Origin of the sequence: Ensifer sp. Root31, from assembly GCF_001424825.1 — a bacterium.
GTDB lineage: Bacteria > Pseudomonadota > Alphaproteobacteria > Rhizobiales > Rhizobiaceae > Ensifer > Ensifer canadensis.
In genome coordinates this window covers 277,445-333,899 of record NZ_LMCO01000034.1, presented here as the reverse complement: position 1 = coordinate 333,899, position 56,455 = coordinate 277,445, and the positions used below count along the sequence as shown (strand labels likewise).

Below are 56,455 nucleotides of genomic sequence, written 5' to 3'. Positions count from 1 at the left end.
GGCGTCCGGCATCGTCTGCCACACGCTGCTGAATGCGGTCGCGATCTGCTCAGTGCCCTCGACCCGGGTGCCGTGCGCTTCGCTGCCGGCCACAGTGTTGAAGACGCAGTCTTCGGCGAAGAAGGACATGACTCCGTCGATGTCGTGCCGGTTGAAGGCGTCGAAGAGGTCGGATAGGTCGGTCGCGGTCATGGCTTGTGTTTCCTAAGCGTTTCAGGCGATGTTTTCGGGCATGGCTTCGCCGCGGCCGGGTGAACCGGCCGGATCGGCTTTGTTTGTGCGGTATGGGGTCCTGTTAGGACGGGGCGGCCATTAGCTCGGTGGCCGCGCCCCTGTTGAACGGTGCATCGTCACACCTTGCCCTTCCAGGGGATGAGCGCCTTCTCGAGACGCCGGATCAGGAGATCAAACGCAAAGGCGAAGACGCCGATGACGATGATGCCCATGATCACGGTGTCGCTGGCCAGGAACTCGGCGGCGTTGAGCACCATGAAACCGAGGCCCCGGTGGGCTGCGACCATTTCGGCCGCAACCAGCGTCGTCCAGCCGACGCCGATGCCGATGCGCATCCCGGTGAAGATCTCCGGCAGCGCCGCCTTGAGAATGACGTGGCTGATGACCTGGCGGCGGCTAGCGCCCATGGCATAGGCCGCATGGATCTGCTCGATCGAGACGGACCGCACACCGGCCCGGGCGGCGATCGCCATCGGCGCGAAGATCGCGAGGAAGATCAGGAACACCTTCGGAAATTCGCCGATGCCGAGCCAGATGATGATCAGTGGCAGGTAGGCGAGCGGCGGCAAGGGGCGGTAGAACTCGATGATCGGATCAAAGAGCCCGCGCATCACCCGGTTCACGCCCATGAGGATGCCGATCGGAACCGCGGTGACAAGGGCGAGCGCGAAGGCCCCGAGCACGCGACCGAGACTTGCCAGCGTATGCTGGGCGAGGGTCGAATTGGAGACGCCCTCTGTCAGCGCGATCACGAACTTGTCCCAGACCGCAAGCGGCGATGGCAAAAACAGCGGCCGTACCCATTGCATCTCGGTGACCAGCAGCCAGAGCGCCACCAGGGTCAGCGCTGTCAGCAGGCTGATATGTCCGCTCATGCCCTCGCCGGGGGCGCCGTAGATCCGGCCCGGCTTGACCGGCTTGGCTTTCGTCACGCGCTCAAGCATGGAGGAGCTCCGGGTTTCCGGACTGGCGTTCGTCGCCGTAGATGATGCTGAGGATCTGTTCACGCATGTCGATGAAGTCGCGACTGGATTTGATTGCACGGGCATTGCCTTCTTCCAGAAACCGTTTGTTGAAATCGAGCTCGTAGGTGTGGGTGATCCGTCCTGGTCGCGGCGACATGACGATCAGGCGCGACCCCAGGAACAACGCCTCCTCGACGCTGTGCGTGATGAAAAAGAACATCTTGTTGGTCAGCTGCCAGACTTTGAGCAGCAGTTCCTGGATGGTCTCGCGGGTCAGCGCATCGAGCGCCGCCATCGGCTCGTCCATCAAGAGCATCGACGGGTCGCAGCTCAGCGCCCTGGCTATGCCCACACGCTGCTGCATGCCGCCGGACAGGTGGTAGATCATGTGCCGGTGAAAATCCTGCAGGCCGACAAGAGCGAGGTTCTTGGAGGCGACCTCGTGGCGTTTCGCCTTGTCGACACCGCGCAGTTTCAGCCCGAATTCGGTGTTGTCGATGACATCGAGCCAGGGCAGCAACGCATGCTTCTGGAACACGACCCCACGGTCGGCACCGGGACCGGAGACGCGGCGGCTTCCAAGTGTGATTTCACCACCGCTCGGGGCCATGAAGCCCGCCATCAGATTGAGCAGCGTGGTCTTGCCGCAGCCCGAGGCACCGAGCGCGACGACGAAATCGCCGCTCTTGATTTCGAGGTTGACGCCCTTGAGCGCAATGACCGCCTCGTCCGAATAGAGACCAGGATAGGTCAGGCTCACATTGCTGACATTCAGAGTTTCCATTGTGCAGGCCTTTCGAGAAATGGCTGTTGAGTGGCGTTGGCGGCGCTCCTGACCGACCTTGCGATCAGGAGCGGGCGTCGGCTACTTCGAAGCTTCTTTCGCGTAGGCGCTGTTGACGTAGGGCGTGTAATCGTCGAGCGCCTTGTCGATTTGCTTCTGGTCGGCAAGGAATTTCGCGCTTTCCGACAGCGCGCGCACAGCACCGCCGCCGAGCCAGGTTTCGGACGCCTGCTCCTGCGCTGTCGGGAACGAGAGCAAGTTCAGCGCTTCGACGGTGCCGGCGCCATCGCCGCCGATGAGCTTGACGATGTTCTGGACCGGTGCGGAGTCTGCCGTCCAGCTTGCGCCGTTTGCCTTGTAGTCGGCGTAGGCTTCGGCCAGCACCTTGGTGAAGGCGGCCATGAACTTCGGATTTTCAGCTGCCCATTTCTTGTCGACCACCAGACCGTCGAAGGTCGGGACGCTCGCCGCGCCGATCGCTTCGGAGTCGGAAATCACCTTGCCGGTCTTCAGCAGTTCCGACAGGGCCGGAGGCCAGACATAGGCGGCATCGATATCGCCGCGCTGCCAGGCGGCCACGATCTGCGGTGGCTTCATGTTGAGGATGTTGACTTCGCGCGGATCGACCTTCCACACCTGCTCAAGCCCAACGAGAAGATGGAAGTGGGACGTCGAGACGAAGGGGACAGCGACGGAGCGGCCGACCAGATCTTCCGGCTTTTCGATACCCGAGCCTTCGCGGGCGACCAGCGCTTCAGACTTGCCGATGTTATCGAGGATCCAGAACAGCTCGAGATCAACGCCGCGCGTTGCCGCCGCGGTGGTGCCGGTGGAGCCGATGACGCCGATCGGCACGTTGCCCGATGCAAGCGCCGTCGAGATATCGCCGCCGGAGCTGAACTGCCGCCAGTCGACGAGATAGCCAGCCTCTTTCGCGGCGGCGTCGAAGCGACCGTCGGCGATGGCGGCGATGAACGGGCCGACGATCTGCTGGTAGCCGATGATCACATCGGTCTCGGCGCGGGCAAGACTGGAGGTCAGGAGGCCGGCCGCAATCGTGGCCGCCCCCGCCATGGTTTTCAAGGCGTTGGAATAGAACATTTGTTTCCCTCTGGTTCCGACCCCGTTTTCGGGGTCTGTCGACTGTTATGCCGATCTCATTTTCGACCATAAGGGATAAAGCAGCTTTCCGGTTTGCTTTATAGCCAGATTGAAAGTTAGATAAGTCCAGATTGACCGATAGGGGATCGGACGTGGCACGCATTTCTGTTCCGGAAACAATCTTCTTCATCGACCGGGCGAGCCGTACGAGCCTGCAGGCGCAGATCCGCGAGACGGTCGTCTCCGCCGTGCTGTCAGGGCGGCTGCCGCCCGGTGCCCTGCTGCCGTCGACGCGCAAGCTTGCGAGCTATCTCAACATTTCGCGCCTCACCGTCACGCTTGCCTATCAGGAGTTGGCGACCCAGGGCTATCTCGATGCGGCCGACCGCAGCAGCTACCGCGTTGCCGACAAGCCGCCGTTCAACGTGCTTGATGCGGACGTGGCGTCGCCGGGGGCGGATGCGGTGGATTGGTCGTCTAAGCTGCGCTCGACCTTTCGCGTTGCCAAGCAGATGCGTAAGCCGCTCGACTGGCGGCGGTATCCCTATCCTTTCCTCTATGGCCAGATGGACCCGTCGCTGTTCGATCTCACCGCCTGGCGCGACTGTGCCCGGCGCGCGCTGGCGCGCGAAGATTTCGAACTGATGGCAGGCGATTTCGCCGCGTCTGACGATGTGCAACTGGTCAACTACATCTGTTCGCGCACGCTGCCGGGGCGCGGCATCCGGGCCAATCCCGACGAGATCCTGGTGACGGTGGGAGCGCAGAATGCGCTCTGGATCGTCATTCAGCTGTTGCTGCGGCGCGGGTCCCATGCCGTGTGCGAAAACCCCTGCCACCCGGATATGAGCGCCTCGCTGCAACTGAGCGGCGCAAAGGTGACGGTGCTTGACGTCGATGACGGCGGGCTGCCGCCGGCCAACTTGCCTGAGCACGTCGACGCCGTGTTCGTGACGCCGAGCCATCATTCACCGACGGGTGCGACCATGCCGATGGATCGCCGCGTCGCACTGCTCGAAGCCGCCTCAAGCAGGGACTTCGTCATCATCGAGGACGATTACGAGTTCGAGATGAGCTTTCTCGCGCCACCGTCGCCGGCGCTGAAGGCCTTCGACAGGAGCGGGCGGGTCTTTTACATCGGCAGTTTCTCGAAGTCGCTTTTCCCCGGCCTGCGGCTTGGCTATCTCGTGGCACCGGCTCCCGTCATCCGGGAGGCGCGGGCGCTCCGTGCCCTGATGCTGCGCCATCCGCCCGGCCACCTCCAGCGCACCGCTGCCTATTTTCTGGCGCTCGGTCACTATGACGCCGTGCTTCACAGGATGCGGGAAGAGTACCACCTGCGCCATCGGGTAATGGCAGACGCGCTCAACGCCAACGGGCTTAAGATCGCCGGTTCGGCAGCGTTCGGCGGAACCTCCTTCTGGATCGAAGGCCCTGACGGTCTCGATGCGGACAGGCTGATGGCCGATCTGCGGGAAGACGGGGTTCTGATCGAAACCGGATCGCCGTTCTTTCCGAACGACGAGGAAAGCTGCCGCTTTTTCCGCATGGGATACTCGTCGATCGGCAGAGATCGCATAGCCGAAGGCGTGAAGCTGACGGCAAGCAGAATGGCGCAGTCTTGAAACCGGTCCTCACTTCTCGCCGTTGCGGCCACCCGGCGAACGGTTGCTATCCGTTCGACAGCAGGGCCAGGATTTCTGTGCGATTGAGTTTTTTCCCGGTGGCGACGTCGAAAATCCGGAGCGCGATCTTGTTGGCGGGCGGGTCCGATTGCGTGCAGTTGTTCTGCGTGCACCACTCCGCCAGCGCCTCACGCATCTCTACGACATCGGTTACAGGCGGATTGCGTGTGTCTGTCATGGCTGAACCTCAATTTCGGCCCAAGCTTAGGTTCTGTGCGGTAGCGCCACAACTCTGAGAAATCAGGGGGATTCGGCGGTTTTGCCCCCAGAAAGCGCTGGGCGTCATGCTTGGCGCGCAACGCTTTCAGCTGGGGCAACATCCCCCGTCTGGCGGATATGCGCTTCGATCAGGCGTTTGAGGCCGGCGACATCGCGGGTTTCGAGCGCATCGACCATCATATGATGCTCGCGTGCGGACCGCTCGACGCGGGCTCTTGTGCGCCACTGCGAGACCGGTGCCGAAGAGGTGCGTTGGCGGATTTCGGAAACGAGGTCCACAAGCTCGTGATTGCCTGACAGAAGCAGCAGTTCGCGGTGGAAGGCGAGGTTGGCCTCGTAATGCTCCAGCACCGTGCCGACCATGGTCATCTGGTCGAAATGGCTGGCGAGTTGGCGCAGCCTGGCGATGCTTTCGGGCGTGGCCCGTTCCACCATCAGATCGGCCACCGCTGTTTCGAGGATGACGCGGATATCGCTGACTTCCTGCGCACGCCGGCCGTCCGGCTGATAAACGTGATAGCCGCGATTGGGCACGTGCTCGACCAGCCGCTTCTGCGACAGGCGGTCGAGGGCCCGACGAACCTCCGGCCGGGTGCAATCGTATCGCTTTTCGAGATCGATTTGCTTGAGCCAGGTGCCGGCTGGCAGCACGCCGGTCAGAATATCCTCGAGAACGAGATCGGTGACGTCCCGCTCCTTGGCCGCAGTCTCGGTCACATCTTGCATTTCGGTCATGGACATTCCTGTTTGCTCAATTGTGAGCGGGCCGCGCGGGCTCGCCTTGTTCGCATAAGCGATCGTCTGTTTTTGCGTCTGCGATCGATACCGAAAATATCCATCGCCGCCCATTGCGCAATTTATTTTTGTATCCTAAATTGGCGCCAATTTTGGTAACTATCGCATATGGGACGCTGAATGCCAATGAAGAATACCGAACTCGTATGGTCGATCGTCGAGGAAAAGAGCCCGGAATTCTTCGAGCTTAGTGACCGCGTATGGGACAGTCCCGAAACCAACTACGAGGAGCTTCAGTCCGCGAGCGAGCATGCCCGCCTGCTTGAGGCGGAGGGGTTTCGCATCGAGCGCAATGTCGCCGGCCTGCCGACGGCGCTGATCGGCGAAGCGGGCGAAGGTGGTCCGGTGATCGCCATTCTCGGCGAGTTCGATGCGCTCCCTGGCTTGAGCCAGGTTGCCGGCCTTGCCGAAGAGCGACCAGTCGTGCCGGGCGGCAACGGCCACGGCTGCGGCCACAATCTGCTCGGCTCCGGCTCCATGCTCGCCGCTGCCGCGGTCAAGGATTACCTCAAGGCCAACGGCCTCAAAGGGCGCGTGCGCTATTACGGCTGCCCCGCCGAAGAGGGCGGTTCATCGAAGGGCTTCATGGTGCGGGCCGGCGCTTTCGACGATGTCGATATCGCCATCTCCTGGCATCCGGCCGCCTTTTCCGGCGTCAACAACCCGATCTCGCTTGCCTGCAACGAGATCAACTTCCACTTCTCCGGTCGCGCTTCCCACGCCTCGGCGACGCCGCATCTCGGCCGCAGCGCGCTCGATGCCGTCGAGCTGATGAATGTCGGCGTCAACTACATGCGCGAGCACATGCCGTCGAGCGCCCGCGTCCACTACGCCATCACCGATGCCGGTGGCGACGCGCCCAATGTCGTGCAGGCCCGTGCAACGGTGCGCTATCTCATCCGCGCCCGCACCTTGCCGGATCTGCTCGGCCTGATCGAGCGCGTCAAGAAGATCGCGCAAGGGGCAGCACTGATGACCGAGACGACCGTGCGCCACGAGGTGATCAGCGGCGATGCCAATCTCGTCGGCAATGCCCCGCTGGAAGCACGGCTCCACACCTGCCTCGAACATTTGGGTCCCGCCGCCTTCGATGCTGCCGACCTCGAAACGGCGCGAAAGTTTCAGGCGACCTATTCCCCCGACGATATCGCCGCGTCCTATGCACGCTTCGGCCTGGCGCCGCGCAAGGGGCAGCCGCTCTGCGACATGATCTACCCGCTCTATGGCGGCGACGGCAGCATCGTCGGCTCGACCGATGTCGGAACCGTAAGCTGGGTCGTCCCGACGGTTCAGATGCGCGGTGCGACCTATGCGATCGGCACGCCCGGCCATTCCTGGCAGTTGGTCGCGCAAGGAAAATTGCCGGCCGCGCACAAGGGCATGGCGCATGCGGCGAAAGCCATGGCGAGCCTTGCCATCGATCTGATGGCGGACCCAGAACTGGTGGCGGCCGCCAAGGCGGACCATCGCAGCCGTCTCGACGACACGCCTTTCGTCAATCCGATCCCCGATGACGTCAACCCGCCTCTTCCCTCGCGCGCGGCCGGGTCTGCGGAACTGGGAGTTCAAACCTTGTGACCCAGCCCGGTATCCTCGAACTCATCAGTTTCGGCCCCGGTGGCTGGGGGAACATCCTCCTTGCCGGTGCCATGATGACGATCCTGATCGCGCTGTCGGGCTATGCGACCGGTGCCGTCATCGGCGTACTCGGAGCCTGGGCCAAGGTGAGGGGCGGACCAGGGACGCGCCTCGCTGCCGACGTCTACACGACGGTGCTGCGCGGCATTCCCGATCTCTTGGTGATCTATCTGCTTTATTTCGGCGGCTCCGCTGCAATCTCCGCCGTCGGACATCTCTTCGGCGCTGAAGGCTTCATCGGCTTTCCCGGCTTCCTTGCCGGCATGCTTGCGGTCGGGATCACCTCGGGCGCGCAGCATACGGAGGTCTTTCGTGGTGCCTTCAGGGCGGTTCACCCCGGAGAGATAGAGGCGGCGATCGCCTGCGGCATGCCACGATGGCTCCGGTTCCGCCGCATCGTCGCGCCGCTGACCCTCAGGCATGCGCTGCCGGGCCTCGGCAACGTCTGGCAGGTGGTGCTCAAGGAGAGTGCGCTGGTCTCGATCACCGGCGTCGCCGAACTCTTGCGCCAGGCGCAGATTGCTGCCGGCTCCACCGGGCTGCCCTTTGATTTCTACCTGATTGCCGGCGGCATCTATCTCATGATCTCGACGGTATCGAGCACCGTCCTGCATCGGGCCGAGCGTCATTTCAGCCGCGGCGTGAGGAGAAGCTGATGGACTGGACCTTCCTTCAGGAAACCTTTGTCAGCCTCGTTTCGGCTGTTCCCATGACGCTGTTGCTGGCGGCAAACTCGATTGCCCTCGGCGCGATCCTGGCAGTCGGCATCGCTGTCGCCCGATTTTCGGCTACCGCCCCCTTGCGCTGGCTGGCGCAGGCCTATGTCTTCGTCTTTCGCGGCACGCCGCTGCTCGTGCAGATCTTCATCATCTACTACGGTCTCAGCCAGTTTCCGGCCATCCGACACAGCCTGCTTTGGCCCGTGCTCAGGGAGCCATACTGGTGTGCGGTCCTGGCGCTGGCGCTCAACACCGCTGCCTATGCCAGCGAGATTGTCCGCGGCGGCCTGCTTTCCGTGCCCTTTGGACAGGTGGAAGCGGCAAGGGCATGCGGCATGTCGCGCTTCATGATCTTCCGGCGCATCACGTTGCCGCTCGGCGTCAGGCAGGCGCTGCCCGGCTACGGCAACGAGATGATTTCGATGGTCAAGGCGACCTCACTCGCATCGATCATCACCCTGATGGAAGTGACCGGCGTTGCGGCGCGCATCATCTCGGAGAGCTACCGCGCGATCGAAGTGTTCGTCGTCGCCGGCGCCATCTATCTCACCATCAACTTCCTGCTCACCCGCCTGGTGCAGCTCGTCGAGTTCCGGCTGAGCCCGCATCTCAGGCAGCCGGTTGCGGTGCTGCCCGCCATCATCGAAGGAGAAGCGCATTGAGTTCGCCCGCGTCGTCCATTGCGCCCGTCGCCATCAGCGTTCGGGACATCCACAAGAGCTTCGGTCCGATCGAGGTCTTGAAAGGCATCTCGCTCGACGCGCGCGAAGGCGAGGTCGTCTCCATCCTCGGCTCGTCCGGTTCGGGAAAATCGACACTGCTTCGCTGCATCAATATGCTCGAAACGCCGGATCGTGGCGAGGTCACGGTCGCGGGCGAAACGATCGAGATGCTTGCTGCCGGCAACGGCAAGAGCCGTCCGAGGGATCGTGCCCAGGTGGATCGCATCCGCTCACGGCTCGGCATGGTGTTCCAGAGCTTTAATCTCTGGTCGCACAAGACGGTGCTGGAGAACGTCATCGAGGCGCCGATCCATGTGCAGAAGCGCCCTCGCGCCGAGTGCCTCGAAGAGGCTGAAGCCCTTCTCGCCAAGGTCGGGATCGCGGCCAAGCGCAATCATTATCCGGCGCACCTGTCCGGCGGCCAGCAGCAGCGCGCGGCAATCGCCCGCGCGCTGGCGATGCGTCCGGCCGTGATGCTGTTCGACGAGCCGACATCGGCGCTCGACCCGGAACTCGTCGGCGAGGTGCTGCGCGTCATGCGTGCGCTCGCCGAAGAGGGACGCACGATGCTGGTCGTGACCCATGAAATGGGGTTCGCCCGCGATGTCTCCAGCCGGGTCATTTTTCTTCACCAGGGTCAGATCGAGGAAGACGGTCGACCGGACGAGGTATTTGGCAACGCCAAATCCGAACGCTTCCGTCGGTTCATCAAGGCGTGAACCGGCGGCTCTAACCACTCAAAAAAGGGGAACTACCAATGAACCACACCAAATCGACAATGAAGGCCCTGTGCATCGCGACGATGATGTTCGCCGCCAATGGCGCGCATGCGGAAAACAAGACCTGGACACATGTGACGATCGCCACCGAAGGCGGCTTCAAGCCTTACAATTTCACCAAGCCCGACGGCACGCTTGACGGCTACGAGATCGAGCTCAGCAAATACCTCTGCACCCATATGAAGGTCGAGTGCGAGATCAGCGTCCAGAACTTTGACGGCATGATCCCGGCGCTGAATGCCGGCAAGTTCGATGCGATCATTTCCGGGATGTCGGCAACAGCCAAGCGCGAGCAGGTTATCGATTTCAGCGACTCCTACGGTTCGACCGGCCAGGCCTTCGCCACGCTGAAATCCGGTCCGCTCGCATCACTGCCTGAAAAGGGCGTGGTGTTTTCGCTCGCTTCGAACGAGGCAGGTGCTACCGCCGAGATCGAGAAGTTGAAGCCGCTGCTCGAAGGCAAGACGATTGGCGTCCAGATCGCCTCGACCGGTGCCGCCTTCGTTGACAAATATCTGAAGGGCGTCGTCGAGGTGCGCGAATACAAGACGACCGAAGAGCACGATCTCGATCTCGCGGCTGGCCGCGTCGACCTGGTAATGGCCTCGATGGCTTACCTGACGACGGCTTCCGAAAAGCCGGGCAATGAGGACATGACCACCACCGGTCCCCGGTTCCAGGGCGGCTTTCTCGGTCGCGGCAGTTCCGTCGGCCTGCGCAAGACGGATCCGGAGCTGAAGACACTGTTCAACGAGGCGATTGCTGCCGCTAAGGCGGACGGCACGATCAAGACGCTTTCGGAAAAGTGGTTCGGTTTCGACGTCACGCCGCGATAAACCACACGACGATTTCGCCTTTCACCGGACGCCGCCGCACATGATCGCGGCGGCGTCCGGATAGCGTGCGTGAGGGAAGCTTCGCTCCTCTGGCTTAGCTCGTCACATACATGGCCTGGCCCTGTGCCAGGTACTGAAACAGCTCGTAGCTCATCCAGATGTAACCGCCGCTGCCGTTCCATTGGCAGCCCCAATCCGGTCCGAAGCTGTTCTGGATGAGGATCGCCTGCTGCGCATCGTCGTAGCCGATGATCAGCATGCAGTGGCCGACAAGCTTGCCGTTGGCGCCCCGCACCTTGTCGAGCGGCCCCGTCAATGGCCCAGGACCGCTATAGCTCATGAAGCCGGAATTGAGGGCCGTGCCGTAGCACAGAGCACCACCATCAGCGATGATGGCCTTGATCGCGTCGAGATCCGATGTTTCGACGATGGCCCAACCGGGGATCTGGAAGCTGGTATCGGCGGTGGCGTCGGGGTCGTAGCTGGACCAAAGTTCGGGGCAGTTGGGGTAGTAGGGGGCCGTCGCCCAATTGGGCGTGCCGCCCTGCTGCAGGATGTTGAGGTAGGACGCCAGATTCGAGCCGCTGCACGTCTTCTGACCATCGTTGATCATGACCTCGATATAGATGTTGGCGGGGCTTGCCTGTTGCGACGCGCCCGACGGCGTCTGGCCGGATGCGGCGGCCGCCGTGTAGGTCGCAAGACCATAGGTAGACGCCCAGGCTGCACAGCTGCCGGGACTGCCGACATGCTGAGCCGTGCCCTGCGCCTGCGGTGGTGGCAGATATTGGGCGTTAACGGTTGCTGAAGCCGGTGGCGCGCCTGTCGTCTTGGGCCGAATGGTGCGCCCGACCTCGACGATGGTTGGATCATAACCGAAATCCAGGAATGCCTGGTGGAGAGACATGAGACCTCCTTTTGGCCGGACCCTTCTGCCGGGCCAGGCACGTGTGTTGACGAAGGGATTTTTGTCGGCCGTCTGGCCATGCTTTGCACGATGATGTCTTGACTGCGATGCTCGGCATTGCGGCGTGGTGACCCGGCCTGAGAGCAAGGACCTCTCGGTCGAAACTTCCGGTAGATCATCAAATCGGACTTTGAAAACGAAAGCTGAGGCCGGCTCCGGATAAATTGCCCTTGCTCCGGTCGGCATGGCCGCCTGCGACCCTGTGGCTGCACGCAGTGGTAGAATACAGCCATGGCCACCGAGAGCAGTACCCTCAGTTTGAAGGGGTACCGGCGAGCATTTGCTCGTATGGTGTAAACATCGTGTTGGCCGTTCGATATTGGATCGAATCCCAAGGGAGAGGAGCCCCCCTGGTCGCAGATACTTTAACCGCGATAGTCGTCGCGCTGGACGATCTCGAAGAGAGGCTTTCGCCGTAACCCGGGTTGTAAAGCTGCAAATATTCGCCGTGATCGTTGCCGCTAGGCAGTGCTTGGTACCCCCATCATCATTCGCGGAATATGCCCTTGTAGTAGGCTCCGTTCCTCGGAGGAGGGTGGTTTACGACAACGGTGGGACGCTTGCCTCTTGCTGGAGTAGTGGCGGTTTTCGCCGGTACATCGGCATTGCGCGTTGAGCGTTCTTTGGGTGTATTTGCGGCTGCGGCGGGGTCCGTTGCGCCAATGCCGATCGTAAATCCCACGAATGCAATGACTGACAGTCCGCTGAGCAATCTGTGCATTTTTCCAACCTCATGTTGCCAGAGCCTCTCCGGTTCAAACGGAGCCGCAGAAACGCTCTATCTCCTTATTTCCAAGCATTTCCTGCCGGAAAACGGCTTCGCACTTTTGCTGGAAATGCGCTCCGCCACGGTGAACGATCGCATGGGCCCGCGTCTGTCGTGTGACGCTTGCCGCGTACTCTACCGCTCGCAGTAGCCGGTGCAGGATCAGCACGACCCGCCAATCCGGATCCTCACTCGGAAGTGGTACGCTTTGCAACCCAGCATGTCACAGCGTTCGACCGCATTCTATTCTGGGTCGGCTGAACTCGAGGTGATCAAGTGTTAAGCTCGCTGCCCCGAGGGGACGGAGGCGAGTGCGATGCTGCGCGCAGATCAAGGCGATCAGGGGCCCTTCTGGACACGGCCCATTCCGGTGGGGCAGGCGGAACTCTGCCCGTCCGTTCTCGATGAGATCGATTCCAACGGTGGCAGAACCGGGTTCCGCGGTTACGTCCTGCAGATCTTCGATGCGCCGGGCGCGCGACCTTCGGGCATTCTCGAAATCGCGCTCAATCGAAAGCAGCGCCGCGCCTGCGGCGTCTACGAATGCGAGGCATCCGACACTGCCTCTTGGACGGAGCACGCCGTTCTAACGACCGATCCAGTCTGGTTTGCGGCTTCGACGCCTCAGGAGGCTGCAAACGTGTTGTTCCAAACCCTGGTCGACCGCGCACCTGATCTGTAGGCGTAGGAGAGCCCTCCGCAGGCATCGCGGTTGCCTCAAGGAAAGTCATTCCGATCACGATACCTGCCGGCTTCTTGTCGGCGGTTCCGTTACCGGCCTGCCGGGGAGAGCCAAATCGGCAGCCGTGCTTGAACGCGCCCGGTCAGCGCAGCCGTCACGCAATCGGCAAGGTTTCCGAGGCGCACCGCACGGCCGGAGAGGCCGGGGCCGTAATGGGCATATTTGCCGGAATTGGTCATCAGCGCGCGGGTTCGCGTCGGGAACACCGGTTCAGAGATCGAGCACCAACAGAGGTCGGGCAGGACCTGCACACCGCTTGCCTCCAGGGCGGCAAGTGTCCCTTCCGCCCGCGCAGCGGCAATCACCTGATGGCCGGCCGTAACGATCACCGCTACATCCCCGTGACGTTTGCGACCGGCAAGCGCTGCCGCCAGAGCCCGACATTCGCTCAGCGAGGCGTGGGGGCTGCCGATGGCGACCAGGTCCACATCCTCCGGTCCGTCGTTCAACAGGGTCCAGGCGGCCGCCATCTCGGCGCGGGTGATTGCAACAGTGCCAGCTTCGCTTGACGCAGCACCTTCCGCCTCCGGCGTGACACCTTCAATGTGCAACATCGGCGCTGCCGATGTGGTGCCGAAGGCAGCGCACAGCGCCTTCAGGTCGTCGGACGAAGGCTTTGCAGCCGCGAGGCCACGCAGAAGCGGGATGCAATCGGGTGCAGCCCGCCCAGCGAGATAGCCGATGAGCGGCCAGAAAGCGTCGTCCACCCCTTCAGGCAACTCCACGTCGATGACGCGGCTGGCCTTGCGGTGTTCGTCGAGATAGACGCCGGAGAGCGGCGCGCGGCCGGTCAGCGCGATGCAGAGGTCGAGGAAATCCGGATGCTTCGCGGTGCGGGCGCCGAGCACCGTATTGGCGTAGATGACGGCGTTGGATTCCGCCCAGGCGATTGCCTCTCCGGCCTCAGGCGCGCTGTCGAGCAGATAGGGGGAACAGGTGAAGGTCGGACGGCAGCCCATGCGGACATAGGCGTCGGCCAGCCGCGCGGCCGGATCGCCGAACGAGGCCGGCACCCCCTGCGCCTGCCAGTTGGCGCGGTCGACAGAAATGGCGTTCATTGTCGTCGGCAGCCGGACCCGCGCGCCCATATCCGCCATTTTTTCGGCGAAGGTGAGATTGGCAGGGCTGGCATAGATGCAGCCGTCGATATGCCCTTGCGTCACGCTGACGAGGCGTGTTGCGCCCTGCTGCGCCGCCATGGCGCAGATGATGCGCATCGCGACCTCAACCGCAACCCCGTCGCGGCCATCCAGCATGGCGAGGTCCGCTTCATCAAGATCGAGCGCCGCGGTCGCAAGCGGTGCGATTTCGATCGTCAGGCCGTCGGCCTCGATCGCCGTATCGGTGATGCGCGCGGTTTTTGCCTCCGCCAGCGCTGCGAAGGCATCGGACGAAAGGCGCAGGACGGGCAGCGGCTTGCCGAACATCTCGGCTGCAATCAGCGCGCCGAGGGTTAGCACGTCCTCGGCTTCGGAAAAGACAAGCGCGGCCGGCGCACGACCGGTCAGCGCAAGATCGAGCAGCACGCCCGAGCCGGTGCAGGAGCCCCGGCTCGACGGCATCATCAGGATACTGCCCGTGAGACAGGTCCCGTGCAGTGGGTGGTGAACATCGATCACCGCTCCGGTCGCCGGATCGACACCACCCCAGAAGCTCAGCGCTTCCGGTGCGGCAACGATCGGCCCCTCGGCCGTGCCGCCAAGGATACTGCGAGCGGAGAACGGATTGTTCATTTTACGACGAAGCCGTGGGCGAAGGGATCGCGATCATCGATGAAGATCGTGTTGATACCGGTCATGCGCGCCCATCCGGCGATCGAGGGGATGATGGCATCGCGGTCGGCGACCTTGGTCGCGGCCTCCACCCGACCCTTGAACAGCGAGCCGATGATCGATTCATGCACGAATTCGTCGCCGACCTTCAGCTTGCCCTTGGCGGCAAGCTGCGCCATGCGCGCCGAGGTGCCGGTGCCGCAGGGCGAGCGGTCGATGGCCTTCTCGCCGTAGAACACGGCGTTGCGGGCATGCGCCTCGGCTTGCGTCGGCTTGCCCGTCCACTGGATGTGGCTGAGCCCCTTGATCTCCGGGTGCTCGGGATGCACGAACTCGTACTTCGCGTTCAAGGCGGCGCGCAGTTTCGGGCTCCAGCCGATCAGCTCGCCGGCCGTGTGGTCGGCCATATCGCGAAAATTCTTCTGCGGCTCGACGATGGCGTAGAAGTTGCCGCCATAGGCGACGTCGACGACGATCTCTCCGAGGCCCTCGACTTCGGCCGTCAGTCCCTCGGCATAGAGGAAGCCGGGGACGTTGGTCAGGCGCACTTCCTCGACGAAGCGGCCCTCCTGGCGATAGCTGATGTCGACCTTGCCGGCAGGCGCGTCGATCGACAGCTTGCCGGGCTCGCGCGGCGTGATCAGTCCGTTCTCGATCGCCATGGTGATCGTGCCGATGGTGCCGTGGCCGCACATCGGCAGGCAGCCGGAGGTCTCGATGAACAGCACGGCGACATCGCAATCGGGCCGTGTCGGCGGATAGAGGATCGAGCCGGACATCATGTCATGTCCGCGCGGCTCGAACATCAGGCCGGTGCGGATCCAGTCGAATTCTCTGAGGAAATGGGCGCGCTTTTCCAGCATGTTGGCGCCCTCAAGACGAGGACCGCCGCCGGAAACGAGGCGGACGGGATTGCCGCAGGTGTGCCCGTCGATACAGGAGAAGGTGTAGGTGGCCATGGTCGAAACCTCTGTCAGAACCGTTGAGGCGAGAAGGGGGCGATGTCAATCGTCGGAGCCTGGCCGGTCAAAAGATCCGCGACGAGCCGGGCGGTGCCCGCCGATTGGGTCAGGCCGAGATGGCCGTGACCGAAAGCGTAGACGACCCGCGATGTCGCGCGGGCGCGGCCGATGGCCGGAAGGCTGTCGGGCAGCGACGGGCGGAAGCCCATCCACTGCACGCCACCTTCGGGCTTGAGCCCCGGCAGGAAGGTTCGTGCCTTCTGCAGCATGGCTTCGGACCGGCGGTAGTTCGGCGGCAGTTGCAACCCGCCGAGCTCGACTGCGCCGCCGACACGGACACCGGTCGAGAGCCGGGTGACGACGAAGCCATGGCCGCCGAAGGTGACCTGCGTGCGCAGGTCGAAGGCGTCTGCCGGCAGCGTGGTGTTGTAGCCGCGCTCGGTTTCGAGCGGGATGCTCTCGCCGAGAGATTTGGCAATCCGGTGGGAGAACGCACCGGCCGCGAGCACGACCTGTGCCGCCCGCCGCGTCGCGCCACTTGTGGTCCGAATTTCGACGCCGCCATCGATTGGCGCCAGGGCCGTAACGTCGGCGCGCTCGATCGCCCCGCCCTTGGCGCGGAAGTGTTCTGCCAGCGCCAGCGTATAGAGCTTCGGGTCGGCAATGGAAAACCAGCCCGGCGTAAAGGTGCCATGGGTGAAGCGGGGCGCCAGACCCGGCTGGATCTCAGCCATCTCGGCTGCGCCCATATGGCGGAATTCGATGCCATGGTCCGCACGCGCCCGCCATCCGGGCAGCGAAGCCTTGAGTTCGGCTTCGCTTTCATAGACCTGAAGATTGCCATCCTTGCGCAGCATCGGCAGGGTGCCGGTTGCGGCAAGGAACGGCTCCAACTCGACCTTGGAGAGGTCCATCATCGCCGTCTGGGCGGCCGTCGAATGCGCCACCCGCTTTGGCGAGCAGGCGCGCCAGAAACGGAACATCCACGGCGCGATCTGCGCGGCGTAGGCCGGCGGGATGCTCAGCGGCCCGAGCGGGTCGAGCAGCCATTTCGGCGCCTTCTTGAGGATGCCGGGCGAGGCGAGCGGCAGGATGTCGGTGAAGGCGAAGGCCCCGGCGTTTCCCGCCGAGGCTCCAGCTGCCGGGCCTTCCCGGTCGAGCACGGTGACCGAAAGCCCCCGTGCCTGGGCCGCTATCGCGGCGGAAAGGCCGACAACGCCGGCGCCGATGACGATGACGTCAGGCTGAGCTGCATCCTTCATGATCGGCTCAATGCGTCGCTGCCAGGAACTTCTGCAGTTCCGGATCCTTCGGCGCGCCGAACAGCTCCTCCGGCGGGGCGATCTCGGCCATCACGCCCTTGTGGAAGAAGGCCACCCGATCGGACACTTCGCGGGCGAATTTCATCTCGTGGGTGACGCAGATCATCGTCATGCCTTCGGAGGCGAGCATGCGCAGCGTGTCGAGCACTTCGCCGACGAGCTGCGGGTCGAGCGCCGAGGTCACTTCGTCGAACAGCATGTAGGCCGGGGACATGGCAAGGGCGCGGGCAATCGCCATGCGCTGCTGCTGGCCGCCCGACATGCGGTTGGGATAGACCGAAAGCTTGTCGCCAAGGCCGACATGAGTGAGCTGTTTTACGGCCATGGCCTCGGCCTCGGCTTTCGACTGACCCAGCACCTTGCGCGGTGCGAGCATAACGTTTTCGAGCACGGTCAGATGCGGGAAGGCGTTGAACTGCTGGAAGACGATGCCGAGCTTACGGCGCAGCTTGTTGAGGTTCGTCGCTTTTGCATGCACATCGGTGCCGTCGACCACGATTCGTCCGCCGTCTATGGTCTCGAGCCCGTTGATGCAGGTTAGCAGCGTTGACTTACCCGAACCGGAGCCGCCGATGATGGTCAGGACTTCGCCCTTCTTCACGGTGAGGTCGATACCCTTCAGAACTTCCAACGGGCCGAAGGATTTGCGAACGTTTTCAATCTCAATCATTGGGGGACCACCGTTTTTCGAGATACCCACCAAGCCGGGCGATGGGGAAGCTGATGAGGAAATAGATTGCACCACAGATCAGGAGAATGAACAGCGGTTCCTGCAGGCGGGTGACGAGAATCTGCGAGGCGCGCAGAAGCTCGATCAGACCGAGCCAGAGCACGAGTGCCGAGTCCTTCATGACGCCGAGCGTGAGGCCGATCCAGGACGGAAGCGAAACGCGGGTGGCAAGCGGCGCCACGATGTAGCGCATGTCCTGCCACCAGGTCATGCCCAGCGAGCGTGCCGCGCGGCGTGTGGTCGGCGGCACCGACGAGATGCCGCCGCGCACGATCTCGGTGCAATAGGCGGCCGTGTAGAGCGACAGCACCACGCAAGAGGTCGTGAACGGCCCCCAGCCCATTTTGGCGATGGACTGGAAGGCATTGGCCAACACGAGCTGGATCAGGAGCGGAACGGAGCGAAACACGTCGAGCACGAAGGTCAGCGGCGCCGACCAGTAGGGGCCGGCTTGAACACGGATCACCCCGAAGAGGATGCCGAGCAGCGTACCGGCGGTAACCGAAACGGCGGTGACGGCGAGCGTCATCGCCGCACCCTGTGCAAGGAAGGCGAGATCACTCCAGGTGAGGGCGGTATTGAACATCTCTCACCTCTCTCAGTAACGGAACATGCGCGAGGCGATTGCTCGGGCAGCGAGGGTCACGGCCTTGGCGATCACGTAGTAGATCACGGCTGCCAGGGCGAAGAATTCGAAGGTGCGGAAGGACCGGGCGTTCAGTTCCTGGGTGATGCCGGCGAGGTCGGTGTTCATGCCGACGGTGACGCCGAGTGAGGTCATCAGGATTGCCCAGACCATCTGGTTGGTGGTCGGCAGGAAGGCGACGCGCAGCATCTGCGGCAGGATGATGTAGCGGAAGGCCTGCAGCGCCGTCATGCCGAGCGAACGGCCGGCACGGGTCTGCGTATCCGGGATCGCTTTCAGGGCGCCGCGGAAGTTTTCAGCCAGATAGCCCGCATTGTTGAAGGCAATGCCGACGAGCAGCGCCGTGTAGGGGCTCAGATGGATGCCGAAATTGCCGAGGCCGAAATGGGCCATGTAGATCTGGAACAGCGCGGGGGTGTTGCGCGCGATCTCGATCCAGGCGGTGGCAAAGCCACTGAGGATGCGATTGCCGGACAGGCGGAACCCGGTCAGGGCGAGCGCGCAAATGACGCCGATGAGCATCGACAGCAGCGCGATCTGCAGCGTGACCAGCGCGCCGTCAAGCATTTGCGGCAATGCTTTCAGCGCCTGGTTCCAGTGGAAGGAGTAATTGAACATCGCCGTCTCACCTTTTCGAAAATGAGTGGTACCAACCTGCGCTGATATTGGCCGATTGCGCCGGAGCGATTTTAGCTTCCGGCAAGCAGACAACCGCAACCGGACCAGACGGTCCGGTGAGGATTGTCGACGCGGTCCGGGGGCCAAAAGCGCCCGGCCCTTCGGGTGGGCCGTGTGTCGGCCACCGGCAGTGTCGCAATCCTCGACCGATGCCAAGGCATCGCTCTAAGGTCCGCTCCTTGCCGGATGACCGCACACGGTCCCACGCAATCGGTCAATATCAGCGCAGGTTGGTACAACGGCGCGAGACGTTTGCCTCGCGCCGCCAGAGAAACGGACAGATTAGCGGTAGACGCCGTTCACCGCCAGCGAAGGCAGTTCGCCGCCGACCCACTTCTCGTAGAGTTCGGCATAGCGGCCGGTGCGGACCTGCTGGTTGATGAAGAGGTTGAGGTAGTTGATGAGGCCGTATTCTTCGCGGTTGGTGAAGAGAGCCACGTAGTCGATGTCGAACGGCGCCTTGCCGACAACCGAGATACCGGCGAACTTGCCGGTCTTCACGTTGGCCTGCGCCACGGTCGAGGTCGACACCGTTGCGTCGATCTGGCCCTGGCTAAGCGCGAGGAAGACGTCGGCCTGCGTCTGGTAAGGACGGAATTCGCCCGCACCCCATTCCTTGACCTGCTTTTCCAGCGCGATCGCTTCGAAGGTGCCGGCGGTGGCGCCGACGACCTTGCCCTTCATGTCCTCGAAGGACTTGATGCCGGTCTTGTCGTTGGCGGTAACGGCCATTTCGAAGGCGAAGTAGGGAACGGTCATGCCGACGGTCTTGGCACGCTCGAGCGTATCGGAGGTCGAGGCGACGCCGACGTCAACGCGGCCGGACATCAGCGCGGGAATGCGCTCGGGGAAGGGAGTTTCGACGATCTCGGCCGTGACGCCCAGCGCCTTGGCAAGGTCGTTGCAGTAGTCGACGTCGAAGCCGACCGGATTGTTGTTCTCGTCGCGAGAACCCATCGGCGGGAAGTCGAGAACCACTGCGCAACGCAGCGTACCCGAGCCGATGATGTCATCCAGCTTGTCGGCGTGGGCCGGGCTGGTCAGAGCAGTGGCGGCAACGAGGCCGAAGGCTAGGACCGAGGTCTTCATTTTTCTCTCTCCCTGAATTGGTGCGCCGTTTGACGGCGAGCGCAATATTCCGCGTTGGAGAGCGTAAATCAACTTAAAAATACAAACAGTATACAAAAAGTATATGATCGTGACGTCATTGGCCCGCAGGGATCCCATTTGTTTCGCAAAATGGGGTCCCTGCGCAGCGATCGGTCGCGGATCAGTTCAGGAAATCTTCCGGCAGCAGGGCTTCCGGCAGGTTCTGGTAGGAGACCGGACGCAGGAAGCGGCGGATCGACATGGTGCCGACGCTGGTCGCGCCAAAGTTCGTCGAGGCCGGATACGGCCCGCCATGCACCATGGAATCGACGACCTCGACACCGGTCGGGAAACCGTTGACGAGCAGGCGGCCCGCCTTGCGCTCAAGGATGGGGCGCAGGCGACGGGCCGGCTCGATGTCGCCGGCATCCATGTGCACGGTGACCGTCAGCTGTCCCTGGAGACCGCGCGCGAGCTGTTCCATCTCGGCTTCCGAATTTACCCGGACGACGAGGCCGAGCGGGCCGAAGACTTCCTCGCCGAGCGCATGGTCGGCCAGAAACTGGCTGCCGGTCGTCTCGAACAGGTTGGGCGACGCGGCGCGGTCCGACGAGCTGGTCTCGAGCAGCGGCTTGACGCTGTTGCGGGTGGTGAAACGCTCCTGGCCGTCGCGGTAGGCCTTGGCGATGCCATCGGTCAGCATGGTCTGCGGCGCCACCTTTGCGAGCGCATCGACGGCAGCGGCCGTGAAGCGGTCAGCATCGGATCCTTCGATCACCACCGCGATGCCGGGATTGGTGCAGAACTGGCCGGCACCCATGGTCAGCGAACCGGCCCAGCCCTGTCCAAGCGCCTCGGCACGTGCCTTCAAGGCTTCCGGCAGCAGGAACATCGGGTTGACCGAGCCGAGCTCGCCGAAGAACGGGATTGGTTCGGGGCGGGCGGCGCACAGATCGAAGAGCGCGCGTCCGCCGGCGAGCGAGCCGGTGAAGCCGACGGCCTTGATCAGCGGATGCTTGACGAGCGCGTGGCCGACGTCGCGGCTGCCGCCTTGGATCAGCGAAAAGACTCCCGGGTGAACGCCGCACTTGCGGATGGCGGCTTCGACGGCCTCAGCGACGATCTCGCCGGTGCCGGGATGGGCCGAATGACCCTTGACCACCACCGGGCAACCGGCAGCCAGCGCCGCTGCGGTATCGCCGCCTGCGGTGGAAAAGGCGAGCGGGAAGTTGGAGGCGCCAAAAACGGCGACCGGGCCGATCGGCCGCTGGATCAGCCGGATTTCCGGACGGGGCGCCGGCTGGCGCTCGGGGAGGGGCGCATCGACACGTCGGTCGAGGTAGTCGCCCGCCTCGATATGGTCGGCAAACAGTCTCAGCTGACCGGTGGTGCGGCCGCGTTCGCCCTGCAGCCGCGCTTCCGGCAGGCCGGTTTCCTGGCTGCCAATCGCGGTAATGGCTTCGGCCCGTGCCTCGATCTCGTCGGCGATGGCGCGCAGGAACGCTGCGCGTTCGGCCCGCGACGAATAGCCGTAGGTCCAGAACGCTTCTTCCGCCGCCTCGCAGGCGCGGTTCACCAGTTCGACCGTGCCGACCGCGAAGTCATGCGCCGGGCCGTGTGCCGGTGTCGAGGCGAAGGTGCCTGCGCCGTCGAGCCACTCGCCGGCGACGAGATGTTTTCCTTTGGGGGTGAAGACCATCTGCGGATCCTTTCTTGAGAACACCGGTGTCTTTCGGCATGAATAGCTGACAGCCGAATTGCACTCGGCGGTTCTTTGTATACTCTATGTATGCATAACTTCAACCGCCCACAACAGGGTCATACGCAGTCAGAAAGGTACAAGATGAGTGAGACCACCACCCTGACAATCGCCGCAGTTCAGGAGCGGGTCGAGGCGATCTTCCGCAAGGCCGGGCTCAATGCCGTCCAGGCCGGCGCCCTTGCGCGGGTGATCGTGGCAGGCGAACGCGACGCCTGCAAGTCGCATGGCATCTACCGTATCGAAGGCGCGCTGCGCACCGTCAAGGCCGGTAAGGTAAAGCCGGACGCCACTCCCGAGCTTCTACCGCAGGAAGGCTCGGCGATCGTCAAGGTCAATGCCATGGGTGGTTTTGCCAATCCGGCCTTCGAGCTTGGCCTGCCTGTTCTGGCCGAGCGTGCCCGAACCCTGGGGCTTGCCGCCCTCGTCATCAATGACTGCACCCATTTCTCGGCGCTCTGGCCCGAGGCGGAAGGACTGACGGATATGGGCCTTGCCGGGCTCGTCATGTGCCCGAGCTATGCGACGGTCGCGCCGACCGGCGGCAACAAGCCGTTGCTCGGCACCAACCCGTTTGCCTTCGCCTGGCCGCGCGAAGGCCGTCCGCCCTATGTCTTCGACTTTGCGACCTCCGTTGCCGCACGCGGCGAGATCGAGCTGCACCGCCGTGCCGGCAAGCCGCTGCCGGAGGGCTGGGCGATCGACGCGTCGGGCAATCCGACGACCGATCCGGATGCCGCACTTGCTGGCGCCATGCTGCCGTTCGGTGGCCATAAGGGTTCGGCCATCGGCACGATGATCGAACTCCTGGCCGGCATCATGATCGGCGACCTGACTAGCCCGGAAGTGCTCGACTATCTCGGCACCACCACATTGGCGCCGTTCCATGGCGAACTGATCATCGCCTTCTCGCCGGAGGCATTTGCCGCCGGGCGTCCCGGCAATCCGTTCGACCGCGCCGAGGTCCTGTTTGACGCCATTCTCGGCCAGGGCGCGCGCCTGCCGTCTCAGCGCCGCTTCGCCGCCCGCGCAAAGTCTGAGGTCGATGGCATCACCCTGACGGCCGCCGAGATGGAGCAACTCGAGCGCCTGCACACACTTGGGCTCGATGCCGTGGCGTAAAATCCAGGCGGGGGCACTCAGCCCGCTTCTGGCACTCAGTAAAACGAAAGGTCATCCCGGAGAGCCTAGCCTTTCCCAAAATGTGGAACCAGGTTGCCCTGGTTCCACATTTTCAGAATCTGCCGGTAACGGGTTCATTGAACGGGCATCCGGTAACAAAGGCCGCGAGATCACCGAGAAGATGCGCCCCCAACGCAATGCGTCACGGCAGCAGGGATCGTGCCGTCGGCGTCAGCCGCAACACCTCGTTCTGCCGCCACGTTCGCCGCTCCATCTCCGAAACGACCTCCGTGATCCAGGTCTCGGAGTGCGCAAGTTCGGCAAGATGCGTCTCGTAGGCAGCCAGACTGGGGAAAGCGGAGAACCAGACGAAGACGGTCTCCCCTTCGCGCACAGGCAGCCTGGGGAAAGTGTTCGGGCTCTGCTCGGTGACCAATGCTGCCAACACCGTAGCCGAGGTTTGCTCCAGATATGGCCTGACAACGGCTTCAAAGAACACGGCAAACGCGTCGTCCGTGCGTGGTGCGAGATAACAGATCGTCGCAACCACAAGACCGCGCCGTACATCCGCCGCGCCAGAGGCGGCGCGCGTGACGCCCGACCGCGCAAAGCCGGTATCGGGCGATGCGGGCCGCAGGAGCAGAACGTTGTCCGAATTGATCATCGTTCCGTTCGCCTGCTCGCGGTGAGCTGCCCACACCGGGCCCGTATAGAACGAGTTCAATGCCGCTGCGCGGGACGGCATGTCGCGAAAGCCTCGCAGCCATACAAAGCTGTCGGGATCATCAAGGTCGCGGAATTGTCCCATCACGCTCATTCCCTGCGCTTCCTGGGGTTCGATGAACTCGCGATCGAACAGGTCGATCAGCGTCTCCCTGGTGTTCGGCCGAAGCCGATACCGCCGCAGTTCAACGATCGCGTTGGTCGGATCGTCCGTAGCCGTCAGTGGTTCGCTCATTGTGAATACAGTCATGGCCACCTTTCCTCGGAACAGGACAATCGTCCTGTTTTGTAATACAGGACAGTTGTCCTGTTTTGTCAACCTGTTATAACCAGGAGGAAAGGAAGGACCCATGTCGGAACGACCTACCTCGTCGCATAGACGCATGAACGATCCCGAAGGACTAAGGCAGCGGCTTGTGGATGCTGCCTACGCTGCATTCTCGACCCGCGGCTACCATTCCAGTGCCCTCCACGACTTGAAGCGCGAGGCGGGCGTCACGGGTGGAGCGCTCGCCCATCATTTCCCCACCAAGAAGGCCCTTGGCCTCGCCGTTATTCAGGATCGGGTGGCGGAAGCCGTCGAGTTGACCTGGATCACGCCAGTCAATCTTGCGACGACGACGGCCGACGGTATCCAAGCGGTGTTCGCAGCCATCATTTCCGAACTGGAGCGGAAAGGGGCAGTGTCGGGCTGTCCGTTGAACAATCTCGCTCTTGAACTGTCGCGCGAGGACGAAGATTTCCAGGCCGCGATCGAGGCGATCTTCATGCGTTGGAGGTCAGCCATCGCCGACAAGCTAAGGGGCGACCTCCGGGCGGCCCCCGTTCACGATTTCGATTCTGAGGCCATGGCAACCCTGGTCGTAGCAACCTATTCCGGTGCGATGGCGATGGCGAAAGCATCCCAGTCCGTGGCTCCCCTGAAGATCTGCGCCGCGCAGCTAACGTCGATCATTCGAAATCAGACGTTGCTGGGGCGCGAACCTTAAGGACGAACAGACGCTGGTTCTCGCTTCCTTCAGATTTTTAAACAAAAAGAACCCCCTAAGTCCTTGCGGTGTAGGGGGTTCAGCAGAAACGTCACCTAAAATTCCACACGTCAGCTAAGGACCCTCCCGACGGGAGGGCCTTCTTGCTAACGCGCGGTCAACCGATGATCAGCCCTTGTATGTCTGCACTGCGCCCGGGAGCTTGCTCCACGCGGCATACCAGCTGTTGAACAGCTTGAACTGCGCTTCGACATAGCCGCGCTGGCTTTCCGACAGGGCGTCGGTCTCGTTGAAGTGCAGCGTGTATTCCTTGTCACCCTTCAGCACCATCATGTGCTTGAAGTAGAGAACCAGATCCGGGCCTTCGTCGAAGGAGGAAAGCACGGCGAGCGCCTGTTCCAGTTCCAGCGCGCGCAGGCGTGCATCGACGTCGCCTTCGGCGGCTGCCCGCGACAGGTTGCACATGTGGATGACTTCCTTCGGCAGCACGCAGCCGATGCCAGTGATGGCGCCGGTTGCGCCGCAGTTGACGAAGCCGTGGAACACAGCCGTGTCGACGCCGATCATCAGCGAGACGCCATCGTCACGGCTGGTGATGTTCTCGGCCGCATAGCGCATGTCGGCGGCGCCGCCGAATTCCTTGAAGCCGACGAGGTTCGGATGTTCGGCGCGCAGCGCGAAGAACAGGTCGGCGCGGGTGGCAAAGCCGTAGTAGGGGCTGTTGTAAATCACCGCCGGCAGGTCCGGGGCAGCCGAGAGGATGGCCTTGAAGTGGTTCTTCTGGGCGGCAACGACCGAGCCGCGCGAAAGCACGCGGGGGATAACCATCAGGCCCTGGGCGCCGACCTTCTGGGCGTGGGCCGCATGGGCGACGGCAGAAGCGGTATTGACCGCGCCGGTGCCGACGATAACCGGAATGCCGGCCTTGACCAGGCGCTCCACGCCTTCCATGCGCTGCGCGTCGGTCAAAAGCGGCCAGTCACCCATCGAACCGCAGTAGACGACTGCGGACATGCCCTGGGCGATCAGTTCCTTGCCTTTGCGCACCAGCGCATCGAAGTTGGGGCTGCGGTCGTCGTTGCACGGGGTCATCAGCGCAGGAATGACGCCGGAGAAAATCTTGGCCTTCATCTCAAACTCCTCAATTGGTCTGTCGAATGGGCTGAGGCCAACGTCATCACCGACGCCGATCTCAGCCTTCGACGGTGACAATATCCTGTTGTATTTTATTTGTCGACAAGAAATCGACAGAAGATTACAGCGCGATATCCAACCGCTCGTCGCGGGTGAAAAGCCGCTTGATCTGAGTGACGATCTGCTCGGCATGCACCTTGGCCAGCTGGTCGGCCGCTTCGACGTTGCGGGCGGCGATCACGGTGATCATGTCCTCGTGCTCGTCGACGAAGCGTTGCGGCAGCTGGTCACCATAGGACTGGTAATAGAGCCGCAGCATCCGCCGGCCTTCGTCGAGGAGCCGGTTGAAGAGGCCGCTGAAATAGGCGTTGCGGCCGGCCTCGGCGATGGCCGAATGAAAGGCGGCGTTGGTGGCGATCATCGCCAGCGCATCCTGGGCCTGCACCGCGGCTGCGAATTCAGCCTGCCGGGCGCGGATGATCTGCAGATCCTCCGGGCGATGATGCTGCGCCGCGAGCCGGGTGGTGACGCGGTACATCAGCACGAGCGCATCGAAGAACGTGTGCATGTTGAGGAAATCGATGCTTGAAACCATCGTCGACCGGTTCGGCAGCGTATCGATCAGGCCCTCGCCGGCCAGCCGCACCAGCGCTTCGCGGATCGGCGTGCGCGACATCTTGAAGCGTTCGGCGAGTTGGACCTCGTCGATCGGGCTGCCCGGCGGCAGGACCAGATCGAGGATTTCGTCACGCAGAAGGTCGTAGACCATCTTTACGCCGGAGCCGCGCTTGCGTTCGAGTGTGGGGTTGGAATCGGTATCGGTCATCTTTAGAATCCTTTTGTCGACACGATAAATACTTCCCCATGTCCGTGGGATCAACTCTGCATAGGCATTGGTTCGAGATCGCGAGGTTTCCCGAGCGTTGGCGTCGTTCGGTACCGGTCCTCTATTTTCGCGCGACGGATGGGTGAGATTGGCAACTTTGCGCCGGCAGTAAACGCTCGCTTCGCGTTGCGGTTTCAAAACTGGCGGAGGAAATGAAGATGTGCGATATTCGTGCCCAAGACGACTGCCACCCTGCGGCAGTTAGTAAAGCGTGACTAGCTGTTGACGCTTCGATGGCCGGTATGTCTGTCGCCGCCCTATGGCGAATTTTCAGAGCAGCATTCACCCTACCCAACATTTTCCGCTGAGACGGCGCTATGCCGCGCAATTTCACAAGCTCATCGTCCCGAATAAATGAGGAGGAGCACCCCTATGCTGTGAGAAGGGCATCCCCCACTACAGCGCCGCGCGTCGTATTAGACACGCAAAGGTCGCTGTAACGCTTTGAATTGCTGCATGTTTTTATCCATAGATCGAATAGGATTTAAGAAAACACGCAGTAGGCCAAGTTAAACGGAGGGAATGAATTATGAGTGGCATGAGAAACCTTTATTTTGGTTTGCTGGCTTCCGTATTCGCGACCGCGCTGGCTGCGCCATCAGTTGCGCAGCAGCCGCAGCCAAAACCCAACATTCTTGTCATCATGGGAGATGATGTCGGCTGGTTCAATATCGGTGCCTATCACCGGGGAATAATGTCCGGGAAGACGCCCAGCCTCGACAAGCTGGCGGCAGAGGGCATGATGTTTACGGACTATTATGCCGAGGCAAGTTGCACTGCTGGACGGGCGAGTTTCATTACCGGTGAAATCCCGCTCCGAACGGGCCTGACGACGGTTGGCCAGGCGGGCGCAGACGTAGGAATGCCTGACAAGGCGGCAACCATAGCCGCCGCGCTGAAGACGGAGGGATACGCCACCGGCCAGTTCGGCAAGAACCATCTCGGCGATCTGAACAAGTTTCTGCCGACACTGCATGGGTTCGACGAGTTCTTCGGTTACCTCTATCACCTCGACGCGATGTCAGACCCCTATTGGTATTCGTTTCCGAACGAACAGTCGTACCGAGACAAGGTCGGGCCGCGCAATCTGGTCCACACCTTTGCTACCGATACGGACGACACATCCGAACAGCCGCGTTGGGGCAAGATCGGCAAGCAGAGGATCGTGGACGAGGGTCCCCTAGCGCCGTACCCTGACATGTCCAACGTTCCGAACATGCATGACATCATGCCCAAGGCCAAATACGACATGGGCTCCTTCGATGAAGTCCTGGTCAAGTCGTCGTGCGATTTCATGGACAAGGCAAAGACAGACGGCAAACCGTTCTTTGTCTGGCACAATACGACGCGAATGCACGTCTGGACTTTCCTGTCGCCAAAATACCAAGCGCTGATGAACAGCGACACCAACTATGGCCTCGAAGAAGCTGGCATGGCGCAGCTCGATGACAGCGTCGGCGCTCTCCTGAAATGCGTGCAAGATGCGGGTGAGACCGACAACACCATCGTCATTTTCACGACCGACAACGGCGCGGAGGTGTTTACCTGGCCCGACGGTGGCATGACCCCGTTCAAGGGCACCAAGGGTACGGTAATGGAGGGCGGGTTCCGCGCGCCGGCCATTATCCGTTGGCCGGGCAAGGTTAAGGCGGGAACGGTCGAGAACGGCATATTTTCTGCCTTGGATTGGTTCCCAACGCTGGTCGCGGCGGCGGGCAACAGCGAGATTACTGACCAGTTGCTCAAGGGCGCGAAGCTGGGCGACAAGACCTACAAGAACCACCTTGATGGCTACAACCAACTCGACCTGTTGACGGGCAAAGGACCATCCGCACGGCATGAATTCTTCTACTTCGGCGGCCCTTCTCTGGGGGCAGTTCGCATCGATGACTTCAAGTATCAGTTCTTCCAGCAGCCTCAGGGTTGGCCCGGTGCGAAGGTAACAACGGACATGCCCACCATGGTCAATATCCGTCAGGACCCATTCGAGCGGACGCCGTCGATTGGCAGTCAAAGCCTCAATGACCTCGGTGGGGGCTACATGAACGACTTCTATGCTCGCGAGTTCTGGCGTTTCGTCAGTGTTCAGCAGGAAGTCGGCAAACTTGCGCTCACCGCGATTGACTATCCGCCAATGCAGGATCCGGCCTCCTTCAACCTGGATGCAGTGAAGAAACAGATCGATGCGGCGATCAAGAACAAGCCGGGGAACTAGTCGAACATGTCGAGACGAGGGTTGTTCGATTGACTGCCCTCATTCTCCCGGTCGGCCGAAATCAGCGGTGTGATATTCCAGCGGACATCCGCTGGAAACGACCGCTTTGCACCGGAAGTCGCGGTTGGGGGCGTTGCTCCATAAGACCGGAAAGAAGCGCGGCTGCCTGGGCCGCGCTAGAGGACATCGAGGATGTCGCGGGTCAAAGTGCCGGTATGTTAGCCTGCGAAAAACCCGCGAACGCCGCTGCCGGCAGCGGACCTGCGGTCATCAAGGTAAAATCGAACGGTGCGCGCACGTCCGGACCGAGCACATACTGGCGATGAACGCGCAGGAAGTTGCGCCTGATCCGCCTATAGCGGTCAGGCGACAGCATGTGCTTGACCTTGATATAGGCGATGGACGGCTGCCTTGCCTCAGGATGCCCCGACAGGGCGACGACACGCGTCTTGTAGAAATGGATCGCATCCGTCAGGCAATGGACCTCGAACCAGAAGATTTCCTTGGCGCGGGCAATTGCCCCGACGCGGGCCCGCAGGGCATGGGCCGGCGCCATCAGCGCGCATTGCAGGATCGCGCCGCCAAGTGTTACGAACACCACCCGTTTGCCTTCGATAACATCCGGCCGCCGCTCGATCAGCATGCCGATGACATGCGCGGCGACACTCGAACCCATGCTGTGCGAGCTGATAAGATACTCGTCGGCGTCCTCGCTGAACGCCTCGCAAGCGGCATCCACACAGCTTTCGAGCCAACGGTTGAAATCGGGCCGATCCAGTCGTGCCATGGCCACGGCCATTTCCCAGTCGGCAAACAGGTGCAGCGTATGGAACTTCGTGGCCAACGGCATCATGACCTGTCGCAGCAGGAGACCGGCCAGCGGTACGCTCCACAGCAGGTTCCAGCTCGAAAGGCTCAGCCAGTGGGGAATGAATGCAACGACTAGGGCCGCTGCCGTCATCAATCCGGCCAGCAGGAAGGGGAACAGGAAAAATAGGCCAAAGCGCCAGGCATGGCGAAAATAACCCCAAAGCCCACGGTTGAACGTTACGTTCAGCGCACTGGCAAATCCGCCGCCCAGCCGGCGTGTGAATGACTGGCGGCTCAAGGTATCGACGAGCACATCGTGATCGAAAACATGGATACGGCTTGAAGTCCGCCAGTCCGGTCCGGCACAGTCGACGTCGAAATGCGTCGCCGCGCCCGTGCTCACCAAGGGCCCGACATCGGACTTGAAGTCCCATACCTCGGCGCTCTGCCGCGCTGAACGGGCGTAACGCCGGCGGTGCGCCTCCGCGTCGAAGGGCTCAAAGCCCGGAAAATGCAGTACGACCCTCTTTTTCACACGGGACATGGGAGGCTTCTGTGATGATGGTTTCGACGGTCGCCGCCAAGCGACGCGGCGGCGATCCCGATTGGGTGACCGCTGGGCATCTGGCGACGTAAGGCGAGGGAGGGCAGGAGGCGGAATCAGCTTGAAATTGACCGGCACCGTATCGATGCGAACTGCGGCGCAATCGTGATCGATCGGGTGGCCAGCGTCGGGCTCGGTGAAATAAAATCAAGGCGACGGTTAGGATCGAGCGAGTTACCTTCAGTCGCTTGCTGCCGGGGATATTCGGACTTGGAAACCGGAAAGCAACTTGGCCTTGGCCGTGCAACGGTCTATCGAGGGGTGCCGTTCGGCCGGCCGGGGATTTCGGGGCTTTCTGCCAAAGACGGGCGGAAAATCCGGGTAGATCAATCCGGTCGGAGAACCCCGGGCTGCCGTTGAACTCGTTGCCGAGAAGAGTGAGCTTATGAACACCAATCCAGACACCGATTTTCCCGAACTCAATGCGATCGAAGCCCGTGTTCTTGGCTGCCTGATCGAGAAGAAGGAAACGACGCCTGACGTCTATCCGCTGACACTCAACTCCCTCCACTCCGCCGCCAACCAGAAGACGGCGCGCGACCCGGTGATGGCGTTGGAACAGGTGGACGTGCATCGTGCGCTCAATTCGCTCGCCCAGAAGGGGTTGGTCCGGCAGGCCTTTGCATCGCGCGTCGAGCGTTATGAACATCAGGCCGCCAACCGCTTTTCGCTGACCTCGCCGCAAATCGTCGTGCTCGGCCTGCTTTTGCTGCGCGGCCCGCAGACAGCCTACGAGCTCTGGTCTCGCAGCGAACGCATGGCGCGGTTCCAGTCGGTCGAGGATCTCAAGGATAACCTCGACCTGATGATCGGACGTCGGCCTCCGCTGATCGTGCAGCTCAACCGCGGCGCCGGCCAGCGCGAAGACCGGTTTGCGCATCTTTTGTGTGGCGAGGTCGATCAGACGATCACCGCGGCGCCGAGCATGCCGTCCTTCGCCACGTCGGGCCTGTCCGAGCTGGAACAGCGCGTACAGACGCTGGAAGAGACTGTGGCGGTGCTCCAGGCTGAAATTGCCGCGCTCAAGGGTCATTGAACGGCCGCGGGGAAAAGACAACCTTGACGCTTGCGAATTGGAGGCCGGCCGCTGTGGCGACCGGCCTCATGTTTACTTTCCCGCCGACGCCGCAGCCGTCCTTGCGGTCTCCGCTTCGCCAATGGCGGCAGCGCATTCCTCGCAGCAGACTTCTACCGTCTTGCCGCCGAGCTTGACCTTGATGCTGTTCTGATCGAGTTCGCAGTCGCAGGCCGCGCAGGTTTTCTGGCTCATCGTCTTCGTCTCCTCTTGGTCGTGATTTCGACCATTGGAGAAGACCATCTGCATGGCAGCGCCGCTGTCAGATTCTTTAGCGATCGATGCGACCGTTGGCAGGTGGCAAGGCGGCACGTCAGCTTCGATTGGGCACACAAGCTGCGGCCGCGCGCGTCTTCCGTATCCTTGCCGGCGCAGCTATGTTTGGGGAAGGGCATGTTTTCTGCCCGCCCTGGGGGTGCTGAAACAGTGCGGCAGTTTCCCAAGCGCCCGTGTCGCGCGGCGAAAAATAGCCCCATAAAAGTTGATTGATTTTCGGCTGCAAGATCGCCAGAGTAGCGAGGTAGAGCACAGCTCGTCCGCTTCAAGTCAAAAATGAGCAAAGCCGCGAACGAGGCAGTATTTCGGTGTTCCGAAACTATATTGATTGACATTTGCAAGACGAAAACAAAAACAAAAAATGGGCCCCGGCATGTACAGCCAGGGCCAATTTTTTATGCGTTGCACCGACAAAGACCGATGACACCGCTAAAACGCAATCACGAAAAGTTGACTGTCCGCCGTATGGGTTCACGCCCCTCGATCACGCCGCGAACCTGCCTGCGATCGCGACGCAGCACATCGAGGCAATCATTGCCGAACCATTCCAGCGATGCGTCGTGCTGTCCGTCGCCCGCGATCTCCAGGAGAAAGCCGGTATAATCGACCGTGCCTTCGAGCAACGGCGTCATGCCGTCGCGACGGCCGGCCGCGGCATAGACGTTTGCCGGTTCGAAGACCGAGAGGTCAGACCGGTCGCGGATGTTCTTCAGATGGTAATGGCGGATGTGCGGCATCATCTGGCGATGCACGGCGATTGGATCGTCGCCGCCCTCCCAGACATGGAGCGTATCGAAATTGATCGCGAAGGCGGGTTGGTCGACCTCCTCGATGAGACGCAATGTCGAGGCCGCAGTATCGGCCAGCGTCTTCGGATGTGTCTCCGCCAGCAGTTGAATGCCGTAGCTGGCAGTGATCGCGCATATCTCTCTCAGCCGCTCCACGATGCGCTGCCGCTCTTCGTGGGAGACGGAGAGACTGCCGCAATTGCCGGCGAAGGTACGGATTTTGCGGGATCTCCAGCGGCGGGCGAGCCTGCAGAGCTCGACAGTCTTGTGCCGCAGCGTCTCCGTATCGCCGTCGAGCGGCAGATAGTCGCTGATCATCGGCACATTCAGCCCGAAAGTATCGAGCCAATCGGCATTGCGGTCGGGCTGCTGCGCCAGGTTGCGTGCATGCGCACCCCAGAGCTCGATCCCCTGAAAATCGTTGGATTGCGCCCAGGCGGCGATTTCGCCGAGGGAAATCAGATGATGGCGAAACGTGATCGTGCACAGCGATATGTTCATCGCGCAACCCTTTTCAGCGTGGGCCTCTCCAGCATGGGAATGTCGGCGGCAATGTTCTGTTCACACCAGAGATCGAAGATCTCGGCGAGCTTGCCTTTCAGTTTCGTCTCGATCCGGTCGGCTTCTGCCAGCCGCTCGAACACCGGGGTGGCCAAGGCGCGGTCGCCGGTCTGGCTCAGCTTCATGCAATCGTAGTGCAGCGATTTCAACGCCTGGACGAGCGCCTCGATCTCTTCGCACCAGCCTTCGAACTCGGCGGCCGGCAGCTTTAGGGCTCGCCAGAAGAACGCAAAGCCATGCTCGTAGGCGTATTTGCGGATGGTGATGACGGGCAGTTCGCGCACGGCCTCCGTGAGGTCGGAGAGGTCGATGCCGCCGCGTCCGTCGATATGAGCCGTGACGATCATGCGAACGGTGTCGGCCAGCGGATTGCTGTCTCTGATAAAGCAGGCCTCGAAATAGGCCTTGAGGTCTTCGGCTGCCGGTGGCCGAGCCTCTGCATTGTCGAAGACATAGCCGCCGCCGACGGTCGGCTGCATCACCGCATGGATCACCTTGTCCCGCGCGATCTCGCCTTCCCAACGGTAGTCGGGATCATGCACGAACCACGTATCGGGGTCGGCGGTTTCCTGCAGCATGAGGTAGTGCGGGAAGGGGTTCTGGTTGAACTTGTTCTCGCGCTCCGGCAGGTGGAACATGTCGAGCATGACCATGACGGAGCCGGTATCTGCGCGCCGTTTGACGAGGTCGAGCATCACGGTGAGATTTTCGCTCTTGCTGATGTCAGGGTCGTACCATTCGTAAACGGTGACGCCGTAGAGCCGCTGAAACCAGCTGCGGAAGAATTCATGGCTGATCTCGGGTGCATGATAGAGAAGCTGGAAGCGGTCGCTGAGCCCAAATTTCGCGTCCCAGACACCGAAATAGAACGGTCGGTGGTCCAGGCCCTTTCGCTTCAGCCCGTCGCAGACGCAACTGACGAAGCAGTGCACCTTGATGTCGTAATAGGCCTCGCCATGCACGCCTTCGTCTGTCGTACCGCCGGTTAATGGAAACGATGGGACGAGCGTCTCGATCGACTTCGGCTCATAGAGCGCGGCGAGATCGGCGACCGTCTGGACATCCTGGCGGGCGATCGCCTCTTCCGGAACACTCAGCCCGTATTCCAGCTCCAAATTGAGAAAGATCTGCAGGATCAGGACGGAATCGAGATAGAGGTCCTCGTTGAGGCGAGCGTCGGGGCCGAAGCCGTCGAGATGCGGATGCATCATATGGTCGCTGAGGACCTCGTGGATCGCCTCGAGGATTTCGTTGCTGGTCATGACGCGGCTCCGGCGATCGGTTTGGTGAACTCACCGGCGGCGTGCCGGGCGGCAACCTCGCGGCGGCTGATCTTGCCATTGGCCTGGCGCGGGATGGTGTCGACCTGGCGGATGTCCATCGGCAATTGATGGCTGGCGAGATGCAGACTGCACCATTCGCGGATCGCCTGCGGCGCGATGGTTTGACTGGCACTGAACAGGAGCGCCACGCGCTCCCCGGCAAAGCGGTCGCCCATGCGGAAGGCAACGGCGTCGCCGACTTCGGCCATCGCCATCACCGCATCCTCGACATCCCTCGGATAAACGTTGAGACCGGAGACATTGATCATGTCGTCCATGCGCGACACAAAGACCAGCATGCCGTCATCGCGGCGATAGCCGAGATCGCGGGTGTGGATGGCGATACCGTCGCCCTTCGTCACGACGATTTCACCTGCATTTTCCGCATTGCTGCCGGTCTGCGGCAGAAGATGCGGCAGCACGAACCCCATGTCGCCGGCGGCGGTGACATCCGGATTGATCGCGATGCATCCGGCTTCGGAGCAGCCATATTGCTGGAACATATGCCGGCTCCTGGCCCTGATCTGGGCAAACCAGGGATCCGGCAGCAGCGTGCCCGAAGTCATCGTCGCATGGATCTGCTCGCCCTCGGGCAGCAGCCGGGCAAGCGTGTGCAGGATGGCCGGCGACGAATAGAGCAGCGGCCGCTCGATCTCGCGAAGAACCTTCATGAGATATTTCGGATTGGCGGTGTTGACGATAACCGGCGTCTGGCCGCGCTTGAGCGCCACCAGGATGCCGCAGATCAGGCCATAGGAATGGGTCGTCGGGCAGGCGATGACCGGGGTCATGTCCTCCGGCGCGCGGAAGATGCCAATATAGCTTTCGATCTCGGCGTCGATATCCTCCCAGCTGCGCGCCACGCATTTCGGCGCCTCTGTCGTGCCCGAACTCATCTGCAGCAGCGTGCCAACCGGCAAGGCGTTTGCGGGTCGTTCCAGCACTTCGGCCGTGAGGCTGTTGTAGAACAACCGGTCGCAGCCGGCCCCGATCGCAAGCTTGCGCGCGGCGGCATAGGGCGTGCCCGGATGGATCGGCAACACGCTGGCGCCGGCCTTGCGGATGGCGAAGAATAGCGCCAGCCAGTCGATGGTTTCGGCAAAGCAGACCGCGTAGCGTCCGTCGTCGCGGTCCTTCAGGCCGATCTGCCCGGCCAGGCGTGCGGATGTTTCGTCGAGATAGGCGCGATCATAGAGCCTGTCGTCGATACGGATCATAGCTTTCTCCTTCGTTGAAGCCTGTCCGCGGCCAAGGCATTGGGCACCACGTGGTGGTACTCGGGCTTGCGCGCGAAGAGCTTCCTCGTCATCAGGGATTCGGTGAGAATTTCGGGGCCGTCGTGGCCGAGCTGCGCCTGCCGGCCCGCCGTGCCATGCCTATGCGGATAGGCTGACAGCAGGCTTTCGACCCGCTGCCAGAACAGCGGTTCGCGAAGATCGTAGCAATGGTCGAGAAGATGGCTGATCTCGCTCAGATTGTAGACGAAGAGAGTGTCCATCACCAGTTCGCGCAGCGAATCCAGATTGTCCGTCCAGTAGAACTGGTCCGGCTCGGCGTCCCGGTAGAGCGGATGCAGGGATGGAAAATCGGGCGCCTTTTCCGGTTCGCGCAGAAAGCCCGGCGAGAATTCGATGCTCTCGTGGAAGTCCCGCAGGATCAACCGGACCGGCCATCCGTCGCGATGCACGAGCAGCATGTTCTGGCCATGCGCCTCGACGGCAATGCCGTGATGGACGAGCAGATGCCAGACCGGCAAGACGGCGACTTCGAGCAACCGGTTGATCCATGGCATCAGGCCGAAGCGCCGGATCCAGTCGTCGGCAAAGGGCCGCCCGTCTGTCTCCATCATCATCAACGCGGTGAAGGGAACGACGGCTTCTCCGGTTTCCAGCGTTGCTTGCGCGCTCTGGCGCCAGATCGCGCCCACTTGTCCGGCCAACGGCTCGTCCGCATCGGCGATGATCCCGGCATATTCCTGCAGGATGGTGAGCGGGTATTGTTCGCTGAACAGCGGATCTGAAGCGACGATCTCGCCGATCCAGCTTGAGATAACCGGCGCGGTGCAGACCGAATGCGGTTCCAGGATGCGGCGCGAGGACGTGTTGACGATGTTGAGCGGTAGCTTGACGCTTGCCGCTTGCGGTCGGTTCTGGTTGAGCAAGGAGCGTACCGACTGGGTCGCCGTGTAGGGGTCGCCCGCCGGGCCGAGGCAATGGGCATCGCCGTCTGCGAGCCAGCCGGCAAGCAGTGTTTCGCTCAGGTTGCGCCATTGCCACGGATGCAGCGGCACGAGCCCGAAATCCTCAGTGCAGACACCGAGCTGCTGTTGCATGCCCTGAAGATGCGCCCAGGTTTCCCCGCCAAGTTCGGTCCGCCAGAATGCCTCTTCTGTGTCGGGCAGCGTCTGGCGCAGATGCTTGCGCGCGACGAGCAGCCAGACGAGCTGAAACGACTGGCCGGCCTCCGGGCCGAAGAGGGCATGGTCCGCCTGGGAGAAGCCGGTGCGGGCCTTGTAGCAGGGGTGGTAGGGATGCCCCTCGTCGATTGCACCTTCGAGCTCGGCGAAGGACATCTCCCGCCGCGGACGGGCGATAAGATGACGGTCATTCCACTCGGAAAAGGCAATCGTCTGCATCATCTCGTTCAGCAGCTTGCCGCGGGTGATGCCGCTGCCGGGCAGGGCGGAAACCACAACCGAGAGCGACGCCTCGCCCCAGCTGCCGTCGCTTTCCCGCATCTGCACCGATCCCGGCAATGGCCGGATTCGCCCGAATGCGCCGAGGATGGCATCGCACCGAAAGTCGCGGCCGCCGAGCGTCCAACGAAAATGCGTTGCACCATCGCCGCCGCCCTCGCTTTGGCGCGCTTCGATGACGCCTTCGAACAGAAGGGCGGCGGCAAGCTGGCGAAGCACCCGGTCGTCGGGGCGTCCCTGGAGATCAAGAGGCAATGGCATGGCTGGTCCTCAGGGTCGTCAGCGCCGCGGGTGCCCGCAAAGGGTTTGGAACGGGGCGATAAAGGACCGGCGCGTGGTCGGATTGCAGTTCGTCGACATTGAACAGCCGGGTGGTCAGGTTGGCCTTCGACGCGATCGTCGGCAGGTCCAGCACATGCCGGGCGAAATCCCGTCCGGCGCCGGTCATGCCGAACGCGCATTGCTCCAGGTGGTTCCGGAGCATCCTGAGAAGCGTGCCTTCGTCGCACAATCCGTCGTGGCCCATGCGGCTGATCACCGAGAAGACCTGATTGACGATGAGGTAATAGGCGAAGCGGTCGCGGATTTCGCTTTCGGGAAAATAGAGCGACGGGATCGTCTCGGTTTCAGGGACGTGGCTTGCGAGCAGGCTGCGATAGCGTTCGGAGAGATAGAAGCCCTGGTTATCGCGGTAGTAGCTGACCGTGGGGTAACTGGCGCCGATGTCGAGCAGGCTGTTTTGCTGGTGCGCTTCAAGGGCGACGCCGTAGTCGTCGTAGAGTCGGATCAGCGGCTCGACGGCGCAATCGAGATAGCGTTGGAACCAGGCGATGCAGACGTCGGCGAGACGCTCTCCATCGCTGCTGGCGAGCGTGCGCAGGAGTTTTTCGAGCCTCGACGGTGTTTGCGCAAGCGGGTCGGCCGTCAGCGCGGCCACGGTTATGACGCCCTGTCCGTTGCCGTGCGCGAAGGGGTTTTCGCGCAGGATGACCTCGAAGCCGCTCTCGCTGTGACCCGGCAAATCGAGCGTGATGTAGGCCGGGTCCTGGATGATCCTGAAGTTCGCCGCGCGTTTAGCCAGGCCGATCCGGTCGACGAGCTTGGCCATGGCGACACCGGCCTCCAGCTCCTGCGTTCGGTTCAGGCGTACGGAATTGGTGATGCGCACCGGCAGGGAAAACTTGAGCATCCAGTCTTCAGCAGCACCATAGACCGTGCGGACGGACGACGTTGCGCTGAAGAGAGAACCGGTTGGGCCGAGGTGACGCAGGATGCCGGCCCGCTGCATCGCCTGAATACCGGGATCGAGAAGCAGGGCTTCCGCCTGCAACGGGTGCATCGGCAGCAGGCATTCGTCACCGGCAAGGCCCAGCCCTTCCGCGTCAAGTCCTGACAGCGAGCGGATGATATCGGGTGCCTGTATCGAGCGGGAGGATGCGTGACTGACGTGGTCCGCCTTCGCAGCGAAATAATGCAGCTTGAACTGGCCGCGCAGTTCCGGCGCATAGCTTTCCTGCTGCCAATAGGTCATGCCCTGCCGGCTCTTCGGCGTGGGGTGCAGCCAGTGCCCGAAGACAAGTGACTGCTCGGCCTCGAGAAAATCGTTGGCGTCTTCCTGACGCGGTTGCGCCCTGTCGACGTAGAGGGCGGTCTGCTGATAGCTTTCGAGCACCCGGATCAGAAGCTCGAGCTCGAAGCCGCGCAACGCATCTGTCTGACCGGCGTCGTCCTGACGGTAGGCGGCCTGGACCAGCATATGGAGCGCAGACATCAGCTCGATCGGACGCCACGACCGATCGGAGACGTTGCGCCCCCAGGCCCTGCCGAAGTGAAGCGGGCCGCACAGCGACGATGAGGTGACCTCGACGCGCAGGATCATTTGCTGGCGGGGAAGCGACCATTCGATGCTGTCGCAGGATCCGCTGGCGGTCCGGTGCCTGACCGGCACGCCGGGATTGACCTCCCTGAGGTAGCAGTTGGCGAAGCTTTGAAATGTCGCAGTTTCTGCGATTTGCCTAGACGATTTCATGTCTGTCGATCCTCGGCACGCGACATGCAAAGTCGCGCAATCGCGCCGCGTGGGAGGCGCAACGCATTGAATTTTCGTAGTGAACGGGCTCAGGTCGGCGTGATATGCATCACGCACGGTCTGCCAGCCGCCCGAGGAGGCGGATGGGATTGGCGCAGGATATGGCGGGCTGACAGCCGGGCGCCACATGAGGTTGGCCCAGGCGGGCGCGATTGACGACGTCCGTTTGAACGGTTGGTGCGGACGGAAGCGATATGTGTCGGCGACGCCGCGTGCCAGGTCGTGAACGTCAATGCATCGGTCGCCATCGCTCCAGGAAGAAACGAACCTGTGCGGTCACGTTTTTCCTCGAACGGCGGACGTCCGTTGCGGCATTCCGGTGAGCTCATCTTCCACCCGTCTCGGCTTCGGCGCGGTGCTTCAGCATGCGCTTTCATACAAAGACGACCGGCTCCCGATTTTTTTTCACCGATCCGGAATTTTTTATGATTATTTTTGTCCAGTTAAATCCGAGCCCGGTCCCCAAGGCGGATCGGTGCCGGGTCGCACGTCGCAATCGCCCGGCAGGGCGTGGCGACGCGGCCCTCAGGCAGGCAATTTTGGGTATTAGCGCAGATGCAGGGCGCGCTGGAATTCGGCGGGCGTGCGCCCATAGGCCTGTTTGAAGGACGCACTGAAATGGCTGTGGCTGGAAAAGCCGAGGTCGAGGCCGAGTGCCGTCAGGTCAGGGCAGGAGCCGAGCAGGTCCAGCGCTCGCGCAAGCCGCAGCCGCAACTGATAGCGATAGAGCGGCATGGCTTCGACCTGCTGGAAAACCTGGGTGAGATAAACAGGTGACACGCCGACCTCCGTTGCCACCTCGGCCAATGTCCAGCGGCGGGCGAGATCGGTCGAAAGAACCAGCTTCGCCCGATCGACCAGCTTTTCGCGCCCATAGGTCGTAGCAGCGCTATGCGACGTCCTCTCGCCGAGCGAACGCCGGATCAATGTCAGCGTCAGGGTCTCGGCTTCGAGCGTTTCGGCAATCCCGCGGCGAAGGCTGTAACGCAACAGCGCGACAAGCGCCTGCGCTCGTGGATCGATCCGCCGGCGCGGTCTTTTGAACGCGGCAAGCGCCCCCGACCGCAATTGCTCCTTCGGCGCGAGTTCGCAGAGGATGGCTTCGTCCACTTGCACGTCGAGGCATGCATCGCCGCCTTCGATCGGATGACTGACGCGATAGTCTTCGCTGCGGTTGAAGAAGATCACCTGATTGGATTCAGCCACCGTATCGGCCTTGCCCACATGCCGCATGAACACGCCGCGATAGGGATAGACGAGGCTTGTGCGGTGGGAGCATTCCTCGCCGCTTTTCCCGCGACACGCGCCATCGCAGACCACGTCCCGCAGCGAGGCGGTCGAGGTGTCGAGAAGCGTCTGGCACGAAAACTGGGACATTGCGGTCCTATTCGTCGCGTTTGTAGAAATCGTTATAGGCGGCCCCGCGCGACAGGCCAATATCCTTCAGCTGATGATCGGAAAGCGCAAGCAGATCCAGGCGCCCGCGCCGCGTCTCCATCCAGCGGGATACCCGCGCAAGCAGCCGCCGGGAAAAGCCATGTGTTTCGAGTGCCGTCGAAAATCGGTCTCGTGGGCCGATCAGGCGAGTGGAGACATAGATCAGGTTGTCATGGGATGAAGCTGTGTCCGCCATCGGATCATCTCCTGTCATTCGTTTCCGATGATGGCAGGATGACGCGTCGTGGCCGCCGCCGCTGTCAGATTATTTAGCAATCGATGGGGGCTCGCCTTGGCATTTGGCGACCGGCGTCTCGAAATACCAAGGTCGCTGCAAGGATAGGACCTTGGTCGCTTTGCAGGCCCTTGCCGCGGCGCTATTCTTCGCCCCGGAGGATCGGTCATGACCAAAATCGCTGTGCCGCTCGTCAGTCATGGACACCCGGATCGGGAGCCGGATTGCGAGAGCGCGGTTGAAGGTGCCTTCCTGGAACTGGTCGACCGTGCGGAGGCCGCGGGTTGGACTTCCGACGAAATTGCGGACTGTCTCGTCAACCTGTCGCACAAGCATCGCACGACGCTTAACGAGGACCTCCACATTCTCGAAGAGATGGCATCCTCGCAGCTGCTCTCGAGAAAACGTCACTAACACCCGTAGTCTTTAAGCATCCATGGCTTCAGGCAGACACGAATTTTCCGTCGTAGCGCACGCGGAAATTGCGGCGTTGGGCATCTTCCTGGAAGCAAAGGAACACGAGTTCGAGATCGTTCGCGCTGCTGCGTCGTCCAAGCAGGCTGAGCGTGATCACAATCACGCCACCATAGGCCCGCGTCAGGTCGATGGCGGCTCTTCGAATTTCATTGGTGCCGACGTCGTCCCGGCCTTCACGCCGTTCGTAAACCTGCCAGAAACGTGCCGCCTCCCAGGCCGAACGCAGTGCTTCGGTTATCTGATCCTTGAACTCATCTGCCGACCTGCCCTTGCTCCATGAAACGGTCTGCTCGGTGTGATCGCCAAAGATGTCGAGATAGCCGTCATAGTCGTCCGGATCGGAAAAACATTGCTCGATCATCCCGAATGCCACGTCATCGGAAACCGCTGCCTTGAAGTATATCGTCATCGAATCGCCAACCCTGCCTTGAGCGCCTATGTTGTCAAAGCGTCGGCGGCGTATCTAGTCCCCCCGCGCGTCTGATCGGTGCTGCGCCAACGATTATCATTTCGCCGCAGTGACTTGAGCACGATTGATGCCGCGCCTCCTGACAGCCTATCCTTTGAAGAAGTCGAGAATTCCGGGAGTTGGGTGATCACCAAGCCGCAACGGTGTCGGCTGATCGCATCGCGCACGTCGAGCGATTTCATTTATATGAGTATTGCCTTATATTAATGGGGCGTGCTATTCTCGATTTCATTCTTGACTGGCGCAACCAACATTCTCATTTCGCTCTATGACGCACGATCTCAACGATCGTGCCCGCAGAGCCATTCGTTTCGATACTCCTATTTGCAGCATAGAAATTTGTTCAGTCCGGCGCAGCACGGAGATGCAAGGCAGGATCGGGTGAGATCCCTCCGCTCTTAACCTCCGGCGCACAAACGGTCGGAAGGAGGTGCTTTTCTTTGCTCGGCACGGCATTTCCACGCGAAGTGTTTTGGCGTTCAATGGTCTTCGTCTGGCTGTTGATTGGGCTGATGGCCCCGGCCGTAGCGGCTCGCGCATCACAGCCGGAAGGCGCGGAGATGCAATTTTTCGTGGTTCGCAGCGGCCAGACCGGGTGCGAGCCGACCTGCCCGGAGTGGATATCGGCCGAGGGCACGATCGTTGACGAAACCCCGGCGCTCTTCAAGAAACTGCTCAAGTCCATCGGCACCCGTCGCCTGCCGATCGTCGTAACGTCGCCCGGCGGAGATGTCGATGCTGCGCTTGCGATCGGGCGGATGATCAGAACGCGAAAACTTGAAGCGGCGGTCGGTAAGACCCGCTTCATCGGTTGTCAGCCGGAGCAACAGGGTTGCCGTGACAATGACGGCAAGGGCGCGCGCCATATCGGCATCGCCTATTCTGGCGAAGCCTATTGCAACTCGGCCTGCCCGCTGATGCTTGCTGGCGGCACCGGACGCGTTGTCGGCGAGTGGGCGTTCCTGGGCGTGCACCAGATCACCACAACCTACGTCCAGATCGAGACGCAGTATCGGGCGAAGTATCGCGTCGTGAACGGCAAGAAGAAGATAACCAGCAAGACGGTCGTCAGTCGCAGGAATGTCGGCGGCTACAAGACCTATGAAATGAACAAGGCGACCGAGCGCAAGCTGGCGGCCTATCTCGCGGAAATGGGTGTCGGTCGTGCCGTCATCGATCTGATGAAGATCACGCCCGCCGCCGACATTCGCAAGATCGAGCCCGTTGCGATGCTGGAGATGAAGCTGACGACGAAGTTGGGCGGGGTCGAACTGCTGACGTCGGTCGAGGCTTGCAGGACGGTGCCGGCGGCCGCCAATTGCCGGGTATTCGTGATGTCGGACCTTGAGCGTTAGACCCGCGGATCGTGGCTGGAGATCAGGATGTCTGTATGGAGTCCGCGTGCCGACAAGAGGTTGTCCCGCCTGAGGCGGGCGGCGCTGCTGATTTGTCTCGCGGCCACCTCAAGCATGTTGATCCCACAGTCGGCAAAAACGGCAGAGCAGCAGATGCGGTTCGTCGTCGTGCGCTCGAACCAGGCCGATTGCGAGCCGACATGCACGGAATGGATATCCGCCGAGGGCATGATCGGCCCGAAAACACCGACTTTGCTGAAGGCGACGTTAAGGACGCTCGGTGGCCGCAAGCTGCCATTGGTCCTTGCATCGCCTGGTGGTGACATGGCCGCTGCCATGGCGATCGGCCGCCTCGTCCGCAGGAATGGGCTGAGTGTGGCTGTCGGCAGGACCGTTTTTGCCGGATGCCAGCCGGATCAGGAGGGGTGTACGGAAAACGATAACAGAGGGGCAGACTATGTCGGCGCGGCGGTTTCGCGTGGACGCTGCGCGCAGGCATGCACTCTGGTTCTGGCGGCCGGGGTGCGACGGCTCGCCGGAGATGGAACGGCGATCGAGGCTATTCCGATCGTCGCTGCAAGCGAGGCCGGCACCAAAAAGCTGGCGGCGTATTACGGCGAAATGGGCGTGCGATACCAGGTCCTTGTCGATGGCCCGCGCAACGAGGACGGTAATCTCGGTCGCTGGCAACTGTTCAAGGCGCTTCTGGTGACGAGCACGCTCGCGGTCGATCAACTGGTCGATGCGCAGATTTGCCGGGGCACGCCTGCGCCCAACAATTGCCGGGTATTCACCACGATGGATCTGGAATAGAAGCCGGCAAGGCGCTGGACTTTCACCACCGTCAGCGCTCCCGTGCGTCGTTCGGCAACGCCAAGCGAGCCACGAGCACGCGACCCGCAAGAGCGATGACGACCGCCAGGAGAATGAGGCCCGCCGCGACAGCGAAGGTGACCCGCATGCCTGACGCGACGGCCTCGGTTGGTGCCGTGGCGATGTCGGATGCCGCCGATGCCAAGGCGAAGACGGCGCCCATGACGGATGCGCCGGTGACGAGCCCCAGGTTGCGCGACAGGTTGAGCATGCCCGAGATGACGCCGCGGCGATCCGGCGGCACGTCCGCCATGACGGCGGTGTTGTTGGCCGCCTGGAAGAGAGCATAGCCGGCGGTGACGACGACGATGGGCGCGAGGTAGCCCGGGATGGCGAATGTTGCCGGCAGGATGGAGAGTGCTGCGGCGCCGGCCGCGATTGCCGCAAGTCCGGCCATCATCACCGGTCGCGCGCCGAACCGGTCGACGAAGCGGCCCGCCGGTATGCCGCTCAATGCCGCCACCACCGGACCGACCGACATCACCAGCCCAATCGCTGCCGGATCGAGGCCAAGGGCGCGCGTGAGATAGAAGGGACCGACAACCAAAGTCGTCATCATCACCGTCGAGACCAGCGCATTGCTGATCAGGCTCGTGCTCAAGGCCGGATCGCCAAACATCGCCAAGTGTATCAACGGGGATGCGACCTTCGTTTCGACCATTGCAAAAGCCGCGACGCCCAGGGCCACGGCCAGCAGCAGAACGATATTGAGCGGGCCGAATTGGCCGCGGCCGATGGTCATGGCAAGCGCGTAGGCCGCCAGCGTCAATGCCAGCACGACGGTGCCTGGCACATCGAAGCGGGCAGGGGTGGGCGTCGTCCCTTGGCGGTCGGCAGGCAGATGGCGATGCGCAAGCACATATGTGAGGAAACCGAGCGGCACATTGACGAGGAAAAGTGCGCGCCAGCCGAAGCCGGTGATCAGCGCGCCGCCGAGCGATGGCCCGAGCGCAGTGCCGATCGCGGACATCATTCCGAGCAGCCCCATGGCGCTGCCGGTGCGTGCCTTCGGCACCGTCTCGGCGACGAAAGCCATGGTCAGTGCCATCATGATTGCCGCGCCGAGCCCCTGCGCCGCGCGGGCGGTTATCAGCAGCCAGAGCGTCGGGGCGAAGCCGCTTAGGCCCGAGGCAAGCGTAAAGAATGCGACGCCACCGAGCAGCAGTCGGCGTCGGCCGACGATGTCGCCGAGCCGGCCGACGCCGACGATCAACGCGGTGATGGCGAGCAGATAGGCAAGCACCACCCATTGCACGTCCTGGAACGGCGCATCAAAGGTGCTGGCCAGCGTCGGCAGGCCGACATTGGCGATGCTGGTGCCAAGCGCCGACAACAACATGGAGAGCGACAGGCTGGCCAGCGCCCATCGGACCGAACGCGTCCGTCCAATGGCTCCGACATTTGGCTCGGCGGGTACTGCAATATCGCGCTTCAAGACAAGCTCCATCTGTTGGCAATCTCCGAAATGGAGCTGCCAGAAGCCTAGGCGTCTGCGTGACATGGCGGAAGGCGCATGATTTGCACTTTATTCATGCATCAGGCGCCACATCCCGATCAAACTGCGCTATACCAAGCGAATGTCGAAACCCGATCTCAATCTGCTGGTCACCCTCGATGTTCTGCTTGCGGAAGGCAGCGTCGCGCGCGCCGCCGAGCGTCTGCGGCTCAGCCCTTCGGCGATGAGCCGGGCGCTTGCTCGGCTCAGGGCGGTGACGGGCGATCCGATTCTGGTGCGCGCCGGGCGCGGCCTCGTTCCGACACCGCGGGCACTGGAACTGCGCGAGCGTGTCGGTCAACTCGTCGATGAAGCCGAAGCGGTCCTGCGCCCGGCCGAAATGCTCGAGGTCGGCCAGCTCACGCGCACCTTCACGATTAGGACGAGTGAGGGGTTCGTGGAGAATTTCGGTCCGGACCTTCTCAGGCGCATCGGCGATGAAGCGCCCGGCGTCCGCCTGCGCTTTCTGCCAAAGCCGAACAAGGAAAGCGGCGCGTTGCGCGACGGCAGCGTCGATCTGGAAACCGGTGTGATCGGGCCTGCGACCGGCCCCGAAGTGCAAACGCAGGCGCTGTTCCGGGATCGCTTCATCGGTGTCGTGCGCCGGGAGCACCCCTTGAGCCTCGGCCCGCTGACCGCAGCCGGCTATGCCGGCGGCCGGCATGTGCTCGTCTCCCGGCGTGGTCTCGACAGGGGGCCGATCGACGACGCCCTGGAAAAGCTTGGGCTCAAGCGACAGATCGTCACCACGGTCGGGGGCTTCTCGGCGGCGCTCGCACTTGCGCGCGGATCGGACCTTATCGCCAGCGTCCCTGAACGGCATACGGGAAACCTGCGCGCCGGCATGCACAGTTTCCCTCTGCCAGTTCCGGTGCCTGAGGTTACCGTCTCAATGCTCTGGCACCCGCGGCTTGATGCCGATCCGGCGCACCGTTGGCTCCGTGCCTGCGTTCGCGAGGTCTGCCTGGCCCAGCTTGCCGATCGGTAAACAACTGCGTTGGGATCACAGGACTTTCAAAGTGGCCTATCGGCAAGCCGCGCCTCCCCAACATGGCCACGCCGCTAATCGACCTTTGGCATTGCAAAGCCAGGTGATGAGACAACATATACCGCTGCTACACGTCCCGATTGCCTCGCTGATATTGTCGCTGGAGATTTCATGACCAAGTCCGTTGCCCCTCAGCTTTCGACACCTGCCGAAGACCCGCTGCTTTGGCTGGAGGATAGGACATCCAAGCCCGCGCTCGACTGGGTGCATCGCCAGAACGGGCTGACGAAAGAGAGGCTGCAAGGCGATCCTTCCTATCAGGCGCGGTTCGAAACGGCGCTGGAGCTGATGACCGCAGAGGACAACATCGCCGTCGGCTATGAACTGCGCGGCCATGTCTACAATTTCTGGCAGGACAAGGCCAACGTGCTTGGCCTCTGGCGCCGCACCACTGTGGCTTCCTACAAGACCGAAAAGCCGGATTGGCAAACGATCATCGACTTCGACGCGCTTTCGCAAAAGGAAGGCGTCAAATGGGTGTTCAGCGGCGCGCGCCGCCTCTATCCGGATTTCGACCGTTGCCTCCTGAGCCTGTCGCCCGATGGCGGCGACGCCAGCGAGATGCGCGAGTTCGACATCGAAACCGACAGCTTTGTCGAGGGCGGGTTCCGTGCACCCGTTTCGAAATCAAATTTCAGCTGGCTCGACATCAACACGGTCATCGTTGCGGCCGCCTTCGAGGAGGAAGAACGCACGCAATCCGGCTATCCGCGCGTCGTGAAGCTGTGGAAGCGGGGCACGGATCTCAGCGAGGCGGTGCCGATCTTCGAAGGGCAGGTCGAGGATCTTGCTGTCGGCGGCTCGCTCGAATTCGATGGCGACGCGCAGTACCTGCTGCTGACAAGGACGATCGATTTCTATTCCGGCCATCATTTCGTCAGGCTGGCTTCGGGAGAAAAACGGCGGCTACCGCTGCCGGACGACGTCGCCGACATCGCAATTCTGAAAGGCCAGATCGTCTTCGCGGTGCGCAGCGTCTGGTCCGCGCCCGGTGGCGTGGCATGTCTGCCGGACGGGCTCTACGCCTTCGATTTCAAGCGCTGGCTGGAAACGGGTGAACTCGGCGCCATCGAAACGGTGCTGCCGCCCGCAGAGCGTGTTTCGATTGCGCATGTCGCCAGCACGCGCGACCGCCTGTTCATCAGCCTGATGGACAATGTGCGCGGCCGCGTGGTGTTTGCCGAACGCGGCGAAGGGGGGTGGTCGCTCACACCGCTCGCTCTGCCCGAAAACGGCAATGTCGGCATCAGCCATATCAATCAGTTCGGCTCAAGCGTCTCGTTCTCCTTCACCGATTTTCTGACGCCGAGCTCGATCATCTGGTCTGACGATGACGGCGAGACGCTGGCGACAGTCAAGGCGCAGCCGGCGCGTTTCGATGCGTCAGAGCTGATATCGGAGCAGTTCGAGGCACGCTCGAGGGATGGCACCCTCGTTCCCTATTTTGTCGTTCGGCGTCGCGACCAGCAAAAGCCGGTGCCGGCATTGCTCTACGGCTATGGCGGCTTCGAAGTCCCGCTTCTGCCCGGCTACGCCGGCGTACGCGGCAAGCTCTGGCTTGAAAAGGGCTACGCCTATGTCCAGGCCAACATCCGTGGTGGCGGCGAGTTCGGTCCGCGATGGCATCAGGCAGCACTTAAGGACAAGCGGCAGAACGCGTTCGACGATTTTGCCGCCGTTGCCGAAGATCTGGTGCGGCGCGGGATTTCGACCCCTGCCATGCTCGGCATTCAAGGTGGGTCGAACGGCGGCTTGCTGACGGGCGTTTCCCTGACCCAGCGGCCCGAGCTTTTCGGTGCGGTGCTCATTGAAGTGCCGTTGCTCGACATGCTGCGCTATACGGAATTGCCGCCCGGAGCATCCTGGATGGCCGAATATGGCGATCCGTCCAAGCCCGAGGAAGCGGCCTGGCTGGCGACCTATTCTCCCTACCAACACGTCGCTGATGACGCCGATTATCCACCGGTGCTGCTTACGACGTCGACCGCCGACGACCGGGTGCATCCCGGCCACGCACGCAAGATGGCAGCACGGCTGCAGGCCGCCGGCCATGCCAACGCGCTGTTCTTCGAGGAAACGGAAGGCGGCCACGGCGGGCGCGGCGACCGCCGGATCCAGGCGGCCCAGACGGCAATGAAGTACATCTTCCTGGAGCAGGCATTGAGCGGCGGAACGAAGTGACCACGGCTCAGCCCATTGCTGGCTGCTATCCGATCGCCGGACGTTGCAACGCCCCGCCATGACGCAGCGCCTGGTGGCTGATGGTGACGAGATAGGCGCTCAGGAACAGGATGCCGACCAGCTTGAAAGCCTCCTCGACGAAGGTGGCCCCGCCGACATGGATCGGGGCCATATCGGCGGCGAAGGACAGGCCCATCGACAGGACCGAGCCGACGAGCAGCAGTCGCGGCGTTGCTGCCCGAACCGTGTAGGCGCAGTAGCACAGGGCGCAAAGCACGAGCATGTGCGGCACGAGGACGACTTCTTCCGGGATGCCCGTGGTCGCGACCGCCTCATGCAGCATGAGGAAATCGTCGATACCCATCAGGGCTGCAAAGAGCCCACCGGCAAGCAGCGTTCGCCTGAGAGGCGTGGTCCCTTCGGCCCTTGTCGCCGCAAAAGCCTGAAGAGCTGCGGCCGCGCCGACGATCCAGAAGATAACCCCGATATTCGAGACGATGCCGAAATAGCCGGGGTTGCGGGCGATGGCGTTCGGGTCGCGCACGAGGTCGTAATAGTCGATGCCGAAGACCCGGTCGGCGACCACAAGGGACGCGAGAATGGCGACGGAAACGAGGATGACGGCGATGATCGTGCCGGCTTCCGATCGATGCCATCTGCCGGCCTCGGCCGGCGGCGAATGCGTCTGTGCCTTGGCATTCATGGCGTCTCGTCCTCGCATTGTTGTGGCAAATCGGAACTGAACGCGGGCGATCCGGCCCTTTGTTTGTGACAGTTTTGTGACTTTGGGTGTGTCTGGGAAGATGTGGTCGGATAAATTGTATTGGACCGCGCAACGCCCCGAACACTTTCGCCGTCAGCTTTGCCGTTCGCCCAAGACGTCGATCAGTGCGCGGGACGCGGCGGAAAGCCGGCGATTGGGAGCGTAGACGATCGAGATCGATCGCGTTCGCCCGTTCAGCTGCGGCAGCAGCTCGATTAGTCTCCCCTGCCGGATGGAGCGCTCGACGACAAAATCATAGGTCTGGCAAATGCCGGCGCCTTGCTCGGCCATCGACACCACGCCGAGCACGTCATCGCTCACCTGAAGCCCGCCGGATGAGGGCGCCCAGTCGAGATCCTGGCCGTTGTCATGGAACATCCAGGGCGCGAACCTACCGGTGCTCGGCATGACGAAGGGCACGCAGTCGTGACGATCGAGATCGGCGATGCTCTGAGGGGTACCGCGACGGGCGACATAGTCGGGCGCGGCGACAAGGCACATCGCCCCGTCCTCGATCTTGCGGGCAACAAGGCCACTGTCCGGCAACTGACCCATGCGGATGGCGAGATCGAAGCCTTCGGCAACCAGGTCGACGTTGCGGTTGGTAATGTTGAGCTCGACCTCGACCTTGGGATGGAGCGCGCGGAACCGGCAGAGTTGCGGCGGCAGGCGGAAGTGCCCGTATGTGGTCGGCACGCTGAGGCGGATGCGGCCGGCGATCTGGCCGCTGCCGCCCTGAATCGCGCGCTCGGCGTCGTCGATGGTCGAGAAGGCGGAGCGCGCCTGGTCGAGAAAATGCTGTCCGTCGTGGGTGAGACCGATGCGCCTCGTGGTGCGGCGCAGGAGCTGGCTGCCGAGCCGCGCTTCAAGCCTCGAGATGGCGCGGCTGACGACGGAGGGTGTCGTACCAAGGGCGATGGCGCCGGCCGTCAACGAGCCGTGCTCGGCCACCGCCACGAACACTTCGACATCGGCGAGGTAATCGAAACGACGGGGCATCTTTGTCTCCGGAGAACAAATGAATTGAAGTTGAGATCATTTATCGCCTCCGGTGGGGATAATAAAGTCCTGCCAGACCAGCGAAACCAAGAGGTGATCTGATGCCGGCTTCTGACCAAGGGCTGACAAAGCCCGTACTGTTCGTATTGACGAGCCACGCCACCAAGGGAAAGACGGGTGAGCCGACCGGGTATTTTCTCGGCGAGGTCACGCACCCGCTTGCCGTGCTCGAGGCGGCGGGCATCTCGGTAGAGTTCGCCTCGGTGGCAGGCGGTGAGCCGCCGGTCGACGGTCTCGACCTCAAGGACGAGATCAATGCACGCTATTGGGCCGATCCGCGCTTTCGCGCTGCTGTCGCGGCGACAACGCGCATCGCCGATATCGTCCCGTCCCGCTATCAGGCGATCTTCTTTGCCGGCGGCCACGGAACCATGTGGGACTTTCCCGAAAGCCTCGAGGCGCAAGCCGCGATCCGCGAGATCTATGAGGCGGGAGGCGTGGTCGGAGCCGTCTGCCACGGTCCCTCGGCGCTCTTGAACGCAAAGCTCAGTGACGGCCGTTATTTGGTCGCGGGCCGGAATGTCAGTGTCTTTACCGATGATGAGGAGCGCGCCGTCGGTCTCGAAGACGTCGTGCCGTTCCTGTTGGCAAGCACGCTTTCGGCGCGCGGCGCCCGCCACCAACCCGCTCCCGACTGGACGTCCAATGTCGTGGTGGATGGACGGCTGGTGACCGGCCAAAACCCGCAATCGGCCCATGGCGTCGGCGAAGCCATGCGCGATCTGCTGCTTGCCGGCCAGACAAACTGACGCAGCTTCCGACTTAGAAAGTGACAATCATGACCAACCCGATGAAATGGCTGCGTGGCCTTGCTGCCGCGCTCGCGCTCACCTTTGCAACTGCCGACGCAAATGCCGCAAAGGTTCTTGTGGTGCTTTCCGGCTCCGACCATCTCGATCTCAAGGACGGCAAGTTATTCCCGACTGGCTTTTATCTCAATGAATTGATGCAGCCGGTGAAGCTACTGCTGGAGGCCGGCCACGAGATCACCTTCGCCACGCCTGGGGGGCAAGTGCCGACGGTCGACAGGACATCCGTGGACCCGGCCTATTTCGGCGGCAGTGCCGATCAGATGAAAGTCTATCAGGGCCTGCTCGACGAACTGGCCATCACCTCGCCGGAAAAATCGCCGGTGATCGGTCTCGCTCGCGTCGCTCAGATCGGCTATGCGACCTTCGATGCCGTCTACATCCCCGGCGGCCACGCGCCGATGCAGGATCTACTGCACGACAGGCAGCTTGGGCAGCTGCTCGCCTATTTCCACGAGAACGGCAAGATCACGGCTTTGGTTTGCCACGGCCCGATCGCGCTGCTTTCGACACTGGCGGAGGCAAAGGCATTTACGGACCAGCTCGAAGCCTCGCAACAGCCCGATCGGCCCGCATGGATCTATTCGGGCTATCGCATGACCGTCATCAGCAACCTGGAGGAGGAACTTGCCAGGGGCCTGCTCGATGGCGGTGCGATGAAGTTCTATCCGCAGACGGCGCTCGAAGCGGCGGGTGGAAAATATGAGAGCAACGCGGCGCCCTGGCAGGCAAATGTGGTGGTCGACCGCGAATTGATCACCGGGCAAAATCCGGCCTCTGCCTTGCAGGTTGGTGAAATGCTTGTCGAACGGCTGAAATAACGCCGGCATCGTCATGAACGGAAAGTTGACCTCGCCATCCCTAGGGGACGGCGAGGTTTTTCGGTGCCGTCGAACCATGCGTCCTCAACCCAAGCCGCTCCCCATTAAGGACCGTTTGACGCTCGCGTGCGATTGCGACAAAAAAATGCAAGGCGATGTCGGCTCGCGAAGATTTCGCTCGTCTTATTGTCAGCGTTGCGAAAACGCGTGAAACCGCGAGGAAAGAGATGATGTTTCGTACTGCCCTTATCGCAGCAGCCTTGCTCATTGCCGGGCCGGCACTTGCCGATGGCCAGCCGGTTGGCGAGCGGGTCGAAGTCAACGGCATGAAGATGTATTACGAAGTGTCCGGCGAGGGCGAGCCGCTCATCGTCCTGCACGGCGCCTATATGAATATTCCGTCCATGGGGGCGATCATTCCCAAGCTCGCCGAGACCAACAAGGTCTACGCGATCGAGTTCCAGGGGCATGGGCGCACCACCGACTTCGACCGGCCGATCACCTATCCGAACCTGGCCGACGACGTGGCGGCGTTCATGGATGCCGTCGGCGTCAAGAAGGCGGATGTATTCGGCTACTCCATGGGCGCGGCCGCCGGGCTGCAGCTCGCCATCCGCCATCCGGACAAGGTCAACAAGCTGGCGGCGGCTTCCGTCGGCTATGATGCCGAGGGCTGGCAACCGGAATTCAAGGCATTCATCCCGCAGATGACGGTGGAGATGTTCGTCGGCATGCCGTTTGCGGACGACTACCGCAAGCTCGCCGCCAATCCGGATGGCTTCCCGGCGCTCGTCGCCAAGCTGATCGCGCTCGAGAAAGAGCCGATGGCGTGGAAAAAGGATGTGAAGGCATTGAAGACCCCGGTGCTGATGATCGCCGGCGATGCCGATGTCGCGACACTGGAACATACAGTGGCGATGTTCCGGCTGCTCGGTGGCGGCGGCATGGGCGACATGGGCAAACCGCTGCCGGCTTCGCGCCTTGCCATCCTGCCGGCGACCTCGCACACCGCCGTCATCGGCCAGCCGGAGCTGCTGGAGGCCTTGATCGTGCCGTTCTTCAAGGGCGAGACGCCGAAGGGCATGTTCCAGTAGAAATCACCAACCCGCCTCGTCTTCTCAGGCGAGGCCGGTTGGTAATGTGTTGCGTGCAGCTGTCGTCATGGGGGGGCCGTCCGAACGCTCCCGGTTAGGCTCGCCTTTGTGCGTCGCCGATGATCCAGCGCGCGGCTTTCTCCGCGATCATCATTGTCGGCGCGCTGGTGTTGCCGCTGGTAATGGTCGGCATCACGCTGGCATCGACCACCCGCAGTCCCCCAATCCCCCGAACCCGAAGCCGGCTGTCGACGACGGCTAGACCGTCGTCCTTGGCGCCCATCCTGGCGGTGCCGACGGGGTGAAAGATGGTGTTGGCGATATCGCCGGCGAGTTTCGCCAGTTCGCCATCGCTTTGGAACTCGATACCAGGCTTCCACTCGATCGGTTCGTATCGTGCCAGCGCCGGCTGGCTGACGATCGATCGGATCTGCCGGATACTGTCGGCGGCGATCTTGCGGTCTTCGTCCGTGCTCAGATAGTTCGGAGCAATGGCCGGCGCTTGGCCCCGGTCGCGCGACCGGATCCGCACATGGCCGCGGCTCGTCGGGTTGAGATTGCAGACGCTGGCGGTGAAGGCCGGGAAGCTGTGCAGCGGCTCGCCGAAGGCGTCGAGGCTGAGCGGCTGCACGTGATATTCCAGATTGGCATGGGCGCGGTCGGGGTCGGAGCGGGAAAAGGCGCCAAGTTGCGATGGCGACATGCTCATCGGTCCACTGCGCCTCAACACATATTCGAGCCCGATCCGGGCCTTGCCGGCGAGATTGCTCGCCAGCGTGTTCAGCGTCTTGGCATTCCTGACCTTGAAGACGGCGCGGATCTGCAGATGGTCCTGCAGGTTCTCGCCGACGCCGGGCAGGTCATGTTCGACGGAGAGACCCATGGCATGCGACAGCGCGGCCGGCCCGATGCCTGAGAATTGCAGGATTTGCGGCGAGCCTATCGCCCCCGCCGACAGAATGACTTCGCCCGTCGCCCGCACGGTCACCTTGTCGCGGCCGCGATAAAGCGAGACACCGGTACAGCGCTTGGTGCCATCCGCTGTCGTTTCGATCAGCAGCTTTTCGACTTCGGCCTCCGTCCAGACGACCAGGTTGCGGCGATGGCGCACCGGACGCAGGAAGGCCTTGGAGGTGTTCAATCGCCAGCCCGACTTCTGATTGACCTCGAAATAGCCGACGCCCTCGTTGTCGCCGCTGTTGAAATCGGCCGAGCGCGGAATGCCCGCCTGGACCGCGGCCTCGGCGAAGGATTCCAGGATATCCCATTTCAGCCGCTGTTTTTCGATCCGCCATTCGCCGCCGCGGCCATGCATGTCGGAAAACCGGCTGTTGTCGCCGGTGACGGGATCGGCACCATCGTCGAGCCGGTAGTGATCCTCATGGGCCTTGAAATCCTGGAGCGAATTCTCCCAGGACCACTCAAGGTCGTTGGTCTGGGCCGCCCAACTCTCATAGTCGCGCGATTGCCCGCGCATGTAGATCATGCCGTTGATCGACGAGCAGCCGCCAAGCGTCTTGCCGCGCGGATAGCGCAGCGACCGTCCGTTCAAGCCGGCTTCCGGTTCGGTCTTGTAGAGCCAGTCGGTGCGTGGGTTGCCGATGCAATAGAGATAGCCGACGGGGATATGGATCCAGGGATAGTTGTCGCGCCGGCCCGCCTCTATCAGCAGAACCCGTTTGCCGGGGTCGCGGCTGAGGCGGTTGGCAAGCAGGCAGCCGGCCGAGCCGGCGCCGACGACCACATAGTCGAAAACGGCGGCATCAGCAGTTGAGGTGTCGGTCTTCATCGCAGGCACTTTCCAAACACAAGCGAAAGGGCGGTGGGCTGGTCGCGGCGAGCAGGGTCGCGTACCGGCCGAAGATCATCCCACCCTTTATAATTTTTGTCAGCGATCGCGGCATTGCGATCCGCCAGAAGTCAGTAAAAGGCTACCGCATGACGAAATCCAATGATAAATACGCCTGAGTATTATAAGGAATATTTATATGGCTGATCATCTGGATCTGCGATTGTTGCGGGCTTTTGTCACGGTGGCGCGGGAAGGCAACGTCACGCGGGCGTCCGAACTGCTGCATCTGACCCAGCCTGCCGTCAGCCTGCAGGTGAAGCGCCTGTCGCAGGAATTGGGCCTCACCCTGTTCCATCGCACCGCCAACGGGCTCGAATTGACGCGCGACGGCGCGCTGCTGGCGGCCAAGGGCGAGCAGGTGCTGGCGTCGGTGACCGAGTTCCGGCAGACGGCGATGCACCTGACGGCGCAGCTTCGCGGCAAGCTGCGGATCGGAACGATCATCGACCCCGAATTCACGAGGCTGGGTGCCTTTCTCCAAGCCCTGGTCGAAAGCGGGCCGGGTATTGAAACCACCCTTCGCCAGGGTATGAGCGGTGAAGTCGCGATCGGTTTGAAGCGCAACGAACTCGATGTCGGGTTCTTTCTCGGCGACCTCGATGATTTCGGCACGAGCACGGATGTCCGTAGTGCGGAGGCCGAGGCGCAGTTCTTCGTCAAGCCGCTGTCGAGGCTGACCTATCGTGTCGTCGCACCGCCGGCCTTTGCCGGTATCGTCGCAGGAAGGGACTGGAGCGAGCTTGCGGCGCTGCCCTGGATCGGAACGCCGCCGGCCTCCGTTCATCATCGGCTGCTTGCGAGAAAACTCGGCGAACTTAACCTCAAGCAGAACGTCGTCGCCCTCGTCGACCAGGAAGCGTCGATGCTGGCCATGGTTCGCACGGGGCTTGGTCTCAGCCTCTGCCGGGAGTCGATCGCGCTCAGCGAACAGCAGGCAAGCGGCCTCGTCATCGCCGACAGGGTCAAACTCGAAACCACACTCGGCTTCGTCTGTCTTCGGCCCCGACGCACCGATCCCAACGTCGCGCTCGCTTTCGAGGTCATCGACAGGATATGGCGGACGGATCATTGAGGGGCGGGCATGGCGCCCTGGTTTGCGTTCCGGCCGAGTTCCCTTTTGGCTCAGCGCTGCCAGCCGCTCGCTTTGACCATTCGTGGGGGCTCAACTGCTCGGCTTCTGCAGTTCCCTGGGGCACAACGATCCATGCGCGGCTTGCAGGGGTGGAGTGAAGTCTTAGCGCTGCTATCTGCGGGGGTGATCGACTATATATCCCTCATCGAAGTGAAC

At 62.3% G+C, this 56,455-nt stretch carries 52 protein-coding genes (1 of these 52 only partly in view); 20 read left to right on the top strand and 32 right to left on the bottom strand.

Annotation, left to right across the window (positions count from 1 at the left end; genetic code table 11):
- From ASD00_RS26100 to tauA, 4 genes are all read right to left on the bottom strand, one after another.
- Positions 1-192, bottom strand: the start of a protein-coding gene (locus ASD00_RS26100) for a nuclear transport factor 2 family protein (RefSeq protein ID WP_057210062.1). It extends 195 nt beyond the left edge of the window; only the first 192 of its 387 coding nucleotides appear in the window; the start codon lies at positions 190-192; its stop codon lies beyond the left edge, outside the window.
- A 158-nt stretch (positions 193-350) separates the two neighbouring features.
- Positions 351-1,178 carry an ABC transporter permease subunit gene (locus ASD00_RS26095; protein ID WP_025429459.1) on the bottom strand — a complete coding sequence of 276 codons (828 nt, stop codon included), beginning with the start codon at positions 1,176-1,178 and terminating at the stop codon, positions 351-353.
- Complete coding sequence (locus ASD00_RS26090) at positions 1,171-1,983, bottom strand: taurine ABC transporter ATP-binding protein (protein WP_057210059.1); 813 nt, start codon at positions 1,981-1,983, stop codon at positions 1,171-1,173. Before ASD00_RS26090 ends, ASD00_RS26095 begins: the two co-directional genes overlap by 8 nt.
- An 81-nt stretch (positions 1,984-2,064) precedes the next feature.
- Positions 2,065-3,084 carry a taurine ABC transporter substrate-binding protein gene (gene tauA / locus ASD00_RS26085; RefSeq protein ID WP_057210058.1) on the bottom strand — a complete coding sequence of 340 codons (1,020 nt, stop codon included), beginning with the start codon at positions 3,082-3,084 and terminating at the stop codon, positions 2,065-2,067.
- Positions 3,085-3,236: 152 nt separating this feature from the next.
- Here tauA and ASD00_RS26080 point away from each other — a divergent pair, with 152 nt between their 5' ends.
- Entirely contained in the window at positions 3,237-4,709 is a 1,473-nt protein-coding gene (locus ASD00_RS26080) for a PLP-dependent aminotransferase family protein (RefSeq protein WP_057210129.1), read from the top strand.
- Between the two features lie 46 nt (positions 4,710-4,755).
- Here ASD00_RS26080 and ASD00_RS26075 read toward each other — a convergent pair whose 3' ends face one another.
- Entirely contained in the window at positions 4,756-4,947 is a 192-nt protein-coding gene (locus ASD00_RS26075) for a hypothetical protein (RefSeq protein WP_025429455.1), read from the bottom strand.
- Positions 4,948-5,051: 104 nt separating this feature from the next.
- Positions 5,052-5,729 (bottom strand): GntR family transcriptional regulator, encoded by a 678-nt coding sequence (locus ASD00_RS26070; protein WP_057210128.1) that lies wholly within the window; start codon positions 5,727-5,729, stop codon positions 5,052-5,054.
- 180 nt (positions 5,730-5,909) lie between these two features.
- Between ASD00_RS26070 and ASD00_RS26065 the strand changes: the two genes are divergently transcribed.
- From ASD00_RS26065 to ASD00_RS26045, 5 genes are read left to right on the top strand one after another with little or no spacing between them, the layout of a single operon-like run.
- A complete protein-coding gene (locus tag ASD00_RS26065; RefSeq protein ID WP_057210056.1) occupies positions 5,910-7,361 on the top strand; it encodes a M20 family metallopeptidase in 1,452 nt (483 codons plus the stop codon).
- Complete coding sequence (locus ASD00_RS26060) at positions 7,358-8,077, top strand: ABC transporter permease subunit (RefSeq protein WP_057210054.1); 720 nt, start codon at positions 7,358-7,360, stop codon at positions 8,075-8,077. The genes ASD00_RS26065 and ASD00_RS26060 overlap by 4 nt, the downstream gene beginning before the upstream one ends.
- A complete protein-coding gene (locus tag ASD00_RS26055) occupies positions 8,077-8,802 on the top strand; it encodes an ABC transporter permease (protein ID WP_057210052.1) in 726 nt (241 codons plus the stop codon). The genes ASD00_RS26060 and ASD00_RS26055 overlap by 1 nt, the downstream gene beginning before the upstream one ends.
- On the top strand, positions 8,799-9,581 hold the full coding sequence (locus ASD00_RS26050) for an ATP-binding cassette domain-containing protein (protein ID WP_057210050.1): 783 nt from the start codon (positions 8,799-8,801) through the stop codon (positions 9,579-9,581). The genes ASD00_RS26055 and ASD00_RS26050 overlap by 4 nt, the downstream gene beginning before the upstream one ends.
- Before the next feature lie 38 nt (positions 9,582-9,619).
- Positions 9,620-10,477 carry a transporter substrate-binding domain-containing protein gene (locus tag ASD00_RS26045; RefSeq protein ID WP_025429449.1) on the top strand — a complete coding sequence of 286 codons (858 nt, stop codon included), beginning with the start codon at positions 9,620-9,622 and terminating at the stop codon, positions 10,475-10,477.
- Positions 10,478-10,571: 94 nt separating this feature from the next.
- Here ASD00_RS26045 and ASD00_RS26040 read toward each other — a convergent pair whose 3' ends face one another.
- Positions 10,572-11,384 (bottom strand): C1 family peptidase, encoded by an 813-nt coding sequence (locus ASD00_RS26040; protein WP_057210049.1) that lies wholly within the window; start codon positions 11,382-11,384, stop codon positions 10,572-10,574.
- 1,142 nt (positions 11,385-12,526) lie between these two features.
- Between ASD00_RS26040 and ASD00_RS26030 the strand changes: the two genes are divergently transcribed.
- Complete coding sequence (locus ASD00_RS26030) at positions 12,527-12,892, top strand: hypothetical protein (RefSeq protein ID WP_057210044.1); 366 nt, start codon at positions 12,527-12,529, stop codon at positions 12,890-12,892.
- An 89-nt stretch (positions 12,893-12,981) separates the two neighbouring features.
- On the opposite strand, the gene ASD00_RS26025 is transcribed toward ASD00_RS26030, so the two are convergent.
- The 8 genes from ASD00_RS26025 to ASD00_RS25990 all read right to left on the bottom strand — a co-directional run bounded on the left by ASD00_RS26025 (position 12,982) and on the right by ASD00_RS25990 (position 21,850).
- Complete coding sequence (locus tag ASD00_RS26025) at positions 12,982-14,685, bottom strand: aconitase X (protein ID WP_057210042.1); 1,704 nt, start codon at positions 14,683-14,685, stop codon at positions 12,982-12,984.
- The gene (locus ASD00_RS26020; protein WP_025429445.1) at positions 14,682-15,683 is read right to left on the bottom strand and encodes a 4-hydroxyproline epimerase; all 1,002 of its coding nucleotides are present in this window, start codon (positions 15,681-15,683) and stop codon (positions 14,682-14,684) included. The genes ASD00_RS26025 and ASD00_RS26020 overlap by 4 nt, the downstream gene beginning before the upstream one ends.
- 14 nt (positions 15,684-15,697) lie before the next feature.
- Positions 15,698-16,948, bottom strand: coding sequence for an FAD-binding oxidoreductase (locus tag ASD00_RS26015; protein ID WP_057210041.1), 1,251 nt, complete (start codon positions 16,946-16,948; stop codon positions 15,698-15,700).
- Between the two features lie 7 nt (positions 16,949-16,955).
- Positions 16,956-17,678: an amino acid ABC transporter ATP-binding protein gene (locus ASD00_RS26010; RefSeq protein WP_057210039.1), complete on the bottom strand. Its 723-nt coding sequence runs from the start codon at positions 17,676-17,678 to the stop codon at positions 16,956-16,958.
- Positions 17,671-18,324 carry an amino acid ABC transporter permease gene (locus ASD00_RS26005; RefSeq protein WP_025429442.1) on the bottom strand — a complete coding sequence of 218 codons (654 nt, stop codon included), beginning with the start codon at positions 18,322-18,324 and terminating at the stop codon, positions 17,671-17,673. Before ASD00_RS26005 ends, ASD00_RS26010 begins: the two co-directional genes overlap by 8 nt.
- Before the next feature lie 12 nt (positions 18,325-18,336).
- Positions 18,337-19,002, bottom strand: a complete 666-nt coding sequence (locus ASD00_RS26000) for an amino acid ABC transporter permease (protein ID WP_025429441.1) — start codon at positions 19,000-19,002, stop codon at positions 18,337-18,339.
- 342 nt (positions 19,003-19,344) lie between these two features.
- A complete protein-coding gene (locus ASD00_RS25995; protein ID WP_025429440.1) occupies positions 19,345-20,151 on the bottom strand; it encodes a transporter substrate-binding domain-containing protein in 807 nt (268 codons plus the stop codon).
- A 181-nt stretch (positions 20,152-20,332) separates the two neighbouring features.
- Complete coding sequence (locus ASD00_RS25990; protein ID WP_057210038.1) at positions 20,333-21,850, bottom strand: aldehyde dehydrogenase (NADP(+)); 1,518 nt, start codon at positions 21,848-21,850, stop codon at positions 20,333-20,335.
- A gap of 144 nt (positions 21,851-21,994) precedes the next feature.
- On the opposite strand from ASD00_RS25990, the gene ASD00_RS25985 reads away from it, so the two are divergent.
- Positions 21,995-23,032 carry an Ldh family oxidoreductase gene (locus tag ASD00_RS25985; protein WP_057210036.1) on the top strand — a complete coding sequence of 346 codons (1,038 nt, stop codon included), beginning with the start codon at positions 21,995-21,997 and terminating at the stop codon, positions 23,030-23,032.
- A 202-nt stretch (positions 23,033-23,234) separates the two neighbouring features.
- Here ASD00_RS25985 and ASD00_RS25980 read toward each other — a convergent pair whose 3' ends face one another.
- Positions 23,235-24,005, bottom strand: coding sequence for an NIPSNAP family protein (locus ASD00_RS25980; protein ID WP_225906519.1), 771 nt, complete (start codon positions 24,003-24,005; stop codon positions 23,235-23,237).
- Between the two features lie 100 nt (positions 24,006-24,105).
- On the opposite strand from ASD00_RS25980, the gene ASD00_RS25975 reads away from it, so the two are divergent.
- Positions 24,106-24,744: a TetR/AcrR family transcriptional regulator gene (locus ASD00_RS25975; RefSeq protein WP_057210033.1), complete on the top strand. Its 639-nt coding sequence runs from the start codon at positions 24,106-24,108 to the stop codon at positions 24,742-24,744.
- A 168-nt stretch (positions 24,745-24,912) separates the two neighbouring features.
- On the opposite strand, the gene ASD00_RS25970 is transcribed toward ASD00_RS25975, so the two are convergent.
- Both ASD00_RS25970 and ASD00_RS25965 read right to left on the bottom strand, forming a co-directional pair.
- On the bottom strand, positions 24,913-25,875 hold the full coding sequence (locus ASD00_RS25970) for a dihydrodipicolinate synthase family protein (protein ID WP_057210031.1): 963 nt from the start codon (positions 25,873-25,875) through the stop codon (positions 24,913-24,915).
- A 124-nt stretch (positions 25,876-25,999) separates the two neighbouring features.
- Entirely contained in the window at positions 26,000-26,704 is a 705-nt protein-coding gene (locus tag ASD00_RS25965) for a GntR family transcriptional regulator (RefSeq protein WP_057210029.1), read from the bottom strand.
- 589 nt (positions 26,705-27,293) lie between these two features.
- Here ASD00_RS25965 and ASD00_RS25960 point away from each other — a divergent pair.
- Complete coding sequence (locus ASD00_RS25960) at positions 27,294-28,979, top strand: arylsulfatase (RefSeq protein WP_057210027.1); 1,686 nt, start codon at positions 27,294-27,296, stop codon at positions 28,977-28,979.
- 202 nt (positions 28,980-29,181) lie between these two features.
- On the opposite strand, the gene ASD00_RS25955 is transcribed toward ASD00_RS25960, so the two are convergent.
- Positions 29,182-30,333 carry a hypothetical protein gene (locus ASD00_RS25955; protein ID WP_057210025.1) on the bottom strand — a complete coding sequence of 384 codons (1,152 nt, stop codon included), beginning with the start codon at positions 30,331-30,333 and terminating at the stop codon, positions 29,182-29,184.
- 445 nt (positions 30,334-30,778) lie between these two features.
- On the opposite strand from ASD00_RS25955, the gene ASD00_RS25950 reads away from it, so the two are divergent.
- Entirely contained in the window at positions 30,779-31,429 is a 651-nt protein-coding gene (locus tag ASD00_RS25950; RefSeq protein ID WP_057210023.1) for a DUF480 domain-containing protein, read from the top strand.
- 72 nt (positions 31,430-31,501) lie between these two features.
- On the opposite strand, the gene ASD00_RS41020 is transcribed toward ASD00_RS25950, so the two are convergent.
- The 8 genes from ASD00_RS41020 to ASD00_RS25910 form a co-directional block, all read right to left on the bottom strand.
- On the bottom strand, positions 31,502-31,663 hold the full coding sequence (locus ASD00_RS41020) for a hypothetical protein (protein WP_164474997.1): 162 nt from the start codon (positions 31,661-31,663) through the stop codon (positions 31,502-31,504).
- A 521-nt stretch (positions 31,664-32,184) separates the two neighbouring features.
- Positions 32,185-33,033 carry a sugar phosphate isomerase/epimerase family protein gene (locus ASD00_RS25940; RefSeq protein ID WP_025429430.1) on the bottom strand — a complete coding sequence of 283 codons (849 nt, stop codon included), beginning with the start codon at positions 33,031-33,033 and terminating at the stop codon, positions 32,185-32,187.
- Positions 33,030-34,355: a DUF6005 family protein gene (locus ASD00_RS25935; RefSeq protein ID WP_025429429.1), complete on the bottom strand. Its 1,326-nt coding sequence runs from the start codon at positions 34,353-34,355 to the stop codon at positions 33,030-33,032. The genes ASD00_RS25940 and ASD00_RS25935 overlap by 4 nt, the downstream gene beginning before the upstream one ends.
- The gene (locus ASD00_RS25930) at positions 34,352-35,632 is read right to left on the bottom strand and encodes an AMP-binding protein (protein ID WP_057210018.1); all 1,281 of its coding nucleotides are present in this window, start codon (positions 35,630-35,632) and stop codon (positions 34,352-34,354) included. The genes ASD00_RS25935 and ASD00_RS25930 overlap by 4 nt, the downstream gene beginning before the upstream one ends.
- Positions 35,629-37,371, bottom strand: a complete 1,743-nt coding sequence (locus tag ASD00_RS25925; RefSeq protein WP_057210017.1) for an IucA/IucC family protein — start codon at positions 37,369-37,371, stop codon at positions 35,629-35,631. Before ASD00_RS25925 ends, ASD00_RS25930 begins: the two co-directional genes overlap by 4 nt.
- Entirely contained in the window at positions 37,355-39,139 is a 1,785-nt protein-coding gene (locus ASD00_RS25920) for an IucA/IucC family protein (protein ID WP_057210015.1), read from the bottom strand. Before ASD00_RS25920 ends, ASD00_RS25925 begins: the two co-directional genes overlap by 17 nt.
- A gap of 606 nt (positions 39,140-39,745) precedes the next feature.
- On the bottom strand, positions 39,746-40,576 hold the full coding sequence (locus ASD00_RS25915; RefSeq protein ID WP_057210013.1) for a helix-turn-helix domain-containing protein: 831 nt from the start codon (positions 40,574-40,576) through the stop codon (positions 39,746-39,748).
- A gap of 7 nt (positions 40,577-40,583) precedes the next feature.
- Positions 40,584-40,832, bottom strand: a complete 249-nt coding sequence (locus ASD00_RS25910; protein ID WP_057210012.1) for a DUF1127 domain-containing protein — start codon at positions 40,830-40,832, stop codon at positions 40,584-40,586.
- A 207-nt stretch (positions 40,833-41,039) separates the two neighbouring features.
- Here ASD00_RS25910 and ASD00_RS25905 point away from each other — a divergent pair, with 207 nt between their 5' ends.
- Positions 41,040-41,285, top strand: coding sequence for a hypothetical protein (locus ASD00_RS25905; RefSeq protein WP_025429423.1), 246 nt, complete (start codon positions 41,040-41,042; stop codon positions 41,283-41,285).
- Positions 41,286-41,313: 28 nt separating this feature from the next.
- Here the strand turns inward: ASD00_RS25905 and ASD00_RS25900 are convergent, their stop codons facing one another.
- Positions 41,314-41,757, bottom strand: coding sequence for a hypothetical protein (locus tag ASD00_RS25900; protein WP_057210010.1), 444 nt, complete (start codon positions 41,755-41,757; stop codon positions 41,314-41,316).
- Positions 41,758-42,377: 620 nt separating this feature from the next.
- Between ASD00_RS25900 and ASD00_RS39255 the strand changes: the two genes are divergently transcribed.
- Positions 42,378-43,172, top strand: coding sequence for a hypothetical protein (locus ASD00_RS39255; protein ID WP_156585789.1), 795 nt, complete (start codon positions 42,378-42,380; stop codon positions 43,170-43,172).
- Between the two features lie 27 nt (positions 43,173-43,199).
- Positions 43,200-43,985, top strand: a complete 786-nt coding sequence (locus ASD00_RS39245) for a hypothetical protein (RefSeq protein ID WP_156585787.1) — start codon at positions 43,200-43,202, stop codon at positions 43,983-43,985.
- A 31-nt stretch (positions 43,986-44,016) separates the two neighbouring features.
- On the opposite strand, the gene ASD00_RS25880 is transcribed toward ASD00_RS39245, so the two are convergent.
- Positions 44,017-45,492, bottom strand: coding sequence for an MFS transporter (locus ASD00_RS25880; RefSeq protein ID WP_025429421.1), 1,476 nt, complete (start codon positions 45,490-45,492; stop codon positions 44,017-44,019).
- Between the two features lie 130 nt (positions 45,493-45,622).
- Between ASD00_RS25880 and ASD00_RS25875 the strand changes: the two genes are divergently transcribed.
- Both ASD00_RS25875 and ASD00_RS25870 read left to right on the top strand, forming a co-directional pair.
- Positions 45,623-46,528, top strand: coding sequence for a LysR family transcriptional regulator (locus tag ASD00_RS25875; protein ID WP_025429420.1), 906 nt, complete (start codon positions 45,623-45,625; stop codon positions 46,526-46,528).
- A gap of 171 nt (positions 46,529-46,699) precedes the next feature.
- A complete protein-coding gene (locus ASD00_RS25870) occupies positions 46,700-48,769 on the top strand; it encodes a prolyl oligopeptidase family serine peptidase (protein WP_057210002.1) in 2,070 nt (689 codons plus the stop codon).
- Positions 48,770-48,794: 25 nt separating this feature from the next.
- Here ASD00_RS25870 and ASD00_RS25865 read toward each other — a convergent pair whose 3' ends face one another.
- Positions 48,795-49,472, bottom strand: a complete 678-nt coding sequence (locus ASD00_RS25865) for a hypothetical protein (protein WP_057210000.1) — start codon at positions 49,470-49,472, stop codon at positions 48,795-48,797.
- A gap of 153 nt (positions 49,473-49,625) precedes the next feature.
- Complete coding sequence (locus tag ASD00_RS25860; protein ID WP_025429417.1) at positions 49,626-50,531, bottom strand: LysR family transcriptional regulator; 906 nt, start codon at positions 50,529-50,531, stop codon at positions 49,626-49,628.
- 101 nt (positions 50,532-50,632) lie between these two features.
- Here ASD00_RS25860 and ASD00_RS25855 point away from each other — a divergent pair, with 101 nt between their 5' ends.
- From ASD00_RS25855 to ASD00_RS25845, 3 genes are all read left to right on the top strand, one after another.
- Positions 50,633-51,340 (top strand): type 1 glutamine amidotransferase domain-containing protein, encoded by a 708-nt coding sequence (locus ASD00_RS25855; RefSeq protein ID WP_057209998.1) that lies wholly within the window; start codon positions 50,633-50,635, stop codon positions 51,338-51,340.
- A gap of 41 nt (positions 51,341-51,381) precedes the next feature.
- On the top strand, positions 51,382-52,221 hold the full coding sequence (locus tag ASD00_RS25850; protein WP_025429415.1) for a type 1 glutamine amidotransferase domain-containing protein: 840 nt from the start codon (positions 51,382-51,384) through the stop codon (positions 52,219-52,221).
- Positions 52,222-52,451: 230 nt separating this feature from the next.
- Positions 52,452-53,315 carry an alpha/beta hydrolase gene (locus tag ASD00_RS25845; protein WP_057209997.1) on the top strand — a complete coding sequence of 288 codons (864 nt, stop codon included), beginning with the start codon at positions 52,452-52,454 and terminating at the stop codon, positions 53,313-53,315.
- 94 nt (positions 53,316-53,409) lie between these two features.
- Here the strand turns inward: ASD00_RS25845 and ASD00_RS25840 are convergent, their stop codons facing one another.
- A complete protein-coding gene (locus tag ASD00_RS25840) occupies positions 53,410-55,104 on the bottom strand; it encodes a GMC family oxidoreductase N-terminal domain-containing protein (protein WP_057209995.1) in 1,695 nt (564 codons plus the stop codon).
- A gap of 199 nt (positions 55,105-55,303) precedes the next feature.
- Between ASD00_RS25840 and ASD00_RS25835 the strand changes: the two genes are divergently transcribed.
- Complete coding sequence (locus tag ASD00_RS25835) at positions 55,304-56,239, top strand: LysR family transcriptional regulator (protein WP_057209994.1); 936 nt, start codon at positions 55,304-55,306, stop codon at positions 56,237-56,239.
- Positions 56,240-56,455: the final 216 nt, after the last annotated feature.

Coding starts and splice junctions, on each gene's coding strand:
- ASD00_RS26095 (WP_025429459.1), bottom strand. CDS start 1,178: ATGCTTGAGCGCGTGACGAAAGCCAAGCCGGTCAAGCCGGGCCGGATC.
- ASD00_RS26090 (WP_057210059.1), bottom strand. CDS start 1,983: ATGGAAACTCTGAATGTCAGCAATGTGAGCCTGACCTATCCTGGTCTC.
- tauA (WP_057210058.1), bottom strand. CDS start 3,084: ATGTTCTATTCCAACGCCTTGAAAACCATGGCGGGGGCGGCCACGATT.
- ASD00_RS26075 (WP_025429455.1), bottom strand. CDS start 4,947: ATGACAGACACACGCAATCCGCCTGTAACCGATGTCGTAGAGATGCGT.
- ASD00_RS26070 (WP_057210128.1), bottom strand. CDS start 5,729: ATGTCCATGACCGAAATGCAAGATGTGACCGAGACTGCGGCCAAGGAG.
- ASD00_RS26065 (WP_057210056.1), top strand. CDS start 5,910: ATGAAGAATACCGAACTCGTATGGTCGATCGTCGAGGAAAAGAGCCCG.
- ASD00_RS26055 (WP_057210052.1), top strand. CDS start 8,077: ATGGACTGGACCTTCCTTCAGGAAACCTTTGTCAGCCTCGTTTCGGCT.
- ASD00_RS26045 (WP_025429449.1), top strand. CDS start 9,620: ATGAACCACACCAAATCGACAATGAAGGCCCTGTGCATCGCGACGATG.
- ASD00_RS26040 (WP_057210049.1), bottom strand. CDS start 11,384: ATGTCTCTCCACCAGGCATTCCTGGATTTCGGTTATGATCCAACCATC.
- ASD00_RS26030 (WP_057210044.1), top strand. CDS start 12,527: ATGCTGCGCGCAGATCAAGGCGATCAGGGGCCCTTCTGGACACGGCCC.
- ASD00_RS26025 (WP_057210042.1), bottom strand. CDS start 14,685: ATGAACAATCCGTTCTCCGCTCGCAGTATCCTTGGCGGCACGGCCGAG.
- ASD00_RS26020 (WP_025429445.1), bottom strand. CDS start 15,683: ATGGCCACCTACACCTTCTCCTGTATCGACGGGCACACCTGCGGCAAT.
- ASD00_RS26015 (WP_057210041.1), bottom strand. CDS start 16,948: ATGAAGGATGCAGCTCAGCCTGACGTCATCGTCATCGGCGCCGGCGTT.
- ASD00_RS26010 (WP_057210039.1), bottom strand. CDS start 17,678: ATGATTGAGATTGAAAACGTTCGCAAATCCTTCGGCCCGTTGGAAGTT.
- ASD00_RS26005 (WP_025429442.1), bottom strand. CDS start 18,324: ATGTTCAATACCGCCCTCACCTGGAGTGATCTCGCCTTCCTTGCACAG.
- ASD00_RS26000 (WP_025429441.1), bottom strand. CDS start 19,002: ATGTTCAATTACTCCTTCCACTGGAACCAGGCGCTGAAAGCATTGCCG.
- ASD00_RS25995 (WP_025429440.1), bottom strand. CDS start 20,151: ATGAAGACCTCGGTCCTAGCCTTCGGCCTCGTTGCCGCCACTGCTCTG.
- ASD00_RS25990 (WP_057210038.1), bottom strand. CDS start 21,850: ATGGTCTTCACCCCCAAAGGAAAACATCTCGTCGCCGGCGAGTGGCTC.
- ASD00_RS25985 (WP_057210036.1), top strand. CDS start 21,995: ATGAGTGAGACCACCACCCTGACAATCGCCGCAGTTCAGGAGCGGGTC.
- ASD00_RS25980 (WP_225906519.1), bottom strand. CDS start 24,005: ATGACTGTATTCACAATGAGCGAACCACTGACGGCTACGGACGATCCG.
- ASD00_RS25975 (WP_057210033.1), top strand. CDS start 24,106: ATGTCGGAACGACCTACCTCGTCGCATAGACGCATGAACGATCCCGAA.
- ASD00_RS25970 (WP_057210031.1), bottom strand. CDS start 25,875: ATGAAGGCCAAGATTTTCTCCGGCGTCATTCCTGCGCTGATGACCCCG.
- ASD00_RS25965 (WP_057210029.1), bottom strand. CDS start 26,704: ATGACCGATACCGATTCCAACCCCACACTCGAACGCAAGCGCGGCTCC.
- ASD00_RS25960 (WP_057210027.1), top strand. CDS start 27,294: ATGAGTGGCATGAGAAACCTTTATTTTGGTTTGCTGGCTTCCGTATTC.
- ASD00_RS25955 (WP_057210025.1), bottom strand. CDS start 30,333: ATGTCCCGTGTGAAAAAGAGGGTCGTACTGCATTTTCCGGGCTTTGAG.
- ASD00_RS25950 (WP_057210023.1), top strand. CDS start 30,779: ATGAACACCAATCCAGACACCGATTTTCCCGAACTCAATGCGATCGAA.
- ASD00_RS41020 (WP_164474997.1), bottom strand. CDS start 31,663: ATGAGCCAGAAAACCTGCGCGGCCTGCGACTGCGAACTCGATCAGAAC.
- ASD00_RS25940 (WP_025429430.1), bottom strand. CDS start 33,033: ATGAACATATCGCTGTGCACGATCACGTTTCGCCATCATCTGATTTCC.
- ASD00_RS25935 (WP_025429429.1), bottom strand. CDS start 34,355: ATGACCAGCAACGAAATCCTCGAGGCGATCCACGAGGTCCTCAGCGAC.
- ASD00_RS25930 (WP_057210018.1), bottom strand. CDS start 35,632: ATGATCCGTATCGACGACAGGCTCTATGATCGCGCCTATCTCGACGAA.
- ASD00_RS25925 (WP_057210017.1), bottom strand. CDS start 37,371: ATGCCATTGCCTCTTGATCTCCAGGGACGCCCCGACGACCGGGTGCTT.
- ASD00_RS25920 (WP_057210015.1), bottom strand. CDS start 39,139: ATGAAATCGTCTAGGCAAATCGCAGAAACTGCGACATTTCAAAGCTTC.
- ASD00_RS25915 (WP_057210013.1), bottom strand. CDS start 40,576: ATGTCCCAGTTTTCGTGCCAGACGCTTCTCGACACCTCGACCGCCTCG.
- ASD00_RS25910 (WP_057210012.1), bottom strand. CDS start 40,832: ATGGCGGACACAGCTTCATCCCATGACAACCTGATCTATGTCTCCACT.
- ASD00_RS25905 (WP_025429423.1), top strand. CDS start 41,040: ATGACCAAAATCGCTGTGCCGCTCGTCAGTCATGGACACCCGGATCGG.
- ASD00_RS25900 (WP_057210010.1), bottom strand. CDS start 41,757: ATGACGATATACTTCAAGGCAGCGGTTTCCGATGACGTGGCATTCGGG.
- ASD00_RS39255 (WP_156585789.1), top strand. CDS start 42,378: ATGCAATTTTTCGTGGTTCGCAGCGGCCAGACCGGGTGCGAGCCGACC.
- ASD00_RS39245 (WP_156585787.1), top strand. CDS start 43,200: ATGTCTGTATGGAGTCCGCGTGCCGACAAGAGGTTGTCCCGCCTGAGG.
- ASD00_RS25880 (WP_025429421.1), bottom strand. CDS start 45,492: ATGGAGCTTGTCTTGAAGCGCGATATTGCAGTACCCGCCGAGCCAAAT.
- ASD00_RS25875 (WP_025429420.1), top strand. CDS start 45,623: ATGTCGAAACCCGATCTCAATCTGCTGGTCACCCTCGATGTTCTGCTT.
- ASD00_RS25870 (WP_057210002.1), top strand. CDS start 46,700: ATGACCAAGTCCGTTGCCCCTCAGCTTTCGACACCTGCCGAAGACCCG.
- ASD00_RS25865 (WP_057210000.1), bottom strand. CDS start 49,472: ATGAATGCCAAGGCACAGACGCATTCGCCGCCGGCCGAGGCCGGCAGA.
- ASD00_RS25860 (WP_025429417.1), bottom strand. CDS start 50,531: ATGCCCCGTCGTTTCGATTACCTCGCCGATGTCGAAGTGTTCGTGGCG.
- ASD00_RS25855 (WP_057209998.1), top strand. CDS start 50,633: ATGCCGGCTTCTGACCAAGGGCTGACAAAGCCCGTACTGTTCGTATTG.
- ASD00_RS25850 (WP_025429415.1), top strand. CDS start 51,382: ATGAAATGGCTGCGTGGCCTTGCTGCCGCGCTCGCGCTCACCTTTGCA.
- ASD00_RS25845 (WP_057209997.1), top strand. CDS start 52,452: ATGTTTCGTACTGCCCTTATCGCAGCAGCCTTGCTCATTGCCGGGCCG.
- ASD00_RS25840 (WP_057209995.1), bottom strand. CDS start 55,104: ATGAAGACCGACACCTCAACTGCTGATGCCGCCGTTTTCGACTATGTG.
- ASD00_RS25835 (WP_057209994.1), top strand. CDS start 55,304: ATGGCTGATCATCTGGATCTGCGATTGTTGCGGGCTTTTGTCACGGTG.